The organism is Streptomyces malaysiensis subsp. samsunensis (assembly GCF_024519315.1).
In the GTDB taxonomy this organism is placed as follows: Bacteria; Actinomycetota; Actinomycetes; order Streptomycetales; family Streptomycetaceae; genus Streptomyces; species Streptomyces malaysiensis.
Map to the genome: position 1 here is coordinate 57672 of NZ_JANIIC010000020.1, position 54484 is coordinate 112155.

The following is a 54484-nucleotide window of genomic DNA, read 5'->3' on the forward strand; positions in this document are numbered from 1 at the left end:
CCCTTCGCCTTGGCCTGCGCGGCGAACTCCTCCAGGTACGGCACATGGGTGTCGCCGATCGGGATGCCCACCGCCTGGACCGGGGCGAGCCACACCGGGAAGGCGCCCGCGTAGTGCTCCAGCAGCACCGCGAAGAAGCGCTCGATCGAGCCGAAGAGCGCCCGGTGGATCATGACGGGCTGCTGCCGCGAGCCGTCCGCCGCGGTGTACTCCAGCTCGAACCGGGCCGGCTGGTTGAAGTCGACCTGGATGGTCGACATCTGCCAGGTGCGGCCGATCGCGTCCCGGGCCTGGACCGAGATCTTGGGGCCGTAGAAGGCCGCGCCACCCGGGTCCATGACCAGCTCGAGGCCCTGCTTCTCGGCGGCCTTGCGCAGCTCCTCGGTGGCCTCTTCCCACTGGTCGTCGCTGCCCATGAACTTGTCGGAGTCGTCCCGGGTGGACAGCTCCAGATAGAAGTCGCTCAGACCGTAGTCACGGAGCAGGTCCAGCACGAAGGTGAGCAGATTGTCGAGCTCATCGGCCATCTGCTCCTTGGTGCAGTAGATGTGCGAGTCGTCCTGGGTGAAGCCCCGGGCCCGGGTCAGGCCGTGGACGACACCGGACTTCTCGTAGCGGTAGACCGTGCCGAACTCGAACAGCCTCAGGGGCAGCTCTCGGTAGGACCGCCCGCGCGCCCGGAAGACCAGGTTGTGCATCGGGCAGTTCATGGCCTTGAGGTAGTAGTCCTGGCCCTCGAACTCCATGGGCGGGAACATGCCGTCCATGTAGTGCGGCAGATGGCCGGAGGTCTCGAAGAGCTTGGCCTTGGTGATGTGCGGGGTGTTGACGAACTCGTATCCCGCCTCCTCGTGCCGCTTCCGCGAGTACTGCTCCATCTCCTTGCGGATCACGCCGCCCTTGGGGTGGAACACCGCGAGGCCGGAGCCCAGCTCGTCGGGGAAGGAGAACAGGTCCAGCTCGGCGCCCAGCTTGCGGTGGTCGCGCTTCTCGGCCTCGGCGAGGAAGTCCAGATACGCCTTGAGCTCGTCCTTGGTCGGCCAGGCGGTGCCGTAGATCCGCTGGAGCTGGGGGTTCTTCTCGCTGCCCCGCCAGTACGCGGCGGCGCTGCGCATCAGCTTGAAGGCCGGGATGTACCGCGTGGTCGGCAGGTGCGGACCGCGGCACAGGTCCTTCCAGCACAGCTCGCCGGTCTTGGCGTCGAGGTTGTCGTAGATGGTCAGCTCACCCGCGCCGACCTCGGCGGACGCACCCTCGGCGGCGTCGGCGGCCGAGCCCTTGAGCCCGATCAGCTCCAGCTTGTACGGCTCGGCGGAGAGCTCCTCGCGTGCCGCCTCGTCGGTGACCGCGCGGCGGGAGAACCGCTGCCCCCGCTTCTGGATCTCCTGCATCTTCTTCTCGATGCGCTTGAGGTCGTCCGGGTGGAACGGGGTCTCGACGTCGAAGTCGTAGTAGAAGCCGTCCTTGATCGGCGGGCCGATGCCCAGCTTCGCCTCCGGGAACAGCTCCTGCACCGCCTGGGCCATGACATGCGCGGTGGAGTGGCGCAGGATGTCCAGACCGTCCTGGCTGGTGATCTCCACCGGCTCGATCTCATCGCCCTCGGCCGGCTGGTACGCCAGGTCCTTGAGCTGTCCGCCCACGCGCACGGCGACGATCGAGCGGTCGCCGGTGAAGAGGTCCGCCGTCGTAGTGCCCGTGGCCACCACGCGTTCTTCCCGCTCGGAATCGCGTTGGATGATCACACGGACGTCTGACACCGGTCTCTCCTGACTGATGGATGGCTCACCGCGGCGAATGCCGCGCAGCGTGAATCGTACCGAGCCGACGGGCGCGACCGCGAAACGGTTGTGGAGGCCGTCACCGCGCGGGGCGGCCACCGCCACCGGCCCCGAGGGCCGGGTCGGCGGTTCAGGGGCCGCCGCCGCACGCCTCCTCGAAGAAGTCCAGGTTCTCCTGGAGCGATTTGACCAGCCGGTCCCGCTCGGCCTCGTCCACCTCGACCGGGGTGACGCCGGTGGCTCCGCTGAGCCGCCGGAAGCCGCCGCGGCTCTCCAGCCGCCCCCGCACCCGGATCGGCAGCCCCACCAGATGGGCATGGCCGGCGATCCGGTAGCCCTCCTCGTCCAGGGTGATCCGCACCTGGGCGACATCCGCCCCGGAGAGCACCCGCAGCCGCACCGTGCCGGGGCCGCCGGGGCCGGTACGGCGCAGCCGCACCACCGCACCGGTGACGCTCACGGGTACGGACGGCTCGTCCCGGACATAACGGGCGCCCGCCTCCCGCAGCCCCGGGAGATCGCCGGGCGAGAACTCCACCGGATCGGGCCGGGCCGCGAACCCCGGCGGCGGACCGGCGCCCGGAGACCACTCCAGCGCCACCCGCGCCCCCTCCGTGCCCTGGACCAGCGCGATCACGGCCTCGGTCAGCTCACGGCAGACCCCGGCCGCGACCGCGGCGTCATACGCCTCCATGCCGCCGGTCGTCCGGTGGTAGTCGGCGGCCTCACGGAGGGCGTACAGCGCGCGCAGCAGGGTGACCGCGGTGGCGCGGCCGTCCTCCTCGACCGGCATGAAGACGGTCAGCTCACGGCCGCCGGACTCGGCGCCCGGGGGCCCGGTCAGCACCCGCTCCAGGGACGCCTCGGCCGCGCGGCGGTGCCGGGCACCGTAGTAGCCCGCCCGGCCCCGGGCTGCGAGCGCGGCGGCCACCAGGGTGTCGCGGGCGGCGGCGCGCAGCCGCTCCTGCGCGGTCCAGGCGGAGGTGCCACCGCGGGATTCGGGCACCTCGCGCCGCCAGCGGATCTCATCGCTGGGCACGGTGAGGCCGGTGAGCACCTCACGGGCGGAGGGGGCGGCGCTGCGGCTGAGCGCGATCAGCGCCTCGCCGAGCAGATCGGCGCTGTCGGGGAAGTCCCGGCTCTCGGGCACCAGCAGGCTGGTGCCGCCCGCGAGCCGGCCGGGCGGGGTCCAGCGGGCGTAGCGCCCCGGTGCGCCGCCGCGGCGGCGCCAGCCGTGCCGGGCGAGCAGGGCGCCGAGGACGGCCGGATCGACCTCGTCGGGGTGCGGGACCGACGCTGGTGGCGCCGCGTCGTCCTGGGGCCATGGTCGGTCCATCACGGTCTCCCTCCCGCCCCGACCCGGGTCATGATCTCGCAGAGCGCACGGTCGTCGAAGATCCGCGAGGTCGGGATCCGCACAGTGGTCCGGCGGCGGCCCGTGACCGGGTGGCCGGCCAGATTGATCCAGTAGCAGCAGTGGCGCAGGGACAGGCGGTCATGCCCGGCGCGCAGCCAGTCCTCCTGGCCGCGCGGCACGATCATCACCACCAGGATCTTGTGTACGGAGACCGGTCTGCGGGCCAGCTTGACCAGGTGGTCGTTGTCGAGTGTGAAGGCGAAGGTCGGCCCCGCGGGGGCCGGTGCGATCTGGTACGTGGCCTTGAGCTGCACCTTGATGGTGACCTCGTCGTCCACGGCGTGGCCGCGCGCGCTGTGGCTGACATGCCAGTCGATGCCGTGGTCGGGAAAGGGCTGGGCCAGTGAGCAGCCCGCGGCGGCGGCCACCGCGTGCAGATAGCCCACCTGGAGGGTCTCCAAACAAGCGGTGGTGGCGATCTGGCCACGCACGGGGGGTGATCCGCTCAGGGCGAGGCCGGTCGCCGCCGGGGCCGGGTCGGGTTTCGCGAGCGTCATGTCCGTGACGCCTTCCGGTCGTCGCCGGCTTCGTACACCTGTGTTGTCTCCGCGTCAGGACCTCGGCAAACAGCGGCGGTTCGAGGTCCCCCCTCCGGGTATCACCTGGTCGGGGCGGGACACAGATGTCATCGACGGGAAGCGCACGAGGAGTTGAGGCCATGCCGTCCTGGTTCGAAGGGCCGCTCGCCGCCTTTGACACGGAGACCACGGGTGTCGATGTCGAGCATGACCGGATCGTATCGGCGGCCCTGGTGGTGCAGCGCGGGACCGGAAGTCTCCCCGAAGTCCGGCGCTGGCTGGTGAGTCCGGGTGTGCCGGTGCCGCCGGCCGCCACCGAGATACACGGTCTGACCGACGCTCATCTCCAGCAGCACGGCAGGTGGCCGGCGCCGGTGATGGACGAGGTGGCGCGGGCGATAGCGGACCAGATCTCGCGGGGCACCCCGCTGGTGATCATGAACGCGCCGTTCGATCTGACGCTGCTGGACCGGGAGTTGAAGCGACATCGCAACTCCAGCCTGGCGGGCTATCTTTCGCTGCGCTCGATGAGCGTGCTGGATCCGCGCGTACTGGACAAACACCTGGACCGCTACCGCAAGGGCCGCCGCACCCTGATCGATCTGTGTGAGCACTACGGAGTGGAGCTGACGGGCGCGCATGACGCGGGGGCGGACGCATCGGCCGCGCTGCACGTGGTGCGGGCGGTGGGGCGCCGGTTCGCCTCGCGCCTCGAGACGCTGACCCCGGCCGAGCTGCACGCCCGCCAGACGGTCTGGTACGCGGCGCAGGCCCGCGGGCTTCAGGCGTGGTTCGCGCTCAACGGCTCGGACGAGATCTGCGATCCCGCCTGGCCGCTGCGCCCCGACCTGCCGGCCGCCGCCTGACGCTCGGCCCGGCGGTCTATGCGCGGCCCAACCGCCTACGCGCGATCCTTCGGCCTGAACGCCCAGATTCGACAGCCCGGCCTCGGGTCCATTGGCCCGGCCTCAAGTCCGGTGGCCCGCCCACGGGCTCGCTGGCCCGGCCACAGTCGTCTCGCCGGCCCGGCGCTCAGGTCCGGCGGAGCGCGAAGGGGTGGCCCGCCGGGTCGGAGTAGATCCGGGTGTCGCGCAGACCACCGTTGTGCTTGGTGTCCAGCGGTCGGGCGCCCAGGTCGACCACCTGGCGCTCCGCGGCGTCGATGTCGTCCACCAGCAGGTCCAGATGGGCCTGTTGGGAGTCGTCCGGCCGTGGCCAGCTCGGCGGGGCGAAGCCATGGTCCCGCAGGAAGGCCATGCGCGATCCGCCGGGTGCGGCGATCTCGATCCGGTCGGGGGTGGTCATCGGCTGGATCTCCGCGCCGAGCACCCGGGCGTAGAACTCGGCGAGTTCCTCGGGGTCGGCGCAGTCCAGGGCCAGGACGGCTGCGGTCGCTACGGCCATGAGTTCCCCTCCATATCGTCACCCACGGAAGTTTTATCCGGATACCCAACTCCTGGCCGTACAAGCACACCGACCGGCGCACAGCCATGAGGCCGGGCCGCCTGCTGGCGGCCCGGCCTCATGTGGTGGTGGGCGATACTGGGTTCGAACCAGTGACCTCTTCGGTGTGAACGAAGCGCTCTCCCACTGAGCTAATCGCCCGGGTGTCCTCTTCGGGGTCTCCCCCGGCGGAACGACCTGAACAATACAGGTCGCGGCGGGTTTGGTTCAAACCGCATTTCCGCCGTAGGGCGGGGAGGCAGGGCCGGACGGCCGGGCGGGCTTCGTGGCGAGATGTGCCCGCAGCCCCCGCAGCCCCGAGCGCATCATCAGGGCGTGGTTGGCCCGGAAGACGGGACGGCCGGGGAGCGCGAGACGGCGCAGCAGCGGCTTGCGCGCCACCACCTCCTGTTCGAAGAGCGCGCGGGTGCCGTTCCCATGGGGCAGCACCGTCCAGCGCGCCCATCCCTCCAGATCTCCCGAGAAGCCGATCTCCAGCACGTTGTCCGCCGGGTCCTGGCGGGCCTCGCTGACGATCACCCACAGGTCGTACGGGACGAGGGAGCGGAAGCGGGCGGCGCCGCTGCGCTCGTCGATCCGCCGGACCTCACGGACCTGGGGCCACCACCCCGGATAGTCGGCGCCGTCCGCCAGCACCGCGAAGACGGCGGCGGGCTGCGCATCGAGGTCCCATCGGCTGCGGAAGCGGTAATGGCACCAGTCCATGCCCTCAAGTGTCATCGGACCGCGACGGCGTGGCTACCCCGGCAGCTGGTCGCCGACGAGCGCCAGGTTCTGGATCGCGGCGAGGCCGCTCCAGTCGGTGCCGAAGCCGATGGACAGGGCGCGCATGATGTCGCCGGTCCGCAGCCACAGGTCGGGCGAGAGCTCGGAGTTGTCCCAGGCGTAGCCTCCGATGTCGTACCGCCGCTGGTGCCGGTCCCCGTCGTAGGTGTGCATATGTCGCCGTGGTCCCAGAAGCCGTACCAACGGCGCTGCTCGACCTGGCTCTTGTGGTAGTCGAAGAGGAGCTCAAGACGGTCCTCGATCCTCGCCTTGGCGGGGGTGGAGCGGTCGACGGGGGCGAAGAGGCCGCCGAAGACCTCGGCGTGGGCCAGATCGGCGGGTCCGGCGGCCAGTTGGGCCGGGGTGCGCACAGCGGTGGCGTGCGCGGTCCATTTGAGCGAGCCGTCGGGCCAGTAGGCGGTGGCCCAGGTCTGGAGGGGCACCCGCTTGCCGTCGGCGGTGGTCAGCGCGAACGTCCGGTCGTCGGGATGGCGAGCAGCCAGGAGAACGGCGCGGCGGCGCCGGTGACGGCGGGGGCCTTGAGGAGGTTGCGTCGGGGGATCGGGGGCATGTCCGCTTCACCTTTCATGAGGGGGCAGGTGCATGACATGAGTGACCGTGGGCGGCGGAAGGACCAACGCCGCGCCCGTCAACGGTTCGGACAGGACCGGCCACAGAACGAGGTGAAGCGCTTCAACGAAAGCGCTTGGGGCGGCGCCGTCGGCCACCCATCGACGGACACCTTCGGACATGCGACAACGCCGAGGGCCCGGAAGGCAAATGCCTTCCGGGCCCTCGGTCCAGGGTGGGCGATACTGGGATCGAACCAGTGACCTCTTCGGTGTGAACGAAGCGCTCTCCCGCTGAGCTAATCGCCCCGGCGCACGCCCAACATTAGCGCATGCCGAACCGTGCCCATGACCAGTCCTCCGACCCGGGGCCGGTCACTGCTCGATCTTCCACGGCATCACGATGCCGAACTTCCACACATAGACCGACACCGCCACGGCACAGATCACCACCGCGACCGAGGTCAGTATCAGATTGCGCCTGCGCACCTTCGGGTCCAGGGCACGATGCGCCGCCTCGGTGACCTTGCGCTTGGTCCAGGCCAGCACCAGCTGGGCCCAGACGAACTCGGTCGCCCAGATCGCCATTCCGGCGAAGATCACCAGCCACCCCGGCCCGGGCAGCGGCAGCAGGACGATGCCCACGCCCACGACCCCGAGGCCGACGATGAACACGCCGACCTGCCAGCTCAGGTGGAGGGTGCGCGACCGCTTGATGAACCGCGGCGCCCGGGAGCCCAACACCGGCTCCCGCTTCGACGCATCGCCCCCCGCCGCGACCTGAGGCGCGCCGGTGGCCCCCTGCCGCTCGTCACTCTCCGCATTCATGTGACCCAACTTACCTGATCCTTCGAAGTCACCGGAACGGCGGTAGCGGCCACCCCGGAGCTGGGCCGCAAGAGCTACCAGAAGAGCCGCAAAACGGTCAGAGGGGTTTACAACGGCACCGTAGGTGGCATGTCGATTTCGCCGACGTGCGAATCCCCGAGCGCACACTGAGCGAAAGGCCCTGGCGCTTATGAACACCACGGTCAGCTGCGAGCTGCACCTGCGCCTCGTTGTGTCGAGCGAATCCTCACTGCCTGTACCCGCGGGCCTGCGGTATGACACGGCCGACCCTTACGCCGTGCACGCCACCTTCCACACCGGAGCCGAAGAGACGGTCGAATGGGTGTTCGCCCGCGATCTTCTCGCCGAGGGTCTGCACCGGCCCACCGGCACCGGCGACGTCCGCGTGTGGCCGTCCCGCAGCCACGGCCAGGGAGTCGTCTGCATCGCCCTGAGCTCCCCGGAGGGGGAGGCACTGCTCGAAGCCCCGGCGCGGGCCCTGGAGTCGTTCCTGAAGCGAACGGACGCCGCGGTGCCACCCGGTACCGAACACCGTCATTTCGACCTCGACACAGAGCTCTCCCACATCCTGGCGGAGAGCTGAGACCCGGCGAGAGCTGAGCGCTCGGCCGTCCGACTCGGGGAGACGGCGCAAGCCTGAGCGCAACATTTCAGTACCGAAGATCCCGACCACGGCAATCCCGACAACGGCAGAGGCAGGCGACGGTGCCGTCGCCGCGGCACCGCCCGCGGTGGCGGCACCGTCGTGTTAACACCCGGCCGCTTGGTGAACGCCCGGCGCCCGGCAGGACTAGAGTCGGGCAGATCGAGGGCCGCCCAGGGGCAGCCGCCGACCCAGCCGGCCAGGGAGCCAATCGTGCTGATCAACCACGACACCCGGTGCTCGCTCGACGCCGTCGTCGATCTGGTGAACACCGCGCCCGAGGGCGCGGAGGGGGACGGCCTCGCGGATGTCGCCGCACTCCGCCGGTTCGTCGAGCGCAATGTGATCAGCGACATCGGCACGCTCGGGGAGCGTGACCTCATCGCCGTCCGGGCCGTACGAGCCCGGTTCGCCGAGGTCTTCGCCACGGCCGGGAGCGAAAGCGCCACCCGCCGCACCGCGGAACTGCTCAACACGATGATCGCCGCGGCCGGCACCACCCCCCGGCTCACCGACCACGACGGCTACGACTGGCATGTGCACTACTTCGCACCCGGTGCCTCGCTCGCCGACCACCTCACCGCCGACTGCGGCATGGCACTGGCGTTCCTGGTGGTGGGCGGCGAGCAGGAGCGGCTGCGCCGCTGTGAGGCCCCGGACTGCCGCCACGCCTTCGTGGACCTGTCCCGCAATCGCTCCCGGCGCTACTGCGACAGCCGCACCTGCGGCAACCGGCTGCATGTCGCCGCCTACCGCGCCCGGCGCCGCGAGGCCGCGAGCTGACCGCCCACGCCCGGGAGGTCGGGGCCGGGCGGTCGGGGAGCGGACGGGTCGCCGCCTCACCACCGGTAGAGGTCGTGAACGGCGGTGCCGACGAGCAGAGTGCCGATGAACGCCAGGAACAGCATCAGCGGGGGCTGCGAGAGGGCGAAGAGACAGCCACGGGTCTCGTCGCTCGGCGGAACTGGGGGTCCTTCGATGGGGGATTGCTCCCCGGGCGGTGATTGCAACATCTCGCGGAGATCATGACCTAGCCATGGCACCGCCTGCGACCAGTGATCGTTATTTGATCGGTCGCTTGTCAGATCCCGTGCTTTTTGAGTATCGCCTCGATGTCCGAGAAGTCATCTGTGCCAGAGCTCGTTCCGCCCTTGACCTTCGGCTTTCCGGCCCCCTTGGCACCGGTGGCCCCCCGGCCGGGCCCCAGGGCGGGCTCCGAGGCCCCCGCGGACACCCCGGCCCGTTCCGCCGCGGCCGCCGCGCGCCGCTCCTTACGGGTGCCGCCGGAGCGGCGCTCGACCGCCCGGCTGATCATGAACAGCGCCCAGGAGACGCCGAGCACACCGAAGCCCAGCCAGACACTCGGCTTGAAGACCAGGTCGGCCACCCAGTCCAGGACGCCGGTCATCGCCAGGCCGAGCGGGATCAGGGCATAGGCGGCGATCCGGGTCGCGGCCAGGAACCGCTTGCGGTAGGCGGTCAGCCCGGCGATGCCCAGACCGGCCGCGGAGAGCGCGGCACATACGGTGTCGGTCAGCATCGTTCCTCCCGCGACTGGGTTTCCGGTATGTCCATCGTGCACCCCGTAAGGCGAACCGGGCCATGGCCAGGGCCCGGGATCAGGGACATCTCCGGGTACGGACCAGGGTCCAGGGGCTGGAAGACTGACCCCATGAGCCACACCGACCCCTCCTCTCGCCCCGTGCTCGACGTCTGGTTCGAATTGCAGTGCCCCGACTGCCGTACCGCACTGGCCGATCTGCGCGCGCTGCGCGACCGGTTCCAGGACACCCTGGAGATCCGGCTGCGCCACTTCCCGCTGGAGCGCCACCAGCACGCCCACGCGGCGGCCCAGGCGGCCGAGGAGGCCATCGCCCAGGGGCGCGGCTGGCCGTTCGTCGAGGCCGTCCTGGAGCGCGCCGAGGAGCTCGGGAAGCGCGGTGAGCCGCTGCTGGTGGAGGTGGCCCGGGAACTGGGGCTGGACGCCGAGGAGATGGACACCGCGCTGGTGGACGGGCGGCACATCCTGATCGTGGACGCGGACCAGGCCGAGGGCAAAGCGATCGGGGTCACCGGCACCCCCACGTATGTGATCGGCGGCGAACGGCTCGACGGCGGCAAGAGCCAGGAGGGGCTGCGGGAGCGCGTCGAGGAGATCGCCGTCCGCCTCATCGCCGAGCGCCCGTAAGGCCGCCGGAAAACCGGAAAAGCCGGCGCCCGTAAGAACGCCGGGAAGTACGAGCCGTCCCAAGGGCCTCCGGAAGGGCCTCGGGCCGGGGCCCGCCGGGCCCTCAGAGCAGCGGCTTGTAGAACTCGTACTGGGTCGGCTCGTAGCCCAGCGACTCGTACAGCCGCAGCGCCGGGGTGTTGCCGCCGAAGACACGCAGGCCCAGGCTGTGCGCCCCGTGCGCAAGGCTCTCGCGCTCGGCGCCCAGCATCAGGGTGCGGCCGTGTCCATGTCCGCGGTGCTCCGCGGCGACCTCGACGGCGAAGACGTACGCCTCCCCGTCCTCGGCCGCCTCCGGCTCCCCCGGGCGCAGCGCGAGCCAGAGGGTGCCCAGGTCCGTACCGCCGTGGGCGAGGATGCGCAGCAGGGCCCCGGGGGTGTCCGGGCCCTGCGGCAGCAGCCTGGCGTAGTCGGTGTCCGCCTTGGTCTCGGCCTGCTCCTGGCTGAGTCCGCGCTCCAGCAGATCGGCGATGTACCCGGTCCGCTCCCTGGCGCGCCACGCCGGGTACTCGGCCGCCGCCATGGGACGGATCACGCTGTCCCCGGGCAGCTCGGGCGGCTCGGTGAGCCGCTTGAGCATGTTGCGTCCGCGCTCGCGGTAGCCAAGCGCGGACGCGAGCCCGAGGGCGGTCGTGGCCTGCGCGGGGACGTTCACCACCAGCTGGGTGCAGCCCCAGCCGCGCAGCACCTCCTCGGCCGCGAGCGCGGCCACCGTGCCGCGGCCCCGGTGCCGCTCGGCCTCGTCGATGTGGAGCCGCTCGATGCACCCGGCCGCCCTGCCCAGGCGGGCGTCGGTGGCGAGGCGGACGGAGCCGATGGGACGGCTGTTGACGCACACCTCGTACGAGCGGGCACGCCCGCCGCCGTCGGTCCGCTGTTCGGGCACGGTGGGCCGCAAAGTGGTGGTCACGAAGGTGTTCTACCTGCCCGCCGGGCGATCGTCACCCGGTTTGTTCGCACGGATCCGCCGCGACCCGCTTGGTACGGGTCCGCCGCTGTACGGGTCCGCCGCGCGGATCCGCCGCGACCGGCCCGGTCAGGGGTCGATGTCGGCGGCCGCCCGCTCGATGAAGATCCGCAGGGCCTCGGCGGTGACCGGGCCGGGGGCGCCGGGCAGGGTGTGGTCGTCCACCCGGTGCACGGCCTGTACATCGCGGGTCGTGGAGGTCAGGAAGACCTCCTCGGCCCCGCGCAGCGCCTCCAGCGGCAGATCGGTCTCCTTGGCGCCCACCCACTCCAGCACCAGGGCGCGAGTGATCCCGGCGAGGCAGCCGGAGGAGAGCGGCGGGGTGTGCAACTGGCCGTCGAGGACCACGAAGACATTGGTGCCGGTGCCCTCGCAGAGCGCGCCGACCGTGTTGCCGAAGAGGGCCTCGGTGGCGCCGTGCTCGTGGGCGCGGGCGAGCGCGATCACGTTCTCGCCGTACGAGGTGGTCTTCAGGCCGGTGAGCGCCCCGCGCTCGTTGCGCGCCCAGGGGACGGTGATCACGGCCGTGGCGTCGGGCCGGCGGGCCGCCTCGATCAGCGCCACCACCAGGGTGGGCCCGGCCGTGCCCCGGTCGGAGCCGAGTGGCGAGATCCCTCCGGTGTAGGTGATCCTCAGCCGTCCGAACGGCACGGGGTGGGCCTTGAGAACCTCTTCGCAGCCCCGCCGCACCTCGTCCAGGTCCGGCTCGGGAAGCCCCAGGCCCCGGGCCGAGCGGGCCAGCCGCCGCAGATGGCGGGTGAGGGCGAAGGGCTGTCCCTCGGTGGCCTTGACGGTCTCGAAGACGCCGTCGCCGACCGTGAGCCCATGGTCGAACACGGACACCATGGCGCTGTCCCCGTCGCGGAGGGATCCATCGAGCCAGATGGCCGGTTTCATCGTGTCGCCCTTCCCGTCGGCTGCTGTACACCCGACGCTACCGCGAGCAGCCGGGCGGCCTTCAGTTCCGTTTCGTCCCATTCGCGCCGCGGCTCCGAGCCCCAGGTGATGCCCGCTCCGGTGCCGAACCGCAGCACGGCCCCGGCCGGGCCGCGGTCGATCCAGAAGGTCCGTATCCCGACCGCCAGCTCACCGGTGCCGCGGTCGGCGTCGACCCAGCCGATACCGCCGCAGTACGGGCCGCGGGGTGCGGTCTCCAGCTCCCCGATGACGCGCAGCGCACTGGACTTGGGCGCGCCGGTGACCGATCCGGGCGGGAAGGTGGCCGCGAGCAGCTCCGCCCAGCCGGTGCCGGGGGCGAGTTCGCCCCGCACCGTGGAGACGAGGTGGACCAGACCGGGGTGCGGTTCGACGGCGCAGAGCGCCGGAACGGTCACCGAGCCGGTGGCGCAGACCCGGCCCAGGTCGTTGCGGACCAGGTCCACGATCATCACGTTCTCGGCGTGGTCCTTCTCCAGCAGGTCCCCGGGGACGCGGCCGGTGCCCTTGATGGGGCCGGACTCCACGGTGCGCCCGGAGCGCCGCAGGAACAGCTCGGGCGAGGCCGTGGCCACCTCCACCCCGTGGGCGGGCAGCCTTACGGTGCCCGCGTACGGGGCCGGGTTGCCCAGGGCCAGCAGCCTGGTCAGCGCGTCCACATCGGCCGCGGCCGGATCGGGCAGCGGCGCGGACAGCACCCGGCAGAGGTTGGCCTGGTAGACCTCGCCGGTCGCGATGCGCCGCCGGATGTCGCGCACGCCCGCGGTATAGGCGGCCCGGTCCAGTGACGAGGTCCACTCCCCGGCCGCGGGGCCGCGCCAGCCGCCGGGCGCGGGAGGCGGTACGGGCTCGGTCCGTACATCCCCGAAGCGGGCACAGGTCAGCCGGCCCTCGAAGTCGGCGACAACGGCCCAGAAACCCTGGGTGTCCAGGGCCGACGGGTCGCTGGTCACCTCGCGCAGATCGGTGGCGAGCAGGTCGCCGAAGCGGGCGAGCGGGGGCAGGTCGGGCACGGTCGCGAGTCTATGGTGGCCAGGTCAGGGCGGCCTCGGCAGGGAGCGCGGCGGGCGAGCAGCGCAGCACGCTGCGGAAACGGAATTTGAGCTGGCCCCGGAATCCGCTAGAGTTCAACACGTCGCCGGGACGCGGAAGCGCCCCGGAGAAACGACACCTGCGGACGTGGCTCAGTTGGTAGAGCATCACCTTGCCAAGGTGAGGGTCGCGAGTTCGAATCTCGTCGTCCGCTCGGTGTGGGGGTTTCGATCCCCACGGCTGGTGGAGTGGCCGAGAGGCGAGGCAACGGCCTGCAAAGCCGTCTACACGGGTTCAAATCCCGTCTCCACCTCGGACGATTAGCTCAGCGGGAGAGCGCTTCCCTGACACGGAAGAGGTCACTGGTTCAATCCCAGTATCGTCCACTCGGGTCTGCCCCTTCCGGGATCAGGTCCACCCCGCGCGATTAGCTCAGCGGGAGAGCGCTTCCCTGACACGGAAGAGGTCACTGGTTCAATCCCAGTATCGCGCACGCAGTCCCGCGGACGATTAGCTCAGCGGGAGAGCGCTTCCCTGACACGGAAGAGGTCACTGGTTCAATCCCAGTATCGTCCACACCGATCGGCGGAGGGCCGGAGCGAAAAGCTCCGGCCCTCCGGCGTTTCCCACGTTTCCCGGGGCGGCGTCGCGCGGGTCGCTCAGGACGTCGCGCGGGTCGCTCGGGGAGTCGCTCAGGACGAGAAGAGCATGTGCCCGAAGCCCCGCTTGTGGTGTCCGTGGTGACCGCCGTAGTGCCCGTGCTGCGGGGCGCCCCACGCGGGTGCGGCCGGGTACGCCTGTGGAGCGCCGGGCGGGGCGGGCGGCGCCGCTTGCGTCCACTGCGACTCAAGGCGAGTCAGCGCCTCCAGCTCCCCGTAGTCCAGAAAGATCCCCCGGCAGCCGCTGCACTGCTCTATCTGCACGCCGTTGCGGTTGTACGTGTGCATCGGCGCATGGCACTTGGGACACTGCATGGTCCGCTCAACTCCTCATGCTTCGGGCAAGCACGCCGGAACGTCCGTTCGTGCGTGTGGACTTCACCCTACGGCCTCCATGAAGCGGGCGATGCGGACCGACGCCTCCACCATCGCCTCCTCCGCCTCGTCCAACGCGCGCCCGGCGGCCGCCGCCTTGGCGAGCGCGAGCGCGGCGGTCTGGACGGTGAGGGCGCGGGCCGGCACATCCAGCCGCGGCCAGGGGTCGCGCGGCCCCGCGGCGGAACCGCCCGCGGCCCGGTACGCCCCGAGGAACCGCTCCCAGTCCTCGGGGGCGAGCAGCCCGGCCGCGTACCAGGCGGCGGGCCGCGCCAGGTCCCAGGCCGGGTCGCCCAGGCCGAGATCGTCGATGTCGATCAGCCGCCAGTCGGTGGCGCGGGGGCGGATGAGCTGGCCGAGGTGGAGATCACCGTGACAGAGGCCCCGGGCCTCGGGCCGCTCGCCGCGATCCGCGCGGTCCGCATGGTTCGTGCCGTCCGCGCGATTCGCATGGTTCGTGCCGTCCGCGCGATTCGTATGGTTCGTGCCGTCCGGGCGATCCGTGTGGTTCGTGCCGTCCGCGCGGTCCACGCCCCGCGCCCAGCCGGGCAGACCGGCCCAGGCCCGCAGTACGGCCCTGGTGGCCGCGGTGTCGGGGAGCGCCGCCGCCCGCAGCCGGGCGATGGCGCGGGCCACCTTGGCCGGGCCGCCCATCGCCGGGAGCGGGCCCGGCAGTTCGCCGACCGGCACCGCGTGCAGCCGGGCCAGCAGGCTCCCCGCCTCGGTCCATGGGGCGGCGTCCGGCGCGTCGGGCGCCACGGGTTCGCCGTACGGCCAAAGGGTGACCATCCGGCCGTCGGGCAGCGGGGCCATGCCGTCGACCGGCGGCAGCAGTATCCCCGCGCACCGGGGGTGCGCCGCGACGCCGAGCCGGACGGCCAGCTCGGCCGGGTCCGTACCGGGCGGATGTGCCTTGGCGACGACGTGACCGCACCGGACGACGGTGGCGTCGGGGCGGTCGGCCAGCACGGTCACCTCGGCGGTGGCGTCACGCCGGGCTCGGCGGACGGCGGTGGCGAGCTGCGTCGCGGTTCGGCTCACGGCTCCCCCCTGTCATCGGCTGCCCCGGGATCGTAGCCGCTGCCGGGCGGGGCGCCGGGGGTCCGGGTCCCCTGGCGCCGGGCGGTCACCCGAGTGCGGGGCCGTGGCCGTCTTCGACGGCGCCGAAGTCCCGACGTCCCGGTGCGTTCACCGCAACGCGCCGATCCGGAAACACGTCGGCCCTCACCGGAGTGAGGGCCGAACGAGGGCGCCCCGGAGCCGACCAGGGGTACATTGCGAGTGTCAGCACGCAATTGGGAGTCAGTATGCCCGAGACCAGCGACAAGCACATCGGCGCCCGAATCCGCGAATTCCGCCTCATCCGAGACTTCTCCCTCGCCGAGCTGGGCCGACGTGCCCACGTTTCCACCAGTCAGCTCTCCCGGGTAGAGACAGGCGAGCAGCCCGCCAGCCCGTCCGTTCTGGCGGCGGTGGCCCAAGCACTCGGAGTCACTCTGTCCGTCTTGCACGGCCAGCCGTACATCCACATGCTCCAGAAGGATCAGCTTGACCGGCTGCTCGCGCCGATCAGCAGCGCCCTGGATGCCTGGGACATTCCTCCCGAAGACGATCTCCCGCTACGCCCGTTGGACGACATCGCGGCAGACACGAAGGTCGTCGCCAAGAGGCGCGCGCGGGGGGAGTTCGGGGCGGTGGCGGAGGCACTGCCCGAACTCATCACCGATACGGCTCTCGCCGTACAGACGTACACCGTGCCGAGCAGGGACCGCGAGCGAGCGCACAACCTTCAAGCCGAGATCGCGCGGACAACGGCGATCGTCGCGTACCGGCTCGGCTACATGGACCTGGCCCGGCTCGCTCTGGCGCGCATGGCCGTAGCGGCGCCACAGTCCGGCGACCCGCGTCAGGTCGCCGTCGAGAGGTACGAGCGGGCCGTCATCACCCACGCCGAGACCTCACGGCCTGATCGCGGCGTGGCCCTGATGAAGCGCGCCCTGCGCGACCTGGAAGACGACGGCGACCCGGCAACCATGGCCGTGCGGGGCACCCTGCTCCTACGCGCCTCGGCACTCTCCGCGGTACAGAAGGACCACACCGCCGCCGGGGACTGGCTCGCCCAGGCCAACGAACTCGCGGAGGCCGGTGCTGCCGCTGACGCTGCCGACGACCCGCCAGGATCCCGCTACGCCCTGGCGTTCGGGGAGCTGAACGTCAATCTTGGGCGACTGGACGTCGCGATGTTCCAAGACGACTACGAAACCGCGGTCCGCGTCGCTGACGAGGTGCGACTGCCCGACTCGTACCAGCCGACTCGGGTGGCCGGCTTCCTGATCCGGCGCGCCAGCGCGGAGGCTTGGACGGCCCGCCATGACAAGGCTCTCGCCTCGTTGCAGCAAGCGCGCGATCAGGCCCCGCAGTTGACCCGCTACCACCCCGACGTACACCAGACGGTCGGGACGCTGCTGCGGGCCCGGCAGAGGGCGGCCGAACCCCTGCGTGAGTTCGCCCAGTGGAGCGGCGTGTAGCCAACCGAACACACAATGTCAAGGCTCCAGCGTCCCTACCTTAGGGACATCGGGGCCTTCCTATGTCGGCACTCTGTGACGGTCAACACATTGCCGTGCACGGAGCAGACCATGACGACCAATGCTTTGCCATGGGCACCACCGACCGAAGACATCGAGGCGTTACCGGTGGGCGAATGGTGGGACGCCGTCTCGGCGCCCGCCCCTGTCGCCGACCGCGCGCTATCGCTGCTCGGCGACCGCTCCGGCGCCGTCATACAGGACGGCACCCACGGCAAGGCGTACTGGCTGATCGAAGTGAACACCGCCCAGAGCTGGTGCGTGCGTCAGGTCCACGTCCTCACCCGGCTGGTGGACGAAAAGACACTCATCGGCATTCCTCCGGCGACATGGACTCGCGACCACGACACCTACTGGCGGGTGCCGTACCGCATCGACCGCTATCTCACCGACACCCGGCAGCTCCATGAGGCCCTGGCTCAGGCGTCCTGGGAGGTCCTCGGCCCGAAGCCGAACGGCCGTCAGCTCTGCCATCGGTGCCAGTTGCCCACGGACGAGCCGATCCCTGTGCCCGTCGAGCACACCGGCAGTGTCGCCGCGGCGACCCGCTACGTCTGCCCCATGCACGCCCGCAACTACCCACACACCGACGACACCGTGCTGCGGGCCGCCGCCAGGCGCCGCGCCCTCGACCAGGGCAGGTCGCGATGACGGACCCCGAGCACAGCACCGAAGACGCGCACACCACCGAAGACGCGCGCACCGCCGAAGAGACGCACGCCGGCGAAGAGCCCAAGGACCCGTTCGCCGACGAGGCGTGGCGTGCGGCCATCGAGCACGCCGCGGGCTGCCCGGCCTGCCGGACACCCGGCGCCGGGTGCGAGACCGGGGAGCGGCTGTTGCGCACCTACGAGGAGGCCGCGCGGAAGGCCCGGTCGGAGGAGGGCGTATGAAGCGGGCCCGGCCCGGACCCCGTCGATACGCCGTCTACGCGCTCCGGGCCTCCCCTGCGCGCTGGTCGTATTCGGCGCGAGCGGCGGCGATCTTGTCCTGGTGGTCCTCGGTCCAGGCGACGAGCGCCTGGATGGTGTGGTGCAGCGTCGCTCCCATCGGGGTGAGCCGGTAGTCCACGCGCGGCGGGACGACCGGGTGCACCGTGCGGTGCACCCGGTCGTCGCGCTCCAGTTGGCGCAGTGTCACCGTCAGCATGCGCTGACTGACCCCGTCGATCTCGCGCCGCAGTTCGGTGAAGCGCAGGGTACGGCGGTCGAGCAGGGCGATGACGAGCAGCGACCACTTGTCGGCCACGCGGTCGAGGATCTGACGGAACTCGCAGCCTTCCCGGGTGTCCCACTGGCGGGCCTGGTCGTCATCGGTTCCCGTGCAGTGACTGGGTGACTTCAAAGTGCCTTCTTCCACGGTCGTTCAGGGTGCCCCAGGATCGAGGCGGTAACAAGAGGGAACTGCCCGGCGGTTCGGTAACCGCCGCCCGCGACGCCTTCGTTCTCTCTTGCCTCCCCCTGCCTTCCCTTTCGCTTCGAGGAGGCGTCCTGTGTCCACGCCATCCATGTCACCACCGCCGGAGCCCGACGGCGCCCGCCTGAGCGGGCGCGCCTGGGGAGTGCTCTTCGTACTGTGTGGCGCGATCTTCCTGGAGGGCATCGATGTGGCCATGCTCAATGTGGCCCTCCCGTCGATCCGTGTCGACCTGGGCATGTCCACCGGTGAACTCCAGTGGGTGATGAGCGCGTACGTCGTGGGTTACGGCGGGTTCATGCTGCTGGGCGGACGAGCGGCGGACCTCTTCGGCCGCCGGCGGACGTTTCTGCTCTGGCTCACCGTGTTCCTGCTCTTTTCCGGTCTGGGCGGCTTCGCCGAAGATGGAAGCACGCTGATCGTCGCCCGGTTTGTGACGGGGGTCGCCGCCGCGTTCATGACTCCGGCCGGGCTGGTGATCGGCATCGACGCCGCGCTCTCCCCCACCCTCACCCCCAGACTCGTCAACCGCTTCGGCAACGCCCGGGTCATCTTCGGCGGCCTGGTGCTGGCCGTGCTGTCGTACGCCCTGTTCCTGCCGGTCGGCGACGACTGGACGTACGCGGCGATGTTCCCCAGCCTCATCACCCTCGGCCTGGCGTTCTCCCTGGCCTACGGCCCGCTCACCATCGTCGCCACCGAGGGGATCGACGAGGAGGAGCAGGGACTCACGGGCGGTCTCCTCTACACCGCCTTCCAGTTCGGCGCCGCCCTCGGCCTGTCCACCGTCACCGCAGTCAACATCGCGGCCACCGCTGAGGGCGGATCCCCCAAGGCCCTGCTCGACGGCTACCACGCCGCCCTGCTCGTCCCACTCATCGCGGCCGCCCTCGCCGCGCTCATCAGCGCGTTCGGCCTCCGGGATCGCCCCGGTGCGGCTGCTGACGATGCCCCGCGGGCCGCGCCGGGCGCCGCCGAAGGCGCCGAGACGGCGGAAGCGGCGCGGTGAAGCCCCGCGGAGAAGAAGGTGGCGCCATGACGCTGACAGAGCGCTCCTTCTCCGCTCCGGATCCGGACCGTCGAAGACGGGGCATAGTGCCCCTCAGCGCGCCCTCGGCCACGGCCGGGGGCGCACCCCGTGTTTCGACTCTGTCCGACGGATCATGTACAGGCCGAGGTGACGGCGATCCTCGCCGAGATCGGAGCAGGCGCACCCGACCCCGCCGGGGGAATTCCACTCAGCCGGGGATCCAATCTTTCGCCTGGCCATCCCACTGGTACAGTGCGCCTTCAGGATTTACGCGGGGGACACAGATCCATCCATCTCGCACCCAGGAAACACGACAAAAACCAATGCCGTCCGGCGGCCCCGCATCGCAAAGGTCGAAAAGTTGGGCAAGGCCCTCAGGGGGAAGATCCAGCGGCACAATGATTTTTCCCCAGTCGTTTTCCGGACGCAGTAAAAGGCGCCTTGCCCTGGTCGACTCTCCGCCGCGCTGTTCCTCCACCTGACGTCGGAGGAACCGGCGTACTGCACTGCGTGTGGATTCATCTACGGCGCCGGCCAGCCGATTGCCGAAGTGGGTGGCCACTGCTTGGACGAACGGCGCCGCCGCCAGGACAACAAGGGCTTCACCAACGTACCGACCGGCGGTGCTGTCGTATGGGCCTTGCCGCCAATGGTTCCTATTCTGCTCGTCCACCATGCGTCCCCCTTCCAGCATCTTGAACATCACAAGCGCACTACAGAGTGTCAGAAATGGGGACCAGTGGCGATACATCCTGGGCTGGTCGAGGACCTGACCGCGGCGAGGGCGGGCCGGCGCGCCGCCAACCGGCGAGGCACGCCGCCCGTTTCAGAGGGCGCTCATGGCGGTCGAAATCGGTTCTGAAAGGCGCGATGCCCGGACAGCTCCCCAGCTGTCCGGGCATTCGTGCCGTCCGCCGCACCCCCGTCCCCACGGGGTTTAATGGCCGGAAGTCCCCGGCCCGGGCCGCTCTCCCGGGCCCGGAGCGCTTAGCGCCCCAGCATTCCCGCCACGGACGACGCCTGTGTGACGACGGCATCCCAGCCGCCGAAGGTGACGGTCAGGAGGATGGCCATCGGCAGCACCATCGCCGCCGCGACCAGAGGATGGCGGGTGCCGGTCTGCGGACCGCCGAACGCGTCGAGCGCCGCGTCCACGGACCCGCGACGACGTGTCCGGATGATCGTGCGTCCAGCCGTGTCCGCCATCGTCCCTCCTCCGTCACATCTGGGGGCGGCGAGCGTCTGACCTCGGGGGACGAGTGCTGCGCCCGCCGCTTGACGACTACATTAGGCGCGCAACCCGGTGCTCGGCGTCATGCCTTCGTATCGATTGCCGGGCCTCCCGGAGGATGACCCCGGGAGGCGTGGACTACTCCTCTGGGTGGAGATGCGCCCTCATGCCTTGGGGTCTTCCCGGAGGGGTCCGGGGAAGAGATCCTTCCGGAGCCCCTCCGGAGCCCATGGAGTGTGCCCCTCCGAACGTGTGTCAGCCCTGCTCACTCGCCCTCCCCCTGCTCGCCGCGCGGCACCGGCTGCTCCACCAGTGCCAGAACCCGATTGGCCATGAAGCGGGCCGTCCGCACCACGGACCCATTACGGGTGACTTCGCTCACTTCCACGACCCCCCGCCGGACCGCGGTCTCGACCCTCCGGCCCGCTCTGCTGGCCACCACTTCATACGTCCGCGTCGTGTCCCCCGCGTCCACGACTATCTCCACACGATCACCCTTCACGGTCTCAATCCCCCTTTGGAGACGGCCTTTTGAGATCACGCAGCGCGGACCGGAGCGACGGATTGCCACGATTCCGGCCCACTTCTCCAGGATCTCAGGCACCACTGACAATCCATCGCCCGACGCATGCGCGGCCTCTCAGCGCGCGGCGCCGTCAATCCGTAAGCTGTGCACGTCAGACGGAGGGCAACGGGCAACAGCGGCGATCCGACGGCTGATCGGCGGCAAACGGCAAGCAGACGGCAGCGGATGGGGCTCCCCACCAGGGGTTAGGGCCTGTCCGGAGTGGTGATCTGGATCAGGGAGCGGGGCGTGGTGCGTGCGATCGCAAGGCGCCGGAAGACCCTCGTAGCGGAGCTACCAGGGCATTTCGGCAACGCCGCGAGCGTGCGTGCCACGCCCCGCGAGCCCAGATCACCACTCCGGACAGGCCCTGAGGGAAGGGGCCTCCCCACCGGAGGTAGGGGACGGACATGGCGATGATGCGGCTCCGGCGCGAGGACCCGCGTGTCGTCGGCTCCTTCCGCCTGCACCGGCGGCTCGGCGCGGGCGGCATGGGGGTGGTCTACCTCGGCTCCGACCGGCGCGGGCAGCGGGTGGCCCTGAAGGTGATCCGGCCCGATCTCGCCGAGGACCGGGAGTTCCGGTCGCGGTTCGCCCGGGAGGTCTCCGCGGCGCGGCGGATCCGCGGCGGCTGTACGGCCCGGCTGGTGGCCGCCGATCTGGAGGCCGACCGCCCCTGGTTCGCCACCCAGTACGTACCGGGCCCCTCCCTCCACGACAAGGTGAACGAGGAGGGCCCGCTGCCCGCCGCCCAGGTCGCCTCGATCGGGTCGGCGCTGGCGGAGGGGCTGTTGGCGGTCCATGAGGCGGGGGTCGTCCACCGCGACCTCAAGCCCTCCAACATCCTGCTCTCCCCCAAGGGCCCGCGCATCATCGACTTCGGCATCGCCTGGGCGACCGGGGCCAGCACCCTCACCCACGTCGGCACGGCGGTCGGCTCGCCCGGCTTCCTCGCACCCGAGCAGGTGCGGGGCGCGGCGGTCACCCCGGCGACCGACGTCTTCGCGCTGGGCGCCACGCTCGCGTACGCCTCGACGGCGGACTCGCCGTTCGGGCACGGGAGTTCCGAGGTGATGCTGTACCGGGTGGTGCACGAGGAGCCGCAGTTGCTGGGCGTCCCCGACGCCCTGGCGCCGCTGCTCCACGCCTGTCTGGCGAAGGACCCGGAGGACCGGCCGAGCACTCTGCAACTGTCGCTGCGGCTCAAGGAGATCGCGGCGCGCGAGGCGCACGGTCATGGGACCGGCGGCGGGGGCTACGGCGCCGGCCGTCCCCCGGCGCGGCGCCCCGAGGCGTACGCCGACCAGAACACGGAGCGGCGCCCCGGCACGACGCCCGCGCCGCGCGGCGGGTCCCCGTCCTCGCGACCGGGAGCCGCTACGGGCGGGGGCTCGGGGCGGCCCTCGGGGCGGAACACGCCCGCGCGCCCGGCACAGCGCCGGGGCGGCCCGAGGCCACCCGCGCGTACCGGGCGCCCGGCCCATCCCGTCCGCACCTCGCCGAACGGACGCCGTTCCGGCGGGCCGAACCCCCGGCTGCTGCGGCAGCGGCTGACCGTGTTCGTCGTGGTGACGCTGCTGGTGGCGCTGGGGATCGCGGCGGCGCAGGGCTGCCAGGGTCCGGCGAACGGCCTGGGCGGGCCGCCCAGACCGACGGAGTCGGTTTCGTCGGCGGCACCGGACTCGGTGGCGGCCGAGCCTGACGGCCGCTAGTTACGGAGTGTCCGGCGGGGCTTGGCGCCTGCGGCGGGCCGCGCGGCGGAGCCGCATATCGGTGCTTCCCCCTCCCCGCCCCTTCCCGAAACTGGGGCTCCGCCCCAGACCCCGCTCCTCAAGCGCCGGAGGGGCTGGAAGGCGGGGCTCCACCCCAGATCCCCGGGGTCCAGGGGGCCAGACCCCCGGGGGTCCAGGGGCGAAGCCGCTGCCACTCGGCGGACGCCCCTGGCTGTCAGAGTCCCGGTCTGCCCGAGGTGACCGCGTAGAAGGCGACCGCCGCCGCCGCGCCCACGTTGAGGGAGTCCACGCCGTGGGCCATGGGGATCCGGACCCACTCGTCCGCGGCCATCAGCGCCTGGGTGGAGAGCCCGTCGCCCTCCGCGCCCAGCATCAGCGCGACCCGCTCCAGGCGGTGCGGGGCCGCGTCGTCGATGGTGGTGGCCTTCTCGTCGGGGGTCAGGGCGAGGATCTTGAAACCGGCGTCCCGGACCGCCTCCAGCCCGCGCGGCCAGCTCTCCAGACGGGCGTACGGCACGGAGAAGACGGCGCCCATGGAGACCTTGACCGAGCGCCGGTAGAGGGGGTCGGCGCAGTCCGGGGAGAGGAGCACGGCGTCCATGCCGAGGGCCGCCGCGCTGCGGAAGATGGCGCCGGTGTTGGTGTGGTCGTTGACGGACTCCATGATGGCGACGCGCCGCGCGTCCCGCAGGACCGACTCCGCGTCCGGCAGCGGCTTGCGCTGCATGGAGGCGAGGGCGCCGCGGTGGACGTGGTAGCCCGTGACGCGTTCGGCCAGTTCGGGGCTGACGGCGTAGACGGGGGCGGGCACGTCCTCGATGACGTCCCGCATCACATCGACCCACTTGGACGAGAGCAGCATCGAGCGCATCTCGTAGCCGGCCACACGGGCGCGCCGGATCACCTTCTCGCCCTCGGCGATGAACAGGCCCTCGGCCGGCTCCCGCTTGCGCCGTAGCTCCACATCGGTCAGACCCGTGTAGTCGCTCAGCCGCGGGTCGTCCGGATCATCGACGGTGATGAGATCAGCCACTTAAGTGATACTGCCTTGTCCTGGATGCGGTGCCAATGAGCCCGACACGAATAAGTTACCGACGGTTACGTCATCCGTGGTCACGGGCGGAGAGGGCGACGACATCGCCGATCACCACGACCGCCGGGGGCCGTACGCCCTCGGCCGCGACCTTCTCCGCGACGGTGGCGAGGGTCGCGTCCACCCGCCGCTGCGTCGGGGTGGTGCCCTCCTGGACCACGGCGACCGGGGTGTCGGCGGCCCGGCCGTGCGTGACGAGGGCCGCGGCGATGGCGCCGATCTTCTCGACGGCCATGAGCAGCACCAGCGTGCCGCGCAGCCTGGCCAGCGCCGCCCAGTCCACCAGGGAGCTGGGGTCGTCGGGGGCGACATGGCCGCTGACCACCGTGAACTCATGCGCGACGCCCCGGTGGGTCACCGGGATCCCGGCCGCGCCCGGGACGCTGATGGAGCTGGAGATGCCGGGGACCACGGTGCACGGGATCCCGGCCTCGGCGAGCGCCTCCGCCTCCTCCATGCCGCGCCCGAAGACGAAGGGGTCGCCGCCCTTGAGGCGGACCACCGACTTGCCCGCCTTGGCGTGCTCGATCAACGCGTTGTTGATCGCCTCCTGCGCCATGAAGCGGCCGTACGGGATCTTCGCCGCGTCGATCACCTCGACATGCGGCGGCAGTTCATCGAGCAGATCGCGCGGGCCGAGGCGGTCGGCCACCACCACGTCCGCCTCGGCGAGGAGGCGGCGGCCGCGCACGGTGATCAGGTCCGGATCGCCCGGCCCGCCGCCCACCAGCGCCACATGGGGGCCGCGGGTGCGGTGGCGGGGCGCGGCGAGGGTGCCGTCGCGCAGCCCCTCCACCACGGCGTCCCGGACGGCGGAGGAGCGGCGCGGGTCCTGCCCGGTGAGCACGGCCACGGTGACGCCCTCGCTGCGTCCGGTGGCCGGGGTCCAGGCGGAGGCGGCCTCGGCGTCGTCGCTGCGGACGCACCAGACGCGGCGCGCCTCGGCCTCGGCGGACGCGGCGGCGTTGGCCTCCGGGTCGTCCGTGGTGATCAGCACGTACCAAGCGCCCTCGAAGTCGCCCTCCCGGTACCGGCGGCGCTCCCAGCGCACCTCCCCCGCCTCGGCCATGGCCTCGACGGAGGCCGTGGCGGACGGCGAGATCAGCAGGATGTCCGCACCGGCCGCTATCAGCGCGGGCAGCCGGCGCTGGGCCACCTGGCCCGCCCCGAGAACGACGACCCGCCGCCCGGAAAGGCGCAGTCCGACCGGGTATGCAAAGTTTTCGGACATGGCGGTGCGGCTCTCCTCGTGCGAATGCGCGGCCGCTGCGGCGCTGGAGCGGCTGATCGACTGTGGGACTGGCCCCCGCCGCCACCTTACGCGGCGGGGCACGCATCAGTTCTTCTCCGTGACCCCTGCGGAGTCGAACGTGGCCACCTCGTGCATCGCCCGTGCGGCGCTCTGCACCACCGGCAGGGCGAGCAGCGCCCCGGTGCCCTCGCCGAGCCGCAGATCCAGGTCGATCAGGGGGCGCAGACCCAGCTTGTTCAGGGCCGCCACATGGCCCGGCTCGGCGCTGCGGTGGCCCGCGATGCAGGCCGCCAGCACCTCGGGGGCGATGGCCCGGGCGACCAGCGCGGCGGCGCCCGCGCTCACTCCGTCCAGGATCACGGGCGTACGCAGCGAGGCGCCGCCCAGCAGCAGCCCGGCGATCGCGGCGTGCTCCAGGCCGCCGAACGCCGACAGCACACCGATGGGATCGGCCGGATCGGGCTGGTGCAGCTCGAGACCGCGCCGTACGACATCGATCTTGCGGGCGTGCATCTCGTCGTTGATACCGGTGCCGCGCCCGGTCACCTCGGCCGGGTCGGCGCCGGTGTAGATGGAGACCAGGGCGGCCGACACGGTGGTGTTGGCGATCCCCATCTCCCCGGTGAGCAGCGCCTTGTTACCGGCGGCCACCAGATCGCGGGCGGTCTCGATGCCCACCTCGATGCCGCGCAGCACCTCCTCGCGGGTGAGCGCGGGGCCGACGGTGAAGTCCCCGGTGCCCGCCCGCACCTTGCGCGGCAGCAGCCCGGGGGTGCTGGGCAGATCGCTCGCCACCCCCACGTCCACGACGCACACCTCGGCGCCCACCTGGCTCGCGAAGGCGTTGCAGACCGCGCCGCCGCCCAGGAAGTTGGCCACCATCTGGGCGGTGACCTCCTGCGGCCAGGCGGTGACGCCCTGGGCGTGCACCCCGTGGTCGCCCGCGAAGACCGCGACGGCCGCGGGCTCCGGGATCGGCGGCGGGCACTGCCGGGACAGCCCGCTCAGCTGGGCGGAGATGATCTCCAGCATGCCGAGCGCACCGGACGGCTTGGTCATCCGCTTCTGCCGCTCCCACGCCTCGCCGAGCGCCTTGGCGTCCAGCGGGCGGATGCCCCGCAGGGTCTCCTGGAGCAGATTGTGCGGGTCCCCGCCGGGCAGGGTGCGGCGGCCGTACGTCTCCTCGTGGACGACCCAGGACAGCGGGCGGCGCTTGGACCACCCGGCCTTCATCAGCTCCGGCTCCTCCGGGAACTCGTCGACGTATCCGACGCACAGATACGCCACGACCTCCAGGTGCTCGGGCAGCCCGAGCTCACGCACCATCTCGCGCTCGTCGAAGAAGCTGACCCAGCCGACGCCGAGGCCCTCGGCGCGGGCGGCGAGCCAGAGGTTCTCCACCGCGAGCGCCGAGGAGTACGGCGCCATCTGCGGCTGGGTGTGCCGGCCGAGGGTGTGACGGCCGCCGCGGGTGGGGTCGGCGGTGACGACGATGTTGACCGGGGTCTCGAGGATGGCCTCGATCTTCAGTTCCTTGAACTGCTTGGCCCGGCCCTTGGGGAGCGACTTGGCGTACGCGTCCCGCTGGCGCATGGCCAGGTCATGCATGGCGCGCCGGGTCTCCGCCGAGCGGATCACGACGAAGTCCCACGGCTGGGAGTGGCCCACGCTGGGCGCGGTGTGCGCGGCCTCGAGGACGCGCAGCAGCACCTCGTGCGGGATGGGGTCGGACCGGAAGCCGTTACGGATGTCCCGGCGCTCGCGCATCACACGATGGACTGCGGCGCGCTCGGCCTCGTCGTACCCGTCGGCGGGCGGGCCGAGGGGGATGGGGGCCGCCTCGGGCTCGGGCTCCGGGGCCGACTCCGGCTCCGGCTCCGGCTCCGGTGCGGATTCGGGGGCCGCTTCGGGGGTGGCGTCGGCGGCCGCGGGCTCGGGGGTTGTCTCGGGGTTGGCGTCGGCCGCTACGGGCTCGGGGGCCGACTGCGGGTCGGCGTCCGCTGCTCGGGGGTGGGTGGCCGTTTCGGGCTGGGGCACTGTTTCGGGCTCCGGCTCCGATTCGGGGGTGGCGGCCTCGGGCTCTGTGGCCGCGGGCTCGGGGGCTTCTTCCGGAGCCATGGTCTCCGGTGCGGCGGATCCGGCCTCGGGCTCGGGGTCGGCCTCGGGGTCGGCGGCTTCCGGGGCGTTGGTCTCGGGCTCGGCGGTTTCCGGCGCGTTGGCCTCGGGCTCGGCGGGTGCGGGCTCGGTGGCTTCCGGAGCGCCTGCCTCCGGGGTATCGGCCTTCGGCTCCGCGGCTTCCTGCTCGGTGGCCTGGGGCTCGGGCTCGGCGGCCTGGGGCTCGGTGGCTTCGCCTTCGGGCTGCTCCGCTTCGGGTGCGGTGGCCCCGGGGTCGGTGGGCTCGGCTGCGGTGGGCTCGGTGGGCTGGGCCGCCGCCTCTGCCTCGGGCTCGCGCTCCGCCGTGGGGTCGGTGGCTTCTGCCCCGGCCTCCGGCGCTGCCTCAGCCGCCGCTTCCGCCTCCGGTTCGGCGGGCGTCGCCTCGGCCTCGGCGGTCTCGGGTGCCTCGGCCTCGAGGGCTTCGCTCGCGGGGGCCTCGGCGTCCGGGGTGTCCGCCGCTTCGGCCTCGGGGGCCTGCTCCTGGGCCTCGGGGATCTCCGTCTCGACGGCGGTCGGCTCGGGCTCCGGCTCGGCGGCCACCTGCTCAGACGCCTCGGCGGGTGCCTCCTGTGTCACTGCCTCGGCCTCCGATGCGGCCTCCGCTTCGGACGCGGCCTCGGCCAGCGGCTCGGCGGGGGCCTCCTGCCGAGGCGCCTCCTGCTGGGGCGCCTCCTGCTGGGGCGCCTCCGCAGCGGCCTGCTCCTCGGCGGCGGACTCCTCGGGCTGAGGGGTCCCGTCGGCCACTATCGAGTGACCCGGGTCCACGGCGGTCTGCTCCACCGTTTCGGCGGACTGCTCCGCGAGTTGCTGAACGGCCTCCTGGGCTGGGGCCTCGGCGACGGGCGCTTGCGGCTCCTCGGCCGTGACCGGCTCATGGGCCAGCTGCGCCGGGATCTCCGGTGCGGGCTCCGCGACCGGGGCGGGGGCGGGCTGGGGCTCGAGCTGCTCGGCGACGGGCTCGTCCTGAGCCTGGGCCGGGATGTCGACGACCTGCTCCTCGGCCACGGCCGCCTGTGGGGCGGGCTCCATGACGGGCGCCCCGGCCTGGGCCGGGATGGTCGCGCCCGTCTGGTGCGGGGCCGCGACCGCCGGGTCCACATACGCCTGGTCCATCGCGACCGGCTGCGCCTCGGGCGCCACCGCCTCGGGCTGGGCGAACTGCTGGGGCGCGGGCTCCCCTTCGGGCACCTCCGCGACCTGCGGCTCCTCGGCCGGACCGGCCGTCTCCACGGGCGCGGGTGCGGGCGGTGCAATGGGCGCCGCCTGCTGCATCGGCGGCGTGGAGTCCCAGGCGTCCCCTGGCGGCGGGGCGTCGACAATCTGCGAGAGGTCCGCGAGCTGGGGCCCGGGGAGCCGATTCGGGTCCTCGGGCCGCGGGGTGAAGTACTGCGGCCCGGCGGCGTACTGAGGCGCGGTGGAGTAGTCGGCCATCAGAGGCTGCTCAGCCACGACGGGCTGTTCAGCCATGACGGCCTGCTCGGCCATGACCGCCTGCTCGGCCATGACGGCCTGCTCCGGCATGGCCATCTGCTCAGCCATGATCGCCTGCTCGGGAGCCACGAACTGATCAGGCGCGACGAACTGCTGCTCGGACAGCACGAACCGCTCATGCCCGGCGAACTGCTGCTCGGTCATCCCGCCCTGCTCAGGCGCCGGGACGCCTTGCCCAGGCGCCAGGACGCCCTGCTCGGGCACCGGGACACCCTGCTCAGGCGCCACCACACCCTGCTGGGGCCCCATCTCGTACTCGGGCTGAGGCTCGGGCTGGTGCGGCATCTGCGGCTGCGGCTCAGGCGCGACCTGCCCAGGCGCGACCTGCCCAGGCGCGACCTGCCCAGGGGCGACCTGCTCAGGCTCGGGCTGCGGCTGGGGCTCCGGCTGGCGTACGGGCGCGGCGTGCCGGCCCCCGGCCGGGCCGCGGTCGGCGAGCGAACGCACCACGCCGTTGGAGGTGTCGGGCACCGGCGGACCCATGTGGAGCGGCCGCCGGGAGGGGGTGGCGGGGGCGCTGGGCGTCGCGTACGCGGCCGGGGCCGGCTGCCGCACGGGCTGTTCCGCCACCGGCTGTGGTTCGGGCATCTGGGTCTCGGCGTACGCGGCGGCGGCCGGGTCGAGCACACCGGCCTCGTACGCCCCGGTCTGATACTGGGCCTGCTGCTCGCTCCAGGCGCCCTGGGCGCCGGGCATCAGCAGCAGGTCGTCCTCATCGCCGATGTGTTCGGGCCCGTCGAGGAAGGTGTAGGCGGCACCGGAGGGGACACCGGGCTGCGGCTGCTCGATGTAACCGGCGTCGGCAGGCGGGGCGTGGACATCCGCAGGGTGCGGGTGTCCGAGTCGTCCGCCTGCGTTCTCCGGCAGTCCCTCTCCCGGGACCTGGCCGGTGTCGGTCATGCGTACCCCTCGCCCATCGTCAGTGCTCCTTCCAACCGCCTACCACCGAGAGCAAGCCCCCTGAGCAAGAACGAGCGTGCGCCGTGCGCGGCACGTAGACACGCCCGAGGCTTGCCTACCGCGGCCCCACCAAGGGAGAGGCACATTCCGGCCTTTGGCCAATAAAGCACCGAACGCCGGGCAGCGGTAAAGGCAGTACAACGATCCGCCAGCCTACCTCGCGCACTGCCCCTGGCAGGTCATCGGGGCGAAGCTCGGGGCGAACGTCACAAGGACAAAATCACTGGTGCGGGCGGTGGCCGCAGAGCATGAAGGCGACCGCGCGCTCCCGTTCGGTCCAGCCCCGCGTGTCCAACTCGACGGACTGTGACAGCACGCATTCGACGGCGTAGCCGCCGTCCTCCAGCGCCGCGCCGATGGCCTCCGCCTCGTCCCGGGTCGCGGCGTGGGTGACGATGCGCTCGGGGCGCCGGGCGGCGCACGCGGCGACGACGTGCGCGCCCCCACCGCCGATCCGCACCACATCCGGCTCCGGCAGGTCCTCCAGCACCTCGGGGGCGACGCCCTGGACGACCTGGATCTGTACGGCGAAGCGGCGGGCCAGGGTGGCGGTGCGTTCGCAGGCGTCCGGGTCGCGGTCGACGGCGATGACGGCGGCGCCGAACCCGGCGGTCTCGACGGCCGCCGCGCCGCTGCCCGATCCGATGTCCCAGACCAGGTCGCCCAGGCGGGGGCCGAGGCGGGCGAGTTGGACGGCGCGCAGCTGCGGGGACTCGCTCTCGCCCAGCACGGTCCCGTACGCGGGGCCGGGCAGCGCCCAGCCGCGGACGGCGCCCGGGTAGCCGGGGTCGCGTCCGGCGATCCAGCCGCCGCCCTGGAGCGCGCCGCGGCCGGCACCGGCCGGTGCGCCGCCGCGGACGGGGGCGACGGCGGAGCCGCCGATGACGATGACCACGTTGGGGTCGCGCCAGGCGTGGTCGGCGGCCTTGTCGGAGGTCAGGACAGTGACCTGCTCGCGTTCCGTGCCCAGGGCCTCGCAGATGACGAAGGTGCGGTGCACCGGGCCGAGGAGCAGGGCGAGTTCGGCGGGCCCGGCGCCGGGCGAGGTGAGGACGGCGACCTTGGTGTGGGCGCGGCAGACATTGACCGCGCGGCGCAGATCGCGGCTGTGGGCGACGACGACCTGGGCGTCGTCCCAGGGCATCCCGGCCCGCGCGAAGGCTGCGGCCACGGAGGAGACGGCGGGGACGACCTCGACCTCGAGCCCGTGCTCGGGGGCGCGCAGGGCGCGGACGACGCCGAAGAAGCCGGGGTCGCCGTCGGCCAGGACCACGGCGGAGCCACGGTGCTGGGCGATCCTGCGGGCCGCGAGGTCCACGCTGCCGAGCCGGATCCGCTCGGCGCCGGGCGGGACTTCGGGCAGCGCCAGGTGGTGGGCGGCGCCGGCCACGAGGGTGGCCGCGCCGAGGGCGGAGCGGGCCGCGTCCGTGAGCGGGGTGCCGTCCCAACCGATCACCGTGACGCGGTCGGCCATCGTCCTTGTTCTCCCGTACGTGTGGTGGGTTATGTGTGGTGCGTCGGGTCCGTCGGGTGCGTCGCCGTGGGTGCGGATGCGTCGCGGTGGGGTGCCCATGAGGTTCACGGACGGGTCGCGGCCGGTGCGCCACGCATACCCGGGGCGTGGTCTCGGCTGCGGCCGAGGTGCGGGTGCCCGGCGCGGACAGAGAGTACCCCGGCTGGTCCGGACCGCCGGAGTGGGGGCGGGCGCGGGGGTGGTGCGCCGAGGGCGTGGACGGCGCGAGGGCGCCGGATCTCCGCCCCGGCCGGGGCGCGGTGGGGCGTCAGCCCCAGTCGGAGTAGCTGGGGTAGACGCCGAACCCCTCGGGCCCGGAGATCCGGTCGGGGGCGCCGTCGAGGTCCTCGGGGAGCAGGCTCCAGACGATGAGGTCGGTGCGCATATCGGTCCAGCCGCCGTCCTCCGTCTGGCTGCGGGCTATCCAGGAGTTGCGCAATACGCCCTCGCTGATGCAGCCGACCTTCTGTGCGACCTGCTGGGCGGCGGTGTTTCCGGCGGCGGTGCGCAACTCCAGGCGCTCGAACTTCTGGTCCTGGAACAGCCAGCGGGCCACGGCCAGCACCGCCTCGGAGGCATAGCCCTCACCGCGCGCCCAGTGGGCGACGATATAGCTGGCCTCGGTGGCCAGCAGCCGCCAGTCGGTATTGCGCAGATGCACGAATCCGACCAGCCGCTGGGTGAGGAATTCGGCGACCGCGAAGACGATTCCCCGTCCGGTGGTCCGTTCCGCCGGGGCGAGCCGCAGCGCCTGGTCGCGGGCGTCGCCGAGGCTGTACGGGTAGGGCGCCCGGATCCAGGCGATGACGCTTTCGTCGTTCATCATGTCGGCGAGCGCGGGTATGTCCGCTTCCTCGAACGGGCGCAGCACCAGCCGTTCCGTGCTGATGGAGATGTCCGGGAAGGTGGATGTCATGCGCCGCTCCGTAACCGGGGTCGTTTCAGGGCCGTGGAAAGGCCCAGCATGCAGCATCACGCAGGTGAAATGCAGCACGGGGGGTGAATCGGAAGGCCCCGCATCCGGTTGTGGTCCGGATACGGGGCCCCGGGGATCCGCCCGCGGGCCGCGACGTTGGCGTGATCGTTGCGGTGGTGGCGGGGTGCCGCGGGTCAGAAGGACGGCAGTACGGAACCCTGGTACTGGTCCTCGATGAACTTCTTCACCTGGGGTGAGGTGAGGAGCTTGGCCAGCTTCTTCACGCGCGGGTCGTCCTCGTTGCCCTTCTTCACGGCCAGGAAGTTGGCGTACGGATTGTTCTTGGGCGATTCGAGGAGGATGGCGTCCTTGGCGGGCTTGAGGTCCGCCTCGATGGCGTAGTTGCCGTTGATGACCGCGGCGTCCACGTCGTCGAGCGACCGCGGCAGCTGGGCGGCCTCCAACTCCTTGAACTTCAGGCCCTTGGGGTTGGTGACGATGTCCTTGGGGGTCGCCTCGTTGCCGACACCGCTCTTGAGCTCGATGAGCCCATTGGCGTCCAGCAGCTTCAGCGCGCGGGCCTCGTTGACCGTATCGCTGGGGACGGCCACGGTGGCGCCCTTCTCGAGGTCACCGGCCTTCTTCACCTTGTGCGAGTAGAGGCCGAGCGGCTCGAGGTGCACGGTGACGACGGGCACGATGTCGGTGCCCTTCTTCTTGTTGAAGTCGTCGAGGAACGGCTGGTTCTGGAAGTAGTTGGCACCGACCGAGCCGTCCTGGGTGGAGAGGTTCGGCGTGTTGTAGTCGGTGAACTCCTTGACCTCCAGCTCGAGGCCGGCCTTCTTGGCGAGGTGGTCCTTGACGTAGTTGAGTATCTCCGCGTGCGGGACGGGGCTCGCGGCGACGACCAGCGCGCCGTTCTTGTCGTCCGACGAATCCGAGGAGCCGCAGGCGGCGACACCGAGGGCGAGGGCGCCGGCGGCGAGGACAGCGGTGACGGTCTTGGTGGTGTTACGCACGAAAAGTGCCTTTCTTCAAGGGCGCACGAATCCGCCGCGGGTGCGGACGCGGATGTCGGACGGGGTGGTACGGGGTGGTGGTTCGGGGGCAGGGGTCGGGGGCTCAGAGCACCTTGGTCGGCTCCGCGGACTCGAGTTCGGCGGGCGCGGTCCGCGGCTCCGGGGCCGGGGCGGGCTTCCCGGCCCGGGGCGCGCCACCGCGCAGCAGCCTCAGCCGCGGGGCGACCGAGGAGCGGCCGCGGTGCGACAGGCCGCGGGCGGCGAGGTCGCCCGCGAACTGGATGACGGAGATGACCAGCGCGAGGATCGCGACGGTGATCCACATCAGCTCGGTCTCGAACCGCATATAGCCGTAGCGGACCGCCAGGTCACCCAGGCCACCGGCGCCGACCGTGCCGGCCATCGCGGAGTAGCCGATGAGCGCGACGACCGTGGTGGTCGCGCTGGAGATCAGCGCGGGCAGCGACTCGGGCAGCAGCACCTTGCGGACGACGGTCCAGGTGGAGCCGCCCATCGACTGCACGGCCTCCACCAGCCCGCCGTCCACCTCGCGCACCGAGGTCTCCACGAGCCGGGCGTAGAAGGGGATGGCGCCGATGGCCAGGGGCACGATCGCGGCCTCGGGGCCGATGGTGGTGCCCACGATGGCGCGGGTGAACGAGATCAGGGCGACCATCAGGATGATGAACGGCATGGAGCGGGCGATGTTGACGATCTGCCCGAGGACCTTGTTCACCACGACGTTCTGGAGCACTCCGCCGCGGTCGGTGAGGACCAGCAGCACACCGAGCGGCAGTCCGCCGACGACGGCGATCAGCGCCGACCAGCCGACCATGTAGAGGGTGTCCCAACATGCCTGCTCCAGCAGGGGCTCCATCTCGGACCAGGTCACTTGGCGCCCTCCTTGAGCAGCGGGGTCGGGTTCGCACGCGGGCCGTCGGCGATGGCCGCCACATCGACCTGGAGGCCCTGCTCCCGCAGGAAGCCGATCGGGACGACGTTCTCCTCGAACCGGCCGGGCAGTTCGATCCGCATCCGGCCGACCTGGTGGCCGCCGACGGTGTCCATCGCGGCGCCCAGGATCGAGATGTCGATGTTGTACGTACGGGACAGCTGGGAGATGACCGGCTTGGTGGCCGCCTCGCCCTGGAAGGTGAGGTCCACGACCGTGCGGTCCTCGCCCGAGGGCACCCCGCCGACCGGGAAGAGCTCCTGGGCCAGCTCGGAGCCGGGGGTGGCCAGCAGCTCGGTGACCTTGCCGGACTCCACGATCCGCCCGTCGCGCATCAGCGCGGCCGAGTCGCAGATCCTCTTGACGACGTCCATCTCGTGCGTGATGAGCAGCACGGTCAGGCCCAGTTGCTCATTGAGGTCGCGCAGCAGCTGGAGGATCGAGCGGGTGGTCTCGGGGTCCAGCGCGGAGGTCGCCTCGTCCGAGAGCAGCACCTTGGGGTCGCCGGCGAGCGCGCGGGCGATGCCGACGCGCTGCTTCTGGCCGCCGGAGAGCTGCGCGGGGTACGCCTTCGCCTTGTCGCCGAGGCCCACCAGCTCCAGCAGCTCCAGGGCCTTGCGGGTGCGCTCCTTGCCGGAGACGCCGAGGATCTCCAGGGGCAGTTCGACGTTGTCCCGTACGGTGCGCGAGGAGAGCAGGTTGAAGTGCTGGAACACCATGCCGATACGGCTGCGGGCCCGGCGCAGCGCGGAGCCGGCCCCCTGCCCACGCCCGGCGAGCGCGGTGAGGTCCTGGCCGGCCACGGTGACCGTGCCGGAGGTGGGGCGCTCCAGAAGGTTGACGCAGCGGATGAGGGTGGACTTCCCGGCGCCGCTCTGGCCGACGACGCCGTACACCTCACCCTCGCGGACATGCAGATCGACGCCGTCGAGGGCGGTGACCTCGCGGCCTCGTGAGCGGTAGACCTTGGTCAGGTCCGTGGTGGTGATCACAGGGTTTCCGTCACTGTTGAGTGCACGGCGGTTTGTGCCGCCGGGCACGGCTCGTTCATTGCGGAACGCGGCAGGGCGGACCCGAGGGCAGGCGCGGTGTGTGGGCGCGTTTCGGGTTCCGGTGACGCGGGGCGGCGCGGTCCGGCGCGCTGGCGCACGGATCCGCCTCAGCGGGTCTCGCTTCGGGGCGCGAGGCTCGTGCGGGGGCCCTCAGCAGTCACACATTCGACACCGACAACGAGCACCGGGCGCGGGAATCGCCTCGGTCGCAGGGATGCGGCAGCTCGTCGTGGTCATGGGCGCAAGTAAAGCAGACACCAGTGCGGGCCCATCAAGGGCGTCCGTATAGCGGACGCCCTTGACCGGTCCGTGGACAGGGGCGAGGTGTACGGGAACCGGTTCAGACCCGGCAGGTGATCTCCACTCCCCCGTCGGAGACCTGTACGGACACGGCCGAGAGGTCCTCGACCACGATGTCGGCGACCAGCTCCTCGCGGCTCGTCGTTGTGGCCAATGCCACGGTCCGCATCCCGGCCGCGCGGCCCGACGCGAGCCCGGCCGGGGCGTCCTCGAAGACCACACAGCGCGCCGGGTCGACTCCGAGCCGCTCGGCGGCCAGCAGGAACGGCTCGGGGTCGGGCTTGCCGCGGGTGATGTCATCGGCGCTGATCAGCGTCCCGGGGCGTATCCCGACCTCGGCGAGGCGGGCCTCGGCCAGCGGGCCGTTGGCGGAGGTGACCACGGCCCAGCGCCCGGCGGGCAGCGCCGCCAGCAGCTCGGCGGTGCCCGGGAGCAGCTTCACCCCGCCCGGTACGTCCTCCAGCTCCAGCTCGTCGATGCGCGCCCGGGCCCGCGGGGCGCGGTCGGCGGGAAGCAGATCGGCGATGATGTCGTCGGCCGGGCGGCCGTGCAGCTCGACCCGTGCGAAGTCGTCCGCCGCGATCCCGAACTCCCCGGCCCAGCGGGTCCAGCAGCGCCGGACCGAGTCCAGGGACGAGACGAGGGTTCCGTCGTTGTCGAACAACAGCGCGTCAGCGGAGATCTTCATGAGCCGCAGCGTATGTGGGGGCGGCGGACGCCCGTGGGCGCGGGGCCGAGCGAGGCGCTGTCGGCGGGGCCGATTACCCTCGTTCCATGCTTGTCACTCCCTGTGTGCGCCGCCGTCGGGTGCGCCGCCGCACCGCGCGGAGGTCGTGTTGATCGACGCGCTGACGGTCGCGCTCGGTGCGACCGCGCTGCTCCTCGCCGCATGGTGCGGCTTCGCCGCCTACCGGGACCAGCCGACCAAGGACTGGCACTTCATCGGCATGGCCCTGGTGGCCCTGCTGGCGGTCGTGCAGCTGGTCATAGGGGTGGTGCGGCTGGTGGGCGGTGCCGATCCCGAGCAGGGTGTGGCCATCTTCGTGGCGTACCTCATCGGCTCGGCGCTCGCGGTGCCGATAGCGGGGTTCATGTCGCTCGCGGAGCGGACCCGCTGGGGGTCGGCGACGGTCTCCGCGGCGGCCGTGGTGCTGGCCGTGCTCGAGGTGCGGCTGTACGACATCTGGGGAGGCGTCGGTGGCTGAATCACAGGAGGCGTCGGTGGCCGGGGACCCGGCGGCCGGGAAGCCGGGATCGGCCGTGGCCGGGAAGCCGGAGTCCGCCGCGCGCACCGGGCTCGGCCAGGGCCCCGGGCGGCTGCTGGTGATGGTCTACGGGGTCTTCACCGTGGCCGCCGCGTCCCGCTCGATCTACCAGCTGATCGCCCAGTACCATGAGGCCCCGCTCGCGTACATCCTCTCGGCGGTCTCCGCCGCGGTGTACGCGTTCATCACGGTCTCGCTGGTGCGCGGCGGCGAGGGCGCGCGCAAGGCGGCGTTCGTCTGCTGTGCGGCGGAGCTGGTGGGAGTGCTGACCGTGGGCACCTGGACCCTTGCCGACCCCTCGGCCTTCCCCGACCAGACGGTGTGGTCCGACTACGGGATGGGCTATCTGTTCATCCCGATCTTCCTGCCGGTCACCGGTCTGATGTGGCTCCGCAAGGCCCGCCGGGGCTGAGAGCCTGTGTCATATCCCCGGCCGGGCGTGCGACGCCTGGCACGCACGCTGATCCGACCGGGGATATGACACAGGCTCTGACCGACGGCGGGCCCGGGCCCGGGTGCGTGTCAAACGCCCCGGCGGGCCCGGACCCCCGTGTCCGTCAGGCGCTGGCGGCGTACGCGGTGACGGAGGCGTCCTTCTCCAGCGTCACCAGGCTCAGCCGGCGGTTGACCTCCTCGGTGCCCACCTGGGCGTAGCCGTAGCGGCGGTACAGCCGCAGATTGCCCTCGCTGCGGTGGCCGGTGAACAGGCGGTACCGCTTGGCGGCCCGGTCCTCGGTCAGCCGCCCCTCGATCGCGGCGAGCAGCCGTCCGCCCAGGCCATGGCGCTGCATCCGGGGGTGGACGATCAGCTTGCCGATGGCGGCGGTCCCCTTCTCGTCGACAATCCCGCGGACCGAGCCGACGACCTCCTCGCCGAGCCGGGCGACGAGCACGCAGCCCTCGCTCAGTTCGGCGCGCAGGTCGTCGAGCGACTGCGTCAGCGGTTCGATCGAATAGTCGCCGTAGAGCTCCGCCTCGCCCTGGTAGCACAGATACTGCAACTTCAGGATCTGCTCGGCGTCGTCCGCGGTCGCCGCGGAGATGGTCACGCTCATGCCCATGTGCGCATGCCTCCCCTTTGTCGTCAGTCCACCGGTCGCGGTGAGGGTAGGAGTGCGACCGGGGGTTCATGGCCTGGGTGGAGGCGCCGCGTGGTCGGCGTCCGCCTCCGAGGCGCCGGTTGTCTATCGCTCCTTTCCCCACGGTTCAGGAGCCGCAACCTCCGCCGTGAGCATTCTGCGCAGGCAACCCAGACATCGGGAACGTACCGGGCCCAGACTCCCCTGTGACATTCCCAACTGACCGGCGATCTCGCGGTACGTCGGGTCGGAGCGGGAGAGCATCGCCGCGAGCAGCGCGGGGCAGCGACCGGGCAGCCGCCGCACCGCCGCGCGCAGCGTCCGGCGGGTCTCCGCGGCCAGTACGGCGTGTTCGGCCGGACGGGGCTCGGGCCCGCTGGGCGGGCCACCGGCCACCGGGTCGTACGGCACCTCGCGGCGCGCCCGGCGCCTTGCCCCGCGCACCTCGGCCCGTACGGCCCAGCGCAGCCAGCGGGCGGGGTGGGGCGGCGGTCCGGTGTCACGGGTGCGTTCCAGCAGCCGTAACCAGACGGCCTGTTCGAGTTCGGCGGGCTCCACGCCGACGCCGTGTGCCTCGGCCGCCGCCTCGGCGGCCAGCAGCGGGCCGAGCTGCTTCACAAAGTCCATGCCGGGCGGGACGTGCCCCGGTCGTGGGGCGGTTGCCCGGTGACCGAGGTCTCACCCGACCGGGGCAACGGAGGGGCCGCGCCTTGACGCGCGGCCCCTCCGTCCCCCGCCTACGCGCCGATCACTTGCGGAAGTCCGCCGCCGCGAGCAGCGCGGTGTCCGCGTTGTCGGAGAAGATTCCGTCGATTCCGGTCGCGAAGTATGCCTTGAACGCTCCGAAAGCGTCACCGTAGGCATTGGGGTCGGTGCCGCGCCGGAAGTCGGCCGGGAGGAAGGTGTTCTCGTTGCGCATGGTGTACGGGTGCAGGATCAGCCCCGCCGCGTGCGCGTCCTTCACCACACTGGTCGGCGTGCCCAGCTTGCCGTCCGCGGTGCGCGGGATGATGACCGACAGATCGGGGCCGATGCCCTGGGCGTAGCTCGCGATCCACTTGAGCCCCTCGGGCTTGACCAGGTCCCCGACCGTGCGCGGGTCGTTCGCCTCGACGAAGTCCCAGGGCCGGCTGTCGACGGTGGACAGCAGCACGACCCCCGGGGTGTCGACCATCTTGCGCAGCCGCTGGATGCTGCTCGGCTCGAAGGACTGGAGGAACAGCGCCGCGTCCTTCTTGTGGCGGCCGTACCGGCGCAGCAGCTTGGCCAGCGGCTCCTCGAGGCCGAGGCCCAGCTTGCGGAAGTAGGTGGGGTGCTTGGTCTCCACGTACAGCCAGACGCGGCGGCCCCGCCTGCGGCCCTCGCGGTCGGCCCACTGGAGCACCTCTTCGAAGGTGGGCACCTCCCAGCGGCCGTCGTAGAGGGTGTTGCGCTGGCGGTTGCCCGGGATGCGCTCCTTGGCGCGCAGCGTCTTCAGCTCGGCGAGGGTGAAGTCCTCGGTGAACCAGCCGGTGAGCTTGGTGCCGTCGACCGTCTTGGTGGTCTTGCGGTCGGCGAACTCCGGGTGCGCGGAGACGTCCGTGGTGGCCGTGATGTCGTTCTCGTGGCGGCAGACCAGATGGCCGTCCTTGGTGGGGACCAGGTCCTGCTCGATGATGTCCGCGCCCATGTCCAGGGCGAGCTGGTACGAGCCGAATGTGTGCTCGGGCCGGTAACCGCTGGCGCCGCGGTGGCCGATGACGGTGGGAACCGGCAGCTCATGGCCCCGGCCGGACGCCCCCGCGGCGGTCGCCGCACCCGGCGCCGTCTGCGTGCCCGCGGCCGTCGCCGTGCCCGCGCCGCTCAGCGCCATCGCTCCCGCACCGAGGGCCGCGGCCCCCAGCAGGGTGCGCCGTCCGGGCTGTTGCTCCCGCTCCATCAGCACTCCTTGATGTGGTGTTCGACACCTGTCAATTCGGGTCAGAAGACTGGCTGATGGTAGGCGGGACCGGCTTTCCTACGGGAGGCGTCGGGCGAAACGCGTGGGGAACGCGGGTCAACACTGCGTATCAGGTGGGTGAACCTGGTGTGCGCCGGGGCGCGACCGGCGAGTATCGTCCTCATCGGCGCTCCGGTGCGGTACGAGGTTGACGGACCGTACGACGGTGCGCCCCAGACCTTGACCCCGACCGGAGGGCCCGTGTCCCGATTCGCGTTTCTGAAGGCAACACTCGGTCCGCTGATGCGCCTGATGTTCCGCCCACGGGTCGAGGGGGCCGAGGGCATCCCGGGCTCGGGTCCGGTGATCCTCGCCGGGAACCACCTCACCTTCATCGACTCGATGATCCTGCCGCTGGTCTGTGACCGTCAGGTCTTCTTCATCGGTAAGGACGAGTACGTCACGGGCAAGGGCTTCAAGGGCCGGCTGATGGCCTGGTTCTTCACCGGCGTCGGCATGATCCCGGTGGACCGGGACGGCGGACGCGGCGGCGTCGCGGCGCTGATGACGGGCCGCCGGGTGCTGGAGGAGGGCAAGGTCTTCGGCATCTACCCCGAGGGCACCCGCTCCCCCGACGGCCGCCTCTACCGCGGCCGCACCGGTATCGCCCGGCTCGCGCTGATGACCGGCGCGCCCGTGGTGCCGTTCGCGATGATCGGGACCGACCGGATCCAGCCGGGCGGCAAGGGGCTGCCGCGGCCGGGCCGGGTGGGGGTCCGCTTCGGCGAACCGCTGGAGTTCACCCGCTACGAGGGCATGGACCGCGACCGCTATGTGCTGCGGGCCGTCACCGACGAGGTGATGAGCGAGGTCATGCGGCTGTCGGGGCAGGAGTACGTGGACATCTACGCCACGAAGGCGAAGTCGGCCGCGTGACGGCTGACGCCTGATGATTCGGGCGAACCGCGGCGGTCCGGTGTCCGGACCGCCGCGGTTCCGTGTCGGGGCGCGGCGGGCCCTTGTCGTGTTGTGCTCGTTCCACGGCGGTTTCGTTCCGGCGACCCGCCGGGACTATGTCGCACGAACGAGCGGCCGGGCACCATATGTTCGGATATAACCCCCACCCCGCGTTGCGGTGAGTTGACGCTTCGGCCAACGCCATGGGTCGGCAGCATGGCGGAAGATCCGATTCCGCTACCCGCTGGTCGCCATCGGGCCCGGCCACTATGGTGCGGCGGGTGACCACGATGACCGTGCCCTCCCCCCACTTCGTGACACTGCGCGGGCGCCGGTTCGCCCTGACCGACTTCGGCGGACCGGGCGAACCGGTGCTGGCCCTGCACGGCCACTTCGGCCGGGGCAGGATGTACGCGCCCCTGGCCGCCGCCCTCGCCCCCGAACGGCGGGTGATCGCCCTCGATCAGCGGGGGCACGGGCTGACCGGCGGCGGTGGCCCCTTCACCCTGGACGAGTATGTGGCCGACGCCGCCGCGCTGCTGCGGGAGCTGCGGCTGGGCCCGGTCCCGGTCGTCGCCCACTCCACCGGCGCGGTCGGCGGGTACGCCCTGGCCGCCCGCCATCCGGATCTGGTGAGCGCGCTCGTCGTGGAGGACATCGGCGCGGTGACGGACCGTCCGGTGGTGAGCCATCCGGTGCTCGATGTCTCCGGGTGGCCGACCTGGGCCGTGGACCGGGAGAAGCTGCGCGCCGCCATCGAGTCCCGGGGCATCGCGGACGCCTCGTACTTCCTCGACAGCGCCGAGCCGGACCCCCAAACGGGCGGCTGGCGGCTGCTGTTCGAGCCCAGCCATATGATGGCGTCCCAGCAGGCCATGTGCGGTGACTTCTGGGACGACTGGCTGGGCTCGTCCTGCCCCGCGCTGCTGATGCGCGGCGAGCACAGCTCGCTGCTGCCGCCGGGCCACGCCCATGAGATGGCCACCCGCCGCCCCAACACCAGGCTCCGCGAATTCGCCGGATGCGGTCACTGGATACACGACGACGCGCCCCGGCCGTACGCCCGCGCGGTCCGTACGTTCCTGGGCGCGCTGTAGCGGGTGTCCGGCGGGGCTTGGCGCCCGCGGCGGGCCACGCGGCGGCGCCGCAGACGTCGACGGCGTCTCGGGGCCCTTCCAGCGGAGCGCTTGGCCGGGCGCGCGGGTCCCGGCCAGGAAGCGTCAGGCCCAGGGCAGCTCCGAGCGGTGGTGCCAGTAGGTCTGCGGGGTCTCGGCCAGCTCCTCCAGCCGGGCCAGCCGCGGCTCGTCCAGGCGGAGATCCGCGGCGGCCAGGTTGGACCGCAGCTGGGCCGTCGTGGCGGCGCCGGAGAGGACGACGGTCGCCCAGGGGCGGTGCAGGACCGCGGCCAGCGCGACGGCGTCCGGGGTGGCGCCCAGCTCCTCGGCCACCTGGCGCAGGGCTTCCGGAAGCTCCTCGGCCGCCTCGGTGAGCCGGCCGTTGGCCACGGCTTCCTTCACGATGACCGCCCGGCCCGCCGCATGGGCCTCGGCCAGGGCCGCCCCGGCCGAGGGCTCCAGCAGGTTGTAGGTGGACTGGACGGTACGGAACAGCGGCCGGCCGTCGACCTCCACGGCCAGCGCGGCGCGGATCGCGTCGGCCTGGTGCGGCCCGCTGGTGGAGATGCCGACCGTCACGCCCTCCGCGGCGAGCGCCGCCAGCCGCGTATGCAGTTCGCGGTCGGTGAGGGCGGGGCTGTCGGGGGTCACCGAGTGGATCTGGTAGAGGTCCAGCCGGTCGCCGAGCAGTGCGTCGGTCAGCGCGCGCTGGCGCTCGAAGGTCGCGACGCCGTGGTCCTTGACCTCATGCGTCTCGGCATCCGTACGCCAGTCGGCGACATACGTATAGCCCCACTTGGAGCCGACCACCACGTCCCGCGCGGCGTCCGGGCGGTCGCGCAGCCAGCCGGCGAGGAACTCCTCGGCCCGGCCGTAGGAGCGCGCCGCGTCCAGATAGCGCACCCCGGCGGCGTACGCGGCGTCCAGCAGCTCTTGGCTGCGCCGCCGCATCAGCTCGACCGGGCGCTCGGCCGGGAGGTCCCGGTCCCGGCCGAGGTTGATGTAGGCGGGGCGGCCGACCGCGGCCAGGCCGAGGCCGATCCGGGCCGCCCCCGACCCGGGGGTCGCGATCTCCGTGAGCCGTTCGACACCCATGCTCCGTGTCCCCACCTCTCCCTTTCGGTCTGTCGCCGTGAGCTTCGGTCTGTCGCCGAGCTTCGGTCTGTGGCCGTGAGCTCCGGTCTGCCGCTATCGGCTTCGGTCGCTCGCCGTCAGCGCTTGGCGCCCGCCCACTCGTACTGCGCGGCCAGGTCCTCCTTGACCTCCGCGAGCTGGGCCCGCACCGCCACCGGGGCGGTGCCGCCGCGGCCGCCACGCGCGGCCAGCGCGCCCGGCACGTTGAGGACGCCGCGGACCTCGGGCGTCAGATGCGGCGAGATCTTGGCGAACTGCTCATCGGTGAGCTGATCGAGCTCGATGCCCGTACGCTCGCACTCCTTGACGCATTCCCCCGCGACCTCGTGCGCCACCCGGAACGGCACCCCCTGCCGCACCAGCCATTCGGCGATGTCGGTGGCCAGCGAGAACCCGGCCGGGGCCAGCTCCTCCATGCGCTCGCGGTTGACGGTCAGCGTGGCCATCATCCCGGTGAAGGCCGGGAGCAGCACCTCCAGCTGATCGCAGGAGTCGAAGACCGGCTCCTTGTCCTCCTGGAGGTCCCGGTTGTACGCGAGCGGCAGGGCCTTGAGGGTGGCCAGCAGCCCGGTGAGGTTGCCGATCAGCCGGCCGGACTTGCCGCGCGCGAGCTCCGCGATGTCCGGGTTCTTCTTCTGCGGCATGATCGAGGAGCCGGTGGAGAAGGCGTCGTGGAGGGTCACGAAGGAGAACTCCTTCGTGTTCCAGATGATGATCTCCTCCGCGACGCGCGACAGGTCGACGCCGATCATCGCGGTGATGAACGCGAACTCGGCGACGAAGTCACGGGAGGCGGTGCCGTCGAGCGAGTTGGCGGACGAGCCCCGCTCGAAGCCGAGGTCGGCCGCGACCGCCCGCGGGTCGAGCCCCAGCGAGGACCCGGCCAGCGCGCCCGAGCCGTACGGCGAGACGGCGGTGCGCTCGTCCCACTGCCGCAGCCGCTCCGCGTCCCGCGACAGCGCCTGGACATGGGCCAGGACATGGTGTGCGAAGAGCACCGGCTGGGCGTGCTGGAGGTGTGTACGGCCGGGCATGGCCACGTCGGGGTGCGCCTCGGCGAGCCCCACCAGGGCCTGCTGGAGGTCGGCGATCAGCCCGCCGATGATCCGGGCGTGGTCGCGCAGATACATCCGGAAGAGGGTGGCGATCTGGTCGTTGCGGGACCGTCCGGCCCGCAGCTTGCCGCCGAGATCAGGGCCCAGCCGCTCCAGCAGACCGCGCTCCAGGGCGGTGTGGACGTCCTCGTCGGCGATGGTGCCGATGAAGTCGCCGGAGGCGACATCGGCCTCCAGCCGGTCCAGGCCCGCCAGCATCCGCTCCAGCTCATCGGCGGTGAGCAGCCCCGCCGTGTGCAGCACCCGGGCGTGGGCGCGGGATCCGGCGATGTCGTACGGCGCCAGGCGCCAGTCGAAGTGCACGGAGGCGCTGAGCTTCTCCAGTGCCTCGGACGGGCCGTCGGCGAAGCGGCCGCCCCAGAGCCGGACGTCACCGCTGTTGCCGTTGCTCACGCTGTTGCTCCTCAGGCTGCTGTGGGTGTGCGACCGCCTCCCCGCCGCGGGGCGGGGAGGCGGCTTCGATGCGTCGCGTACGTCGGGTACGCGGGCTTGACGCTGTTAGGCAGGCTACTGCCGCAGATCCCGCTTCGCGGCGATCTTGCTCGACATCCCGAAGATCTCGATGAAGCCCTTGGACAGCGACTGGTCGAAGGTGTCGCCGGTGTCGTAGGTCGCCAGGTTGAAGTCGTAGAGCGACGCCTGCGACTTCCGTCCGGTGACGACGGCCCGGCCGCCGTGCAGGGTCATCCGGATCTCACCGGACACCTGCTCGTTCGCCTCGGCGATGAAGCCGTCCAGGGCCCGCTTGAGCGGCGAGAACCACAGACCGTCGTAGACCAGCTCGCCCCAGCGCTGCTCGACCTGCCGCTTGTAGCGGGCCAGCTCGCGCTCGACGGTGACGGCCTCCAGCTCCTGGTGGGCGGTGATCAGCGCGATGGCGCCGGGCGCCTCGTAGACCTCCCGCGACTTGATCCCCACCAGCCGGTCCTCGACCATGTCGATCCGGCCGACGCCCTGGGCGCCCGCCCGCTCGTTGAGCCGCTGGACGGCCTGGAGCACGGTGACCGGCTCACCGTCGATCGCGACGGGGACGCCCTTGTCGAAGGTGATGATCACCTCGTCGGCCTCGCGCGGGGTGGCCGGGTCCGCGGTGTACTCGTAGACGTCCTCGATCGGCGCGTTCCAGATGTCCTCCAGGAAGCCGGTCTCCACGGCCCGCCCGAAGACGTTCTGGTCGATCGAGTACGGGGACTTCCTGGTGGTCGCGATCGGCAGGCCCTTGGCCTCGCAGAAGGCGATCGCCCGGTCCCGGGTCATGGCGTAGTCCCGGACCGGCGCGATGCAGGTCAGATCGGGGGCGAGGGAGGAGATACCGGCCTCGAACCGCACCTGGTCGTTCCCCTTGCCGGTGCAGCCGTGGGCGACGGTCCCGGCGCCGTGCTTACGGGCGGCAGCCACCAGGTGCTTGACGATGGCCGGCCGGGACAGCGCGGAGACCAGCGGGTAGCGGTCCATGTACAGCGCGTTGGCCTTGATCGCCGGAAGGCAGTACTCCTCGGCGAACTCGTCCTTGGCGTCCGCGACCTCCGCCTCGACCGCCCCGCAGGCGAGCGCGCGCTTGCGGATGACGTCCAGGTCCTCGCCGCCCTGGCCGACGTCCACGGCGACGGCGATGACCTCGGCACCCGTCTCCTCGGCGATCCAGCCGATGGCGACGGACGTGTCCAGTCCGCCGGAGTAGGCGAGTACGACGCGCTCGGTCACGGGTGCCTCCTTACGATCCATACGCTTCTCTGCATGAGTATGCATTGCTCTGCATGATTCGTCAAAGCGAGGCGGGCGCTTTCACCAAGCGTTGGCACTCTCCCCATTCGGCCACCGGGTGAGAGACCATGGCTGCGGCGGGGAGCGCAGTTGCGGACCGAGGGGGAGTCGGGGCCCGTGCAGAAGAAGCAGATGATCGTGCTCGGCGTGATCGTGGCCGGAGTTCTGTGGATCAACAACCATGGTGACGGCAACACCCGCGACGGCAAGTCGCCGAATCCGCGCCAGTCGGACCGGTACCCCGTCCACTTCCAGAAGGACGACGGTAAGGGCAGCAAGAGCGGGAAGGGCGACAAGAAGCAGCCCGAACCGCGCTCGACGGTGTCCTATCCGATCAAGTTCCACCATCGGTGACACATCGATCGCGGCATGGCCGCGCGTCCTCCGTACGAGACGACTCCCGCCCGCCCGGGGCCGTTCATGGCGGCGTGGGACCGCGTTCGGAACCGGAACGCACGCTGACCGCCATGAATCAGCTGAACACTGCCTCCAGCCGGCGCCGATTCCTCGCCGCGGCGGTCGGCCTCGGCGCCACCGCCGCCGCCGGGACGTCCGGGGTGGCGGCCGCCGCCCCGGGGCCGCGGTCCCTGCGCGTGGCCACGTTCAACATCCACCATGGCGCGAGCCCCGCCGACGTACTGGACCTGGAGCGGGTCGCCCGGGTGATCGAGTCCATGCGGGTGGACGCCGTCGGCTTGCAGGAGGTCGACCGGTACTGGAAGCGCAGCGGCTTCGTCGACCAGCCCGCCTGGCTGGGCGAGCGGCTGGGCATGCATCACGCCTTCGGCGCCAACCTCGACTTGGCCCCGGAGGAGCCCGGCCGGCCGCGCCGCCAGTACGGCACCGCGGTGCTCTCCCGGTGGCCGATCCTGTCGTGGACCAACACCCACCTTCCGCTCGTCCCCGGCCATGAGCAGCGCGGACTGCTCCGGGCCACGCTGGGCGTGCGCGGCACGTGTGCCGACTTCGCGGTGACGCATCTCCAGCACAACGACGGCCAGGAGCGCGAGCGGCAGTCGGCCCGGATCGTGGAACTCCTCGGGTCCGCCCCCGAACGCACCATCCTGGTCGGTGACCTGAACGCCACGGCCGAGACCCCGGAGATCCGGATCCTGACCGGGGCGCTCGACGATGTGTGGCCGCTGGTCGGCACCGGCGACGGCTTCACCTACGACTCCGTCAACCCGCACGCCCGTATCGACTTCCTGCTCCCCTCCCGGGACGTCCGCCCGCTCACCGCCCAGGTGTTCACGGCGGACCCGGAGGCGTCCGACCATCTGCCGGTGGTGAGCGAACTGCTGCTGCCCACCGGCCGCCACCGGCGTTGACGTACCACCCGCGAAGGGCGGGCCGAAACCCGAACCCGTGAATCCCGGCGGCCTTTGAGTCATCGTCCTCTTCCAGCCGTATTCCCTTGTGCCGGAGCCCAAGGGAAGGGGACAGGCAGTGACGACGCTACTGAACAGCCGGGCCGGGCGGCGGCAGGCCATGCGCCGCATCCAGCCTCGCCGTTCGCCCGCCGTGCCGTTGATCCTGCTCAGCCTGGCAGGTGCGGCGGCGGTGCTGTCGCTGTGGTGGCACAACACCCCGAACGTCGAGGGCACCGCGGAGTGGCTCACCCACGCCGGGCGGCTCAGCGGGCTGCTCGGCGGCTATGTGCTCGCCCTCGTCGTGCTCCAGATGGCGCGCGTCCCGGCGCTGGAGCGGCGGGTGGGGTCGGACCGGGTGGCCCGGTGGCACGCGATGAGCGGGCGGTACGCGCTGTGCCTGATCGTGGCGCATGTCGGGCTGATCATCGCGGGCTACGCGGAGCAGGCGGGCACCGGTCTCGTCGACCAGTCGGTGACCGTGGTCATGGACTACCCGGACATGATCAAGGCGACGGTCGGCACCGCGATGCTGGTGGCGATCGGGCTGATCTCGGCGGGGGCGGCACGCCGCCGGATGCCGTACGAGGTGTGGTACTACCTGCATCTGTTCACCTATCTGGCGGTCTTCCTGACCTTCTGGCACCAGCTGGCGACGGGCGCGGAGTTCGTCGGGAACAAGACCGCGGAGACCGCCTGGTACGCGCTGTACGGCACGGTCACCGCGCTGGTGGTGTGGTACCGGCTGCTGGTGCCGCTGCGGCTGAACCTGCGGCACCGGATGCGGGTGGCGGCCGTCGTCCCGGAGGCGCCCGGGGTGGTGTCGGTGCTGATCAAGGGGCGCAGGCTGCACCGGATCGGCGCGCAGGCCGGGCAGTTCTTCCGATGGCGGTTCCTGGCCCCGGGCATGCGCTGGGGCTCCCATCCCTATTCGCTCTCCGCGCCGCCCCGGCCGGAGCTGCTGCGGATCACGGTGAAGGCGGTGGGCGGCCACAGCACCGGGCTGGCCTCGCTGAAGCCGGGGACGCGGGTGTGGGCGGAGGGGCCGTACGGGGCGATGACCGCGGCGCGGCGCAGCCGCGGAAAGGTGCTGATGATCGCGGGCGGGGCCGGGATCACCCCGATCCGGGCGCTGTTCGAGACGCTGCCCGGCAAGGGCGGCGACCTCACCCTGCTGTACCGGGCCCGCAGCGTCGAGGACCTGGCGCTGTGGGACGAGCTGAAGCAGATCGCGACCGAGCGCGGGGCCCGGCTGCTGTACGCGGTGAACGGCCCGGACGGCGCCCGCCCGGAGATCACCCCGGAGCGGCTGCGCCATCTGCTCCCCGATATCGAGGACCACGACGTCTATCTGTGCGGCCCACCGGGCCTGGCCGAGCACGCCTACGGGGCGCTGCGCGAGGCGGGCGTCCCGGATCGCCGGATCCACCACGAATCCTTCGAGCTGTGACCGAGACGTACCCGCCAGGACCGACACGTCCCAGCCGCGACCCGGCTGTTCGAGCTGTGACCGAGGTGAAGCCATGAAGAGGAAGCATCCGTTGCGCCGCATCGTCGTGGGAACGGCCGCCACCGTCTCCGGTGTGGTGCTGCTGCTCGCGCTGAAGCAGCCCGGTTCGGGGGGCGGTCAGACCGTCGCCCAGAACCAGCCGGGGCAGGCGCCCCCGGTCGCGGCCACGGCACCGCCGGGCGGGGGCGGCGCGGGGGCCGGGGCGGGCGCGGGCGACGCCCGTACGGTCACCGGGGACGTCGCGCAGACGCAGTACGGCCCGGTCCAGGTGAGCCTCACCGTCAGCGGTGGGAAGATCACCGCCGCGCAGGCGGTCAAGACGCCGAACTCCGGACCGCAGAGCGAGCAGATCGCCAAGGACTCCATTCCGAAGCTCAACCAGCAGGCGGTGACCGCGGCGAAGGTGGACACGGTCTCCGGTGCCACCTACACCAGCGAGGGCTACGCCAAGTCCTTGCAGAGCGCGCTCGACAAGGCGGGTGCCCGATGACGTACGAGAGCTGCGAACCCGAGCCGCTGCGCCATGTCGAGCACGTCATGGGCACGGTCTTCTCCTTCGACGTACGCGAGGTCGCCGCCGCCGACCGGCCCCGGGTGCAGGCCGCGCTGGACGGGGCCGTGGTGGGGCTGCACCGGGTGGACGAACTGTTCTCCACCTACCGCCGGGACAGCCAGATCAGCCGGCTGGGCCGCGGTGAACTGACCCTCGCGCAGTGCGATCCGGAGGTCCGGGACGTACTGCGGATGTGCGAGGACGCGGAGCACCGCAGCGGCGGCTGGTTCACCGCACGCTACGCAGGTGGCCGCCTCGACCCGACGGGCCTGGTCAAGGGCTGGGCCGTGGAGCGCGCCGCCCGGATGCTGGTCTCGTCGGGCGCCGGGTCGGTGTGTGTGAACGGCGGCGGCGACGTCCAGGTGCACGGCGGCCCCTGGCGGGTGGGGATCGCCGATCCGCTGCGCCGGGGCGAACTGGCGGCGGTCGTGGAGGCGCTCGGCGAACTGGCCGTGGCCACCTCGGGCCCGGCCGAACGGGGCTGCCACATCCTGGACCCGCACACCGGGCGTCCCCCGGCGGAGGGCCTGGCCTCGGTCACCGTGATCGCCGCCGGGCTGGCCGACGCGGACGCCTGGGCCACCGCGGCCTGCGCCATGGGCGCCGAACGCGCCCGCCCCTGGCTGGGCCGGCTCCCCGACGCCGAGGCGTTCGTCATCACCGCCGACGGCTCCACCTGGCACACCAGCGGCTTCGCCCGCTATGCGGCGGGCCTGTGCGTATGACCGCGGCGTCCGGCGTCCCGGGGCCGGGTTCCTACGGCTTGTGCGCGGTGGTGAGGAAGTCCAGGACGAGGGGGCCGGCGTGGGCGCGGCACTCCTCGAAGTAGGCGTGCCGGCCATGGGGGACCAGATGCAGTCGGGCGCCGGGGATGCGGTCGGCGAGCAGGGGTGCGTTGGCGGTGGGGTTGAGCAGGTCGTCGCTTCCGTGGACGACCAGGGTGGGGGCGCCGATGTCCGGCAGGAGGTCCCAGGCGTTGTGCCGGCTGCTGGCCGCGAGGTGGTGGCGCCGGGCGTGGGCGGGCATGCGAGGGTCGCCGAGGGTGTGGTGCGGGCCGGGATGGGAGGCGAGCCATCGGGGGGTGTACATCAGCTCCAGCAGGGCCTGTCGCGCGGCTCCGGGCTGAGGCCGCGTCAGGGCTCGGCGGACGTCGTTGCCGCGTTCGACGGCGTGCGGACCGCCGGGTGAGGTGCAGCCGAGAACCAGGGCGCTCACCCGGCGCGGGTGGCGGGCCGCGATGTGCTGGGCCACTCGTCCGCCCATGGACGTGCCGTAGACATCGGCCCGGTCGATGCCGAGTTCGTCGAGGACGGCGATGACGTCCTGGGCGAACAGTCCGGTGCTGTAGGGGGTGTCGGGCTTGTCGCTGTCGCCGGTGCCGCGGTAGTCGAGCGTGAGGGTGGCGCGAGCGGGATGGAAGTCGGTGCGAACCGCGTCCCACCAGTGGTGGTTGTTGGCCTGGCCCGCCAGCAGGACCAGCGGCGCCCCCTGGCCCCGGAGCTGGTAGGCGATGCGGGTTCCGTCCGGTGTGATGGCGTACGTCATCGGCTTCCGGGCGCCGGCAGAAGCACCGGCCCGGCCCTCAGACACCTGCGGCCACCGCGGCGCCCAGCCCCAGCAGGACGACGCCGGTGGCCACGCTGATCCCCCGCAGGACGACCGGCTGCGACACCAGGGCGCGCCCTCGGCTGACGACCCAGGTGAGCACCATGTACCAGGAGGCGCTGACGAGCGCCCACAGGGCTCCCAGGGCGACGGTTGACAGGAACACCGGGCCCTTCGAGGTCACGAACTGGGGCAGCACCGAGACGGCGAACACGCCCGCCTTGGGGTTGCCGAGGTTGGTGATCAGGCCGGTGAGATATCCGCCCGCGAAGCCGGTGGCGCGCCCGCCCGCGGAGGGCGGGCGGGTGGAGACGGTGGTGGTGAGCGCGGTCCGTAGCGTCTTCACCCCGAGGATCATCAGCACGACGCCGCCCGCGATCCGGAGCACCGCGTACGCGGTGGGGCTGGCCAGCAGGACGGCGGACAGCCCGGCCGCGGCGGCCGTGGACCACAGCAGGAAGCCGCTGGCATTGCCCGCGAGCGTGCCTCGGAGCGTACGTTGGCCGCCTTCCAGAACCTGCCTGATCATCAGGGCTTGACTCGCGCCTGGCAGCATCGCCAGCAACAAGGTGGTGGCGATGAAAACGGGCAGATGCGTGGGCATGGGAAAGAACCCCTTCCGGGGATTGCGGCCGATGGGTCTGCCACCAGGCTTCCTCTCTCGCGCCCCTAAGAGAAGTTAAAAGAAAGCGCGGGGCGCGCCTGGACGTGGCCATCGTCGCGTCCTGGGGCACGCCGCTCGCGCCGCCCCCACACGTACGGGCTCACTCACTCCTGTTGGACCCGATGGTCGTGGTTCTCCCCGATGACCATCCACTGGCCACCGGGCAGCCCGCGGACACCGAACTCCACCTGGAACAACTGCGCGCGGAATCGTGGGTTTCCATCCTGGCCGGCCATGCCGCCCGCGAACAGTTCCACGACGCCGCCCGCGAGGCCGGCTTCACCCCCACCGTGCGGTTCGAGACCGAGTCCTACGACGTCGCCCAGGCCCTCGTCGGCACCGGCATCGCGGTGGCCCTGGTCTCGCGCCTGGCCCTGACCCATGCGCCTGGCACCACCCATCGCGAACTGGTCCGCCCCAGGCCCTACCGCCAGCTCTACGCCGTGACCAAGGCCGACGCCAGCCTCACACCACTCGCCGACATGCTCATCGGCCTCCTGCGTGATGTCGCCCGCGACATCACCGCCACCTGGGAGGCTCCCCCGCGAGAAGAACAAGGCTCGTCGAACTCACCGCACGGAGCCTGAAGAGCCCCGGGTTCCGAATCGACACCGCCTGGTCCGAAGCGGCCGGCCCCGCTCCGGTTCCTCCGTCCGCCGGCCGTGGCTGCGCGAGCGCAGGGCCTTGGCGGCCGTACGCCCATGGAAGCATCGCCCCGGCGACCGCCCGCGGGGATAATGCGGCACATGGGAAAGGTGTACGAACGCATCGACGGCAGACTCCGCACCTTCATCGAAGAGCAGAAGATGTTCTTCACCGCCACCGCCCCGCTGGCCGGGGACGGCACGGTGAATCTCTCCCCGAAGGGGCTGGCCGGCTCCTTCGCCGTGATCGACGAACTGACCGTGGCCTACCTGGACTTCGCGGGGAGCAACGCGGAGACCATCGCCCATCTGCGGGAGAACGGCAGGATCACCCTGATGTGGTGCGCCTTCACCGGCCCGCCGAACATCGTGCGGGTGCATGGCCGGGGCGAGCCGGTGTTCCGTGACGATCCGCGCTTCGCCACGCTGCTGGCGCACTTCCCGGACATCGATGTCGACGACCACGGGCTACGGGCGATCATCGTGGTGGCGGCCGAGCTGATCCGGGACACCTGCGGTTACGCGGTCCCGTATCTGGACTACCGCGAGGACCGCCCGCTGCACGCCTCCCGCTTCCGGCGGGAGGACGACGAGTCGCTGGACCGCTACTTCCACAAGAAGGAGCACATCGCCAGCAGCATCGACGGGCTGCCGGGGCTTCCGCTGCCGCTGCCGCCCCTGAGTTCCCGTTCCACATAGTGGGTGTAGTGACCACATAACGAGACGGTGTTGCGGAAGGGGCCTTCGGAAGCGTTCCATCGCGCGGTGCGATCCGAATCGAAGAGCTCCGCGGCCGACTCCTCGACGACGGCGGGGCAGCCGCCCCCGTCGTCGCCGGAGGCCGCTTCCGCAGACCGGGCGGCCCGGCGGGCCGTCACCGTCTTCCCCCTCCTGGTCCTCGCCGCGGGCGCGGCGGGCCTCGGCACCCCCGGCACCTTCAGCGGCTGGGCGCCGAATGTGCCCTATCTGCTCGGCGTGATCATGTTCTGCATGGGGCTCACCATGACCCCGCAGGACTTCTCCGGTGTGGTCAAGCGGCCGTGGGCGGTGGCGCTCGGGCTGGTCGCGCACTATGTGATCATGCCGGGGCTGGGATGGCTGATCGCCAACGCCCTCGGGCTCTCACCGCAGTTGGCGGCCGGAGTGATCCTGGTCGGCTGTGCGCCGAGCGGCACGGCCTCGAATGTGGTGACGTATCTGGCGCGTGGCGATGTGGCGCTCTCGGTGTCGGTCGCCACCGTCTCCACGGTGCTCGCGCCGCTGGTCACCCCGCCGCTGACGCTGCTGCTTGCCGGGGAGTTCCTGCCGGTGGACGCGGGGTCGATGGTCACCGACATCCTCAAGACCGTCCTGCTGCCGGTGGTCGGCGGGCTGGTGGTCCGGCTGGTGGCCGGGCGGTTCATCCACCGGCTGCTGGGGCTGCTGCCCTGGCTGTCAGCCGTCACCATCGGCGTGATCGTCGCGGTCGTGGTGGCCGCCAGCGCGGACGCCATCAAGTCGGCGGCGGCGCTGGTGCTGCTCGCGGTGGTGCTCCACAACGGGCTCGGCCTGGCGCTGGGATACGGGGCCGGAAAGGTGGCCCGGCTGGGCGCGCCCGCCAGCCGGGCCATGGCCTTCGAGGTCGGCATGCAGAACTCCGGACTCGCCGCCTCCCTGGCCGCCGCCCACTTCAGCCCGCTGGCCGCGCTCCCGGCCGCCGTGTTCTCCGTCTGGCACAACGTCTCGGGAGCGCTGGTGGCGGCCTGGATGTCGTACCGGGCCCGCGGGGCGGAGAAGGGGGCGGCCACCGGCTGAGCGCTCTGCTGGGAGTGCCCTGACCTGCCGTCGAACATCCGCGGCGCCATCGTGGCTGGTCGCGCAGTTCCCCGCGCCCCTACGGGGCGCCTTAGCGCTCCTTCTGGGCCAGCCGCAGCAGATGGTCCGCGAGCGGCTGGCCCCCCTCCGGATCGCGGCTGATCAGCAGCAGCGTGTCGTCGCCCGCGATGGTGCCGAGGATGTCGTGCAGCTCCGCCGAGTCGATGGCCGAGGCGAGGAACTGGGCGGCGCCCGGCGGAGTGCGCAGCACCACGAGGTTGGCCGAAGCCTCCGCCGAGATCAGCAGCTCACCCGCCAGCCGGGCCATCCGCGCCTCGCTCGCCGACTCGCCGAGCGGGGCGCGCGGCGTGCGGTCGCCGCCCTCGCTCGGCACCGCGTAGATCAGCTCACCGCCGGTGTTGCGGATCTTCACCGCGCCCAGCTCGTCCAGGTCCCGGGAGAGCGTCGCCTGGGTGACGGTGAGCCCGTCGTCGGCGAGCAGCTTGGCGAGCTGGCTCTGGGAGCGGACCGCC

At 71.8% G+C, this 54484-nt stretch carries 56 protein-coding genes, 7 tRNA genes and 1 pseudogene (2 of these 64 only partly in view); 26 read left to right on the top strand and 38 right to left on the bottom strand.

Features of this window, described 5'->3' with window-relative positions; all coding sequences use genetic code 11:
• The 3 genes from thrS to NQU54_RS18625 all read right to left on the bottom strand — a co-directional run.
• Positions 1-1760, bottom strand: partial view of a threonine--tRNA ligase gene (thrS, locus tag NQU54_RS18615; protein ID WP_174883265.1) — the 5' portion only. 220 nt of this gene lie to the left of the window's left edge; only the first 1760 of its 1980 coding nucleotides appear in the window; its start codon is at positions 1758-1760; its stop codon lies beyond the left edge, outside the window.
• A gap of 151 nt (positions 1761-1911) precedes the next feature.
• A complete protein-coding gene (locus NQU54_RS18620) occupies positions 1912-3117 on the bottom strand; it encodes a hypothetical protein (RefSeq protein ID WP_257632031.1) in 1206 nt (401 codons plus the stop codon).
• Entirely contained in the window at positions 3117-3695 is a 579-nt protein-coding gene (locus NQU54_RS18625; RefSeq protein WP_257632032.1) for a DUF4365 domain-containing protein, read from the bottom strand. The genes NQU54_RS18620 and NQU54_RS18625 overlap by 1 nt, the downstream gene beginning before the upstream one ends.
• 161 nt (positions 3696-3856) lie before the next feature.
• Here NQU54_RS18625 and NQU54_RS18630 point away from each other — a divergent pair, with 161 nt between their 5' ends.
• On the top strand, positions 3857-4582 hold the full coding sequence (locus NQU54_RS18630) for a 3'-5' exonuclease (RefSeq protein WP_069869749.1): 726 nt from the start codon (positions 3857-3859) through the stop codon (positions 4580-4582).
• A gap of 166 nt (positions 4583-4748) precedes the next feature.
• Here the strand turns inward: NQU54_RS18630 and NQU54_RS18635 are convergent, their stop codons facing one another.
• From NQU54_RS18635 to NQU54_RS18660, 6 genes and pseudogenes are all read right to left on the bottom strand, one after another.
• A complete protein-coding gene (locus tag NQU54_RS18635) occupies positions 4749-5120 on the bottom strand; it encodes a VOC family protein (RefSeq protein WP_257632033.1) in 372 nt (123 codons plus the stop codon).
• 126 nt (positions 5121-5246) lie between these two features.
• Positions 5247-5321, bottom strand: a tRNA-Val gene (locus tag NQU54_RS18640).
• Positions 5322-5387: 66 nt separating this feature from the next.
• Positions 5388-5885 carry an SRPBCC family protein gene (locus tag NQU54_RS18645; RefSeq protein WP_257632034.1) on the bottom strand — a complete coding sequence of 166 codons (498 nt, stop codon included), beginning with the start codon at positions 5883-5885 and terminating at the stop codon, positions 5388-5390.
• Positions 5886-6026: 141 nt separating this feature from the next.
• A pseudogene (locus tag NQU54_RS18650) lies at positions 6027-6382 on the bottom strand (exo-rhamnogalacturonan lyase family protein); the annotation flags it as partial.
• Positions 6383-6751: 369 nt separating this feature from the next.
• Positions 6752-6823 (bottom strand) — tRNA-Val (locus NQU54_RS18655).
• A 66-nt stretch (positions 6824-6889) separates the two neighbouring features.
• Entirely contained in the window at positions 6890-7342 is a 453-nt protein-coding gene (locus NQU54_RS18660) for a TIGR02611 family protein (RefSeq protein ID WP_102936813.1), read from the bottom strand.
• Positions 7343-7532: 190 nt separating this feature from the next.
• Between NQU54_RS18660 and NQU54_RS18665 the strand changes: the two genes are divergently transcribed.
• Positions 7533-7946, top strand: coding sequence for an SsgA family sporulation/cell division regulator (locus NQU54_RS18665; protein ID WP_003959770.1), 414 nt, complete (start codon positions 7533-7535; stop codon positions 7944-7946).
• A 273-nt stretch (positions 7947-8219) separates the two neighbouring features.
• A complete protein-coding gene (locus NQU54_RS18670) occupies positions 8220-8789 on the top strand; it encodes a CGNR zinc finger domain-containing protein (RefSeq protein WP_069869744.1) in 570 nt (189 codons plus the stop codon).
• 56 nt (positions 8790-8845) lie between these two features.
• Here NQU54_RS18670 and NQU54_RS18675 read toward each other — a convergent pair whose 3' ends face one another.
• Entirely contained in the window at positions 8846-9019 is a 174-nt protein-coding gene (locus NQU54_RS18675; protein ID WP_167459957.1) for a hypothetical protein, read from the bottom strand.
• A gap of 68 nt (positions 9020-9087) precedes the next feature.
• Positions 9088-9546 (bottom strand): hypothetical protein, encoded by a 459-nt coding sequence (locus tag NQU54_RS18680; RefSeq protein ID WP_079259634.1) that lies wholly within the window; start codon positions 9544-9546, stop codon positions 9088-9090.
• Between the two features lie 132 nt (positions 9547-9678).
• Between NQU54_RS18680 and NQU54_RS18685 the strand changes: the two genes are divergently transcribed.
• On the top strand, positions 9679-10194 hold the full coding sequence (locus tag NQU54_RS18685) for a DsbA family protein (protein ID WP_257632035.1): 516 nt from the start codon (positions 9679-9681) through the stop codon (positions 10192-10194).
• Positions 10195-10297: 103 nt separating this feature from the next.
• Here NQU54_RS18685 and NQU54_RS18690 read toward each other — a convergent pair whose 3' ends face one another.
• From NQU54_RS18690 to NQU54_RS18700, 3 genes are all read right to left on the bottom strand, one after another.
• Positions 10298-11143, bottom strand: coding sequence for a GNAT family N-acetyltransferase (locus tag NQU54_RS18690; RefSeq protein ID WP_257632036.1), 846 nt, complete (start codon positions 11141-11143; stop codon positions 10298-10300).
• Positions 11144-11269: 126 nt separating this feature from the next.
• A complete protein-coding gene (locus NQU54_RS18695) occupies positions 11270-12097 on the bottom strand; it encodes an aminotransferase class IV (protein ID WP_257632037.1) in 828 nt (275 codons plus the stop codon).
• Positions 12094-13149: a chorismate-binding protein gene (locus NQU54_RS18700; protein ID WP_257632038.1), complete on the bottom strand. Its 1056-nt coding sequence runs from the start codon at positions 13147-13149 to the stop codon at positions 12094-12096. The genes NQU54_RS18695 and NQU54_RS18700 overlap by 4 nt, the downstream gene beginning before the upstream one ends.
• 160 nt (positions 13150-13309) lie before the next feature.
• Between NQU54_RS18700 and NQU54_RS18705 the strand changes: the two genes are divergently transcribed.
• The 5 genes from NQU54_RS18705 (at position 13310) to NQU54_RS18725 (ending at position 13744) form a co-directional block, all read left to right on the top strand.
• Positions 13310-13382 (top strand) — tRNA-Gly (locus NQU54_RS18705).
• Between the two features lie 28 nt (positions 13383-13410).
• Positions 13411-13481: transfer RNA gene (locus tag NQU54_RS18710), tRNA-Cys, on the top strand.
• A 1-nt stretch (position 13482) separates the two neighbouring features.
• Positions 13483-13554 (top strand) — tRNA-Val (locus NQU54_RS18715).
• A 35-nt stretch (positions 13555-13589) separates the two neighbouring features.
• Positions 13590-13661 (top strand) — tRNA-Val (locus tag NQU54_RS18720).
• A gap of 11 nt (positions 13662-13672) precedes the next feature.
• Positions 13673-13744, top strand: a tRNA-Val gene (locus NQU54_RS18725).
• Between the two features lie 116 nt (positions 13745-13860).
• Here the strand turns inward: NQU54_RS18725 and NQU54_RS18730 are convergent.
• Both NQU54_RS18730 and NQU54_RS18735 read right to left on the bottom strand, forming a co-directional pair.
• The gene (locus NQU54_RS18730; RefSeq protein ID WP_069869738.1) at positions 13861-14142 is read right to left on the bottom strand and encodes a TFIIB-type zinc ribbon-containing protein; all 282 of its coding nucleotides are present in this window, start codon (positions 14140-14142) and stop codon (positions 13861-13863) included.
• Between the two features lie 63 nt (positions 14143-14205).
• Entirely contained in the window at positions 14206-15243 is a 1038-nt protein-coding gene (locus tag NQU54_RS18735) for a phosphotransferase (protein WP_372505935.1), read from the bottom strand.
• Positions 15244-15509: 266 nt separating this feature from the next.
• On the opposite strand from NQU54_RS18735, the gene NQU54_RS18740 reads away from it, so the two are divergent.
• The 3 genes from NQU54_RS18740 (at position 15510) to NQU54_RS18750 (ending at position 17683) form a co-directional block, all read left to right on the top strand.
• Positions 15510-16730, top strand: a complete 1221-nt coding sequence (locus tag NQU54_RS18740; RefSeq protein WP_257632039.1) for a helix-turn-helix domain-containing protein — start codon at positions 15510-15512, stop codon at positions 16728-16730.
• Positions 16731-16841: 111 nt separating this feature from the next.
• The gene (locus NQU54_RS18745; protein ID WP_257632040.1) at positions 16842-17441 is read left to right on the top strand and encodes a hypothetical protein; all 600 of its coding nucleotides are present in this window, start codon (positions 16842-16844) and stop codon (positions 17439-17441) included.
• The gene (locus tag NQU54_RS18750; protein ID WP_257632041.1) at positions 17438-17683 is read left to right on the top strand and encodes a hypothetical protein; all 246 of its coding nucleotides are present in this window, start codon (positions 17438-17440) and stop codon (positions 17681-17683) included. Before NQU54_RS18745 ends, NQU54_RS18750 begins: the two co-directional genes overlap by 4 nt.
• 34 nt (positions 17684-17717) lie before the next feature.
• On the opposite strand, the gene NQU54_RS18755 is transcribed toward NQU54_RS18750, so the two are convergent.
• Positions 17718-18134, bottom strand: a complete 417-nt coding sequence (locus tag NQU54_RS18755) for a winged helix-turn-helix transcriptional regulator (RefSeq protein WP_257632042.1) — start codon at positions 18132-18134, stop codon at positions 17718-17720.
• A 163-nt stretch (positions 18135-18297) separates the two neighbouring features.
• Here NQU54_RS18755 and NQU54_RS18760 point away from each other — a divergent pair, with 163 nt between their 5' ends.
• Entirely contained in the window at positions 18298-19215 is a 918-nt protein-coding gene (locus tag NQU54_RS18760) for an MFS transporter (protein WP_257632079.1), read from the top strand.
• A gap of 229 nt (positions 19216-19444) precedes the next feature.
• On the opposite strand, the gene NQU54_RS18765 is transcribed toward NQU54_RS18760, so the two are convergent.
• The 3 genes from NQU54_RS18765 to NQU54_RS18775 form a co-directional block, all read right to left on the bottom strand.
• On the bottom strand, positions 19445-19939 hold the full coding sequence (locus NQU54_RS18765) for a hypothetical protein (protein ID WP_257632043.1): 495 nt from the start codon (positions 19937-19939) through the stop codon (positions 19445-19447).
• Between the two features lie 284 nt (positions 19940-20223).
• Positions 20224-20442, bottom strand: a complete 219-nt coding sequence (locus NQU54_RS18770; RefSeq protein WP_257632044.1) for a hypothetical protein — start codon at positions 20440-20442, stop codon at positions 20224-20226.
• A gap of 290 nt (positions 20443-20732) precedes the next feature.
• A complete protein-coding gene (locus NQU54_RS18775; RefSeq protein ID WP_257632045.1) occupies positions 20733-20969 on the bottom strand; it encodes a DUF8836 family protein in 237 nt (78 codons plus the stop codon).
• A gap of 473 nt (positions 20970-21442) precedes the next feature.
• Here NQU54_RS18775 and NQU54_RS18780 point away from each other — a divergent pair, with 473 nt between their 5' ends.
• Positions 21443-22744 carry a serine/threonine-protein kinase gene (locus NQU54_RS18780; RefSeq protein ID WP_257632046.1) on the top strand — a complete coding sequence of 434 codons (1302 nt, stop codon included), beginning with the start codon at positions 21443-21445 and terminating at the stop codon, positions 22742-22744.
• Between the two features lie 235 nt (positions 22745-22979).
• Here NQU54_RS18780 and NQU54_RS18785 read toward each other — a convergent pair whose 3' ends face one another.
• From NQU54_RS18785 to NQU54_RS18825, 9 genes are all read right to left on the bottom strand, one after another.
• A complete protein-coding gene (locus NQU54_RS18785; RefSeq protein WP_069869728.1) occupies positions 22980-23798 on the bottom strand; it encodes a TrmH family RNA methyltransferase in 819 nt (272 codons plus the stop codon).
• Positions 23799-23868: 70 nt separating this feature from the next.
• Complete coding sequence (cobA, locus tag NQU54_RS18790; protein ID WP_257632047.1) at positions 23869-25089, bottom strand: uroporphyrinogen-III C-methyltransferase; 1221 nt, start codon at positions 25087-25089, stop codon at positions 23869-23871.
• 105 nt (positions 25090-25194) lie between these two features.
• Positions 25195-29655, bottom strand: a complete 4461-nt coding sequence (gene cobT / locus NQU54_RS18795) for a nicotinate-nucleotide--dimethylbenzimidazole phosphoribosyltransferase (protein WP_257632048.1) — start codon at positions 29653-29655, stop codon at positions 25195-25197.
• Positions 29656-29935: 280 nt separating this feature from the next.
• A complete protein-coding gene (gene cbiE, locus NQU54_RS18800; RefSeq protein WP_257632049.1) occupies positions 29936-31189 on the bottom strand; it encodes a precorrin-6y C5,15-methyltransferase (decarboxylating) subunit CbiE in 1254 nt (417 codons plus the stop codon).
• A gap of 307 nt (positions 31190-31496) precedes the next feature.
• Positions 31497-32144 (bottom strand): GNAT family N-acetyltransferase, encoded by a 648-nt coding sequence (locus tag NQU54_RS18805; RefSeq protein WP_257632050.1) that lies wholly within the window; start codon positions 32142-32144, stop codon positions 31497-31499.
• A 194-nt stretch (positions 32145-32338) separates the two neighbouring features.
• Complete coding sequence (locus tag NQU54_RS18810) at positions 32339-33163, bottom strand: MetQ/NlpA family ABC transporter substrate-binding protein (RefSeq protein ID WP_257632051.1); 825 nt, start codon at positions 33161-33163, stop codon at positions 32339-32341.
• A 103-nt stretch (positions 33164-33266) separates the two neighbouring features.
• Complete coding sequence (locus tag NQU54_RS18815) at positions 33267-34055, bottom strand: methionine ABC transporter permease (protein ID WP_069869723.1); 789 nt, start codon at positions 34053-34055, stop codon at positions 33267-33269.
• Positions 34052-35107: a methionine ABC transporter ATP-binding protein gene (locus NQU54_RS18820; RefSeq protein WP_257632052.1), complete on the bottom strand. Its 1056-nt coding sequence runs from the start codon at positions 35105-35107 to the stop codon at positions 34052-34054. Before NQU54_RS18820 ends, NQU54_RS18815 begins: the two co-directional genes overlap by 4 nt.
• Positions 35108-35507: 400 nt before the next feature.
• On the bottom strand, positions 35508-36155 hold the full coding sequence (locus NQU54_RS18825; protein WP_257632053.1) for an HAD-IA family hydrolase: 648 nt from the start codon (positions 36153-36155) through the stop codon (positions 35508-35510).
• Positions 36156-36303: 148 nt separating this feature from the next.
• On the opposite strand from NQU54_RS18825, the gene NQU54_RS18830 reads away from it, so the two are divergent.
• Both NQU54_RS18830 and NQU54_RS18835 read left to right on the top strand, forming a co-directional pair.
• Entirely contained in the window at positions 36304-36672 is a 369-nt protein-coding gene (locus NQU54_RS18830; RefSeq protein ID WP_069869720.1) for a hypothetical protein, read from the top strand.
• Positions 36673-36727: 55 nt separating this feature from the next.
• Positions 36728-37144: a hypothetical protein gene (locus NQU54_RS18835; RefSeq protein ID WP_257632080.1), complete on the top strand. Its 417-nt coding sequence runs from the start codon at positions 36728-36730 to the stop codon at positions 37142-37144.
• Between the two features lie 145 nt (positions 37145-37289).
• Here the strand turns inward: NQU54_RS18835 and NQU54_RS18840 are convergent, their stop codons facing one another.
• From NQU54_RS18840 to NQU54_RS18850, 3 genes are all read right to left on the bottom strand, one after another.
• A complete protein-coding gene (locus NQU54_RS18840) occupies positions 37290-37793 on the bottom strand; it encodes a GNAT family N-acetyltransferase (RefSeq protein WP_069869718.1) in 504 nt (167 codons plus the stop codon).
• Positions 37794-37916: 123 nt separating this feature from the next.
• On the bottom strand, positions 37917-38438 hold the full coding sequence (locus NQU54_RS18845) for a sigma-70 family RNA polymerase sigma factor (protein WP_167504867.1): 522 nt from the start codon (positions 38436-38438) through the stop codon (positions 37917-37919).
• Positions 38439-38559: 121 nt separating this feature from the next.
• Positions 38560-39729, bottom strand: coding sequence for a glycerophosphodiester phosphodiesterase (locus NQU54_RS18850; RefSeq protein ID WP_257632054.1), 1170 nt, complete (start codon positions 39727-39729; stop codon positions 38560-38562).
• Positions 39730-39969: 240 nt separating this feature from the next.
• On the opposite strand from NQU54_RS18850, the gene NQU54_RS18855 reads away from it, so the two are divergent.
• Together NQU54_RS18855 and NQU54_RS18860 are read left to right on the top strand one after the other, a co-directional pair.
• Positions 39970-40665 carry a lysophospholipid acyltransferase family protein gene (locus NQU54_RS18855; RefSeq protein ID WP_208974217.1) on the top strand — a complete coding sequence of 232 codons (696 nt, stop codon included), beginning with the start codon at positions 39970-39972 and terminating at the stop codon, positions 40663-40665.
• A 311-nt stretch (positions 40666-40976) separates the two neighbouring features.
• Complete coding sequence (locus NQU54_RS18860; RefSeq protein WP_257632081.1) at positions 40977-41783, top strand: alpha/beta fold hydrolase; 807 nt, start codon at positions 40977-40979, stop codon at positions 41781-41783.
• Between the two features lie 123 nt (positions 41784-41906).
• On the opposite strand, the gene NQU54_RS18865 is transcribed toward NQU54_RS18860, so the two are convergent.
• From NQU54_RS18865 to NQU54_RS18875, 3 genes are all read right to left on the bottom strand, one after another.
• Positions 41907-42896 carry an aldo/keto reductase gene (locus NQU54_RS18865; RefSeq protein ID WP_257632055.1) on the bottom strand — a complete coding sequence of 330 codons (990 nt, stop codon included), beginning with the start codon at positions 42894-42896 and terminating at the stop codon, positions 41907-41909.
• Between the two features lie 116 nt (positions 42897-43012).
• Positions 43013-44443: an argininosuccinate lyase gene (gene argH / locus NQU54_RS18870; RefSeq protein ID WP_257632056.1), complete on the bottom strand. Its 1431-nt coding sequence runs from the start codon at positions 44441-44443 to the stop codon at positions 43013-43015.
• Between the two features lie 114 nt (positions 44444-44557).
• Positions 44558-45754, bottom strand: coding sequence for an argininosuccinate synthase (locus NQU54_RS18875; protein ID WP_257632057.1), 1197 nt, complete (start codon positions 45752-45754; stop codon positions 44558-44560).
• 177 nt (positions 45755-45931) lie between these two features.
• Between NQU54_RS18875 and NQU54_RS18880 the strand changes: the two genes are divergently transcribed.
• From NQU54_RS18880 to NQU54_RS18900, 5 genes are all read left to right on the top strand, one after another.
• The gene (locus NQU54_RS18880; protein WP_167504865.1) at positions 45932-46168 is read left to right on the top strand and encodes a hypothetical protein; all 237 of its coding nucleotides are present in this window, start codon (positions 45932-45934) and stop codon (positions 46166-46168) included.
• A gap of 113 nt (positions 46169-46281) precedes the next feature.
• Complete coding sequence (locus NQU54_RS18885) at positions 46282-47142, top strand: endonuclease/exonuclease/phosphatase family protein (protein WP_257632058.1); 861 nt, start codon at positions 46282-46284, stop codon at positions 47140-47142.
• 160 nt (positions 47143-47302) lie between these two features.
• Positions 47303-48631 (top strand): ferredoxin reductase family protein, encoded by a 1329-nt coding sequence (locus tag NQU54_RS18890; RefSeq protein ID WP_306278851.1) that lies wholly within the window; start codon positions 47303-47305, stop codon positions 48629-48631.
• 73 nt (positions 48632-48704) lie between these two features.
• Positions 48705-49181, top strand: a complete 477-nt coding sequence (locus NQU54_RS18895; RefSeq protein ID WP_100805660.1) for an FMN-binding protein — start codon at positions 48705-48707, stop codon at positions 49179-49181.
• Positions 49178-49969 (top strand): FAD:protein FMN transferase, encoded by a 792-nt coding sequence (locus NQU54_RS18900; protein ID WP_257632060.1) that lies wholly within the window; start codon positions 49178-49180, stop codon positions 49967-49969. Before NQU54_RS18895 ends, NQU54_RS18900 begins: the two co-directional genes overlap by 4 nt.
• Positions 49970-50000: 31 nt before the next feature.
• Here NQU54_RS18900 and NQU54_RS18905 read toward each other — a convergent pair whose 3' ends face one another.
• Both NQU54_RS18905 and NQU54_RS18910 read right to left on the bottom strand, forming a co-directional pair.
• Positions 50001-50789, bottom strand: coding sequence for an alpha/beta fold hydrolase (locus NQU54_RS18905; protein WP_257632061.1), 789 nt, complete (start codon positions 50787-50789; stop codon positions 50001-50003).
• A 37-nt stretch (positions 50790-50826) separates the two neighbouring features.
• A complete protein-coding gene (locus tag NQU54_RS18910; protein WP_257632062.1) occupies positions 50827-51453 on the bottom strand; it encodes a LysE family translocator in 627 nt (208 codons plus the stop codon).
• A 104-nt stretch (positions 51454-51557) separates the two neighbouring features.
• Between NQU54_RS18910 and NQU54_RS18915 the strand changes: the two genes are divergently transcribed.
• From NQU54_RS18915 to NQU54_RS18925, 3 genes are all read left to right on the top strand, one after another.
• The gene (locus NQU54_RS18915; protein ID WP_257632063.1) at positions 51558-52100 is read left to right on the top strand and encodes a LysR substrate-binding domain-containing protein; all 543 of its coding nucleotides are present in this window, start codon (positions 51558-51560) and stop codon (positions 52098-52100) included.
• A 159-nt stretch (positions 52101-52259) separates the two neighbouring features.
• On the top strand, positions 52260-52856 hold the full coding sequence (locus NQU54_RS18920; RefSeq protein ID WP_069869864.1) for a pyridoxamine 5'-phosphate oxidase family protein: 597 nt from the start codon (positions 52260-52262) through the stop codon (positions 52854-52856).
• 66 nt (positions 52857-52922) lie between these two features.
• Complete coding sequence (locus tag NQU54_RS18925) at positions 52923-53951, top strand: bile acid:sodium symporter family protein (protein WP_372505936.1); 1029 nt, start codon at positions 52923-52925, stop codon at positions 53949-53951.
• A gap of 91 nt (positions 53952-54042) precedes the next feature.
• Here NQU54_RS18925 and NQU54_RS18930 read toward each other — a convergent pair whose 3' ends face one another.
• A protein-coding gene (locus tag NQU54_RS18930; RefSeq protein ID WP_257632064.1) for an arginine repressor crosses the window boundary here: on the bottom strand, positions 54043-54484 show its 3' portion. 110 nt of this gene lie beyond the right edge of the window; 442 of the gene's 552 nt are visible here — the last part of the coding sequence; the start codon falls outside the window, past its right edge; the stop codon is at positions 54043-54045.

What these genes read in the sequence shown, in the direction of transcription:
- NQU54_RS18620 (WP_257632031.1), bottom strand. Translation starts at nt 3,117, where the DNA reads ATGGACCGACCATGGCCCCAGGACGACGCGGCGCCACCAGCGTCGGTC.
- NQU54_RS18625 (WP_257632032.1), bottom strand. Translation starts at nt 3,695, where the DNA reads ATGACGCTCGCGAAACCCGACCCGGCCCCGGCGGCGACCGGCCTCGCC.
- NQU54_RS18630 (WP_069869749.1), top strand. Translation starts at nt 3,857, where the DNA reads ATGCCGTCCTGGTTCGAAGGGCCGCTCGCCGCCTTTGACACGGAGACC.
- NQU54_RS18635 (WP_257632033.1), bottom strand. Translation starts at nt 5,120, where the DNA reads ATGGCCGTAGCGACCGCAGCCGTCCTGGCCCTGGACTGCGCCGACCCC.
- NQU54_RS18645 (WP_257632034.1), bottom strand. Translation starts at nt 5,885, where the DNA reads ATGGACTGGTGCCATTACCGCTTCCGCAGCCGATGGGACCTCGATGCG.
- NQU54_RS18660 (WP_102936813.1), bottom strand. Translation starts at nt 7,342, where the DNA reads ATGAATGCGGAGAGTGACGAGCGGCAGGGGGCCACCGGCGCGCCTCAG.
- NQU54_RS18665 (WP_003959770.1), top strand. Translation starts at nt 7,533, where the DNA reads ATGAACACCACGGTCAGCTGCGAGCTGCACCTGCGCCTCGTTGTGTCG.
- NQU54_RS18675 (WP_167459957.1), bottom strand. Translation starts at nt 9,019, where the DNA reads ATGTTGCAATCACCGCCCGGGGAGCAATCCCCCATCGAAGGACCCCCA.
- NQU54_RS18680 (WP_079259634.1), bottom strand. Translation starts at nt 9,546, where the DNA reads ATGCTGACCGACACCGTATGTGCCGCGCTCTCCGCGGCCGGTCTGGGC.
- NQU54_RS18685 (WP_257632035.1), top strand. Translation starts at nt 9,679, where the DNA reads ATGAGCCACACCGACCCCTCCTCTCGCCCCGTGCTCGACGTCTGGTTC.
- NQU54_RS18695 (WP_257632037.1), bottom strand. Translation starts at nt 12,097, where the DNA reads ATGAAACCGGCCATCTGGCTCGATGGATCCCTCCGCGACGGGGACAGC.
- NQU54_RS18730 (WP_069869738.1), bottom strand. Translation starts at nt 14,142, where the DNA reads ATGCAGTGTCCCAAGTGCCATGCGCCGATGCACACGTACAACCGCAAC.
- NQU54_RS18740 (WP_257632039.1), top strand. Translation starts at nt 15,510, where the DNA reads ATGCCCGAGACCAGCGACAAGCACATCGGCGCCCGAATCCGCGAATTC.
- NQU54_RS18745 (WP_257632040.1), top strand. Translation starts at nt 16,842, where the DNA reads ATGACGACCAATGCTTTGCCATGGGCACCACCGACCGAAGACATCGAG.
- NQU54_RS18750 (WP_257632041.1), top strand. Translation starts at nt 17,438, where the DNA reads ATGACGGACCCCGAGCACAGCACCGAAGACGCGCACACCACCGAAGAC.
- NQU54_RS18760 (WP_257632079.1), top strand. Translation starts at nt 18,298, where the DNA reads ATGTCACCACCGCCGGAGCCCGACGGCGCCCGCCTGAGCGGGCGCGCC.
- NQU54_RS18765 (WP_257632043.1), bottom strand. Translation starts at nt 19,939, where the DNA reads ATGTTCAAGATGCTGGAAGGGGGACGCATGGTGGACGAGCAGAATAGG.
- NQU54_RS18770 (WP_257632044.1), bottom strand. Translation starts at nt 20,442, where the DNA reads ATGGCGGACACGGCTGGACGCACGATCATCCGGACACGTCGTCGCGGG.
- NQU54_RS18780 (WP_257632046.1), top strand. Translation starts at nt 21,443, where the DNA reads ATGGCGATGATGCGGCTCCGGCGCGAGGACCCGCGTGTCGTCGGCTCC.
- cobA (WP_257632047.1), bottom strand. Translation starts at nt 25,089, where the DNA reads ATGTCCGAAAACTTTGCATACCCGGTCGGACTGCGCCTTTCCGGGCGG.
- cobT (WP_257632048.1), bottom strand. Translation starts at nt 29,655, where the DNA reads ATGACCGACACCGGCCAGGTCCCGGGAGAGGGACTGCCGGAGAACGCA.
- cbiE (WP_257632049.1), bottom strand. Translation starts at nt 31,189, where the DNA reads ATGGCCGACCGCGTCACGGTGATCGGTTGGGACGGCACCCCGCTCACG.
- NQU54_RS18805 (WP_257632050.1), bottom strand. Translation starts at nt 32,144, where the DNA reads ATGACATCCACCTTCCCGGACATCTCCATCAGCACGGAACGGCTGGTG.
- NQU54_RS18825 (WP_257632053.1), bottom strand. Translation starts at nt 36,155, where the DNA reads ATGAAGATCTCCGCTGACGCGCTGTTGTTCGACAACGACGGAACCCTC.
- NQU54_RS18840 (WP_069869718.1), bottom strand. Translation starts at nt 37,793, where the DNA reads ATGGGCATGAGCGTGACCATCTCCGCGGCGACCGCGGACGACGCCGAG.
- NQU54_RS18845 (WP_167504867.1), bottom strand. Translation starts at nt 38,438, where the DNA reads ATGGACTTTGTGAAGCAGCTCGGCCCGCTGCTGGCCGCCGAGGCGGCG.
- NQU54_RS18850 (WP_257632054.1), bottom strand. Translation starts at nt 39,729, where the DNA reads ATGGAGCGGGAGCAACAGCCCGGACGGCGCACCCTGCTGGGGGCCGCG.
- NQU54_RS18860 (WP_257632081.1), top strand. Translation starts at nt 40,977, where the DNA reads ATGACCGTGCCCTCCCCCCACTTCGTGACACTGCGCGGGCGCCGGTTC.
- NQU54_RS18865 (WP_257632055.1), bottom strand. Translation starts at nt 42,896, where the DNA reads ATGGGTGTCGAACGGCTCACGGAGATCGCGACCCCCGGGTCGGGGGCG.
- NQU54_RS18885 (WP_257632058.1), top strand. Translation starts at nt 46,282, where the DNA reads ATGAATCAGCTGAACACTGCCTCCAGCCGGCGCCGATTCCTCGCCGCG.
- NQU54_RS18890 (WP_306278851.1), top strand. Translation starts at nt 47,303, where the DNA reads ATGCGCCGCATCCAGCCTCGCCGTTCGCCCGCCGTGCCGTTGATCCTG.
- NQU54_RS18895 (WP_100805660.1), top strand. Translation starts at nt 48,705, where the DNA reads ATGAAGAGGAAGCATCCGTTGCGCCGCATCGTCGTGGGAACGGCCGCC.
- NQU54_RS18900 (WP_257632060.1), top strand. Translation starts at nt 49,178, where the DNA reads ATGACGTACGAGAGCTGCGAACCCGAGCCGCTGCGCCATGTCGAGCAC.
- NQU54_RS18905 (WP_257632061.1), bottom strand. Translation starts at nt 50,789, where the DNA reads ATGACGTACGCCATCACACCGGACGGAACCCGCATCGCCTACCAGCTC.
- NQU54_RS18910 (WP_257632062.1), bottom strand. Translation starts at nt 51,453, where the DNA reads ATGCCCACGCATCTGCCCGTTTTCATCGCCACCACCTTGTTGCTGGCG.
- NQU54_RS18920 (WP_069869864.1), top strand. Translation starts at nt 52,260, where the DNA reads ATGGGAAAGGTGTACGAACGCATCGACGGCAGACTCCGCACCTTCATC.